Source organism: Kribbella qitaiheensis, from assembly GCF_042657745.1.
Taxonomy (GTDB): Bacteria; Actinomycetota; Actinomycetes; order Propionibacteriales; family Kribbellaceae; genus Kribbella; species Kribbella qitaiheensis.
The window spans coordinates 1-57671 of record NZ_JBHSKE010000062.1; the positions used below are offsets into that span (position 1 = coordinate 1).

The 57671-nt window shown below is 69.1% G+C and carries 49 protein-coding genes (1 of these 49 running past the window's edge); 19 read left to right on the forward strand and 30 right to left on the reverse strand.

Annotation, left to right across the window (positions count from 1 at the left end; all coding sequences use genetic code 11):
• Positions 1–249 precede the first annotated feature (249 nt).
• The 3 genes from ACFPJ1_RS35615 to ACFPJ1_RS35625 form a co-directional block, all read right to left on the reverse strand.
• Complete coding sequence (locus ACFPJ1_RS35615; protein WP_380110707.1) at positions 250–681, reverse strand: HNH endonuclease family protein; 432 nt, start codon at positions 679–681, stop codon at positions 250–252.
• A gap of 357 nt (positions 682–1038) precedes the next feature.
• Positions 1039–1806: a YaaA family protein gene (locus ACFPJ1_RS35620; protein WP_380110708.1), complete on the reverse strand. Its 768-nt coding sequence runs from the start codon at positions 1804–1806 to the stop codon at positions 1039–1041.
• Positions 1803–2747 carry an aldo/keto reductase gene (locus tag ACFPJ1_RS35625; protein ID WP_380110709.1) on the reverse strand — a complete coding sequence of 315 codons (945 nt, stop codon included), beginning with the start codon at positions 2745–2747 and terminating at the stop codon, positions 1803–1805. The genes ACFPJ1_RS35620 and ACFPJ1_RS35625 overlap by 4 nt, the downstream gene beginning before the upstream one ends.
• A gap of 58 nt (positions 2748–2805) precedes the next feature.
• On the opposite strand from ACFPJ1_RS35625, the gene pepN reads away from it, so the two are divergent.
• The 3 genes from pepN to ACFPJ1_RS35640 all read left to right on the forward strand — a co-directional run bounded on the left by pepN (position 2806) and on the right by ACFPJ1_RS35640 (position 7776).
• Positions 2806–5265, forward strand: a complete 2460-nt coding sequence (gene pepN, locus ACFPJ1_RS35630) for an aminopeptidase N (protein ID WP_380110710.1) — start codon at positions 2806–2808, stop codon at positions 5263–5265.
• A 201-nt stretch (positions 5266–5466) separates the two neighbouring features.
• Complete coding sequence (gene sepH / locus ACFPJ1_RS35635; protein ID WP_380110711.1) at positions 5467–6993, forward strand: septation protein SepH; 1527 nt, start codon at positions 5467–5469, stop codon at positions 6991–6993.
• A 336-nt stretch (positions 6994–7329) separates the two neighbouring features.
• A complete protein-coding gene (locus tag ACFPJ1_RS35640; RefSeq protein ID WP_380110712.1) occupies positions 7330–7776 on the forward strand; it encodes a hypothetical protein in 447 nt (148 codons plus the stop codon).
• 40 nt (positions 7777–7816) lie between these two features.
• On the opposite strand, the gene ACFPJ1_RS35645 is transcribed toward ACFPJ1_RS35640, so the two are convergent.
• The 3 genes from ACFPJ1_RS35645 to ACFPJ1_RS35655 form a co-directional block, all read right to left on the reverse strand.
• Positions 7817–8434, reverse strand: a complete 618-nt coding sequence (locus ACFPJ1_RS35645) for a LuxR C-terminal-related transcriptional regulator (protein ID WP_465261102.1) — start codon at positions 8432–8434, stop codon at positions 7817–7819.
• Between the two features lie 14 nt (positions 8435–8448).
• Entirely contained in the window at positions 8449–9693 is a 1245-nt protein-coding gene (locus tag ACFPJ1_RS35650) for a sensor histidine kinase (RefSeq protein ID WP_380110714.1), read from the reverse strand.
• A gap of 85 nt (positions 9694–9778) precedes the next feature.
• Complete coding sequence (locus ACFPJ1_RS35655; RefSeq protein WP_380110715.1) at positions 9779–11020, reverse strand: erythromycin esterase family protein; 1242 nt, start codon at positions 11018–11020, stop codon at positions 9779–9781.
• Positions 11021–11194: 174 nt separating this feature from the next.
• Between ACFPJ1_RS35655 and ACFPJ1_RS35660 the strand changes: the two genes are divergently transcribed.
• Positions 11195–15073, forward strand: coding sequence for a glycosyl hydrolase family 28-related protein (locus tag ACFPJ1_RS35660; protein ID WP_380110716.1), 3879 nt, complete (start codon positions 11195–11197; stop codon positions 15071–15073).
• 15 nt (positions 15074–15088) lie between these two features.
• Positions 15089–16183 (forward strand): Gfo/Idh/MocA family protein, encoded by a 1095-nt coding sequence (locus tag ACFPJ1_RS35665; protein ID WP_380110717.1) that lies wholly within the window; start codon positions 15089–15091, stop codon positions 16181–16183.
• Position 16184: 1 nt separating this feature from the next.
• Here the strand turns inward: ACFPJ1_RS35665 and ACFPJ1_RS35670 are convergent, their stop codons facing one another.
• Positions 16185–16604: a winged helix-turn-helix transcriptional regulator gene (locus ACFPJ1_RS35670; RefSeq protein WP_380110718.1), complete on the reverse strand. Its 420-nt coding sequence runs from the start codon at positions 16602–16604 to the stop codon at positions 16185–16187.
• Between the two features lie 107 nt (positions 16605–16711).
• On the opposite strand from ACFPJ1_RS35670, the gene ACFPJ1_RS35675 reads away from it, so the two are divergent.
• Both ACFPJ1_RS35675 and ACFPJ1_RS35680 read left to right on the forward strand, forming a co-directional pair.
• Positions 16712–17404 carry a DsbA family oxidoreductase gene (locus ACFPJ1_RS35675; protein ID WP_380110719.1) on the forward strand — a complete coding sequence of 231 codons (693 nt, stop codon included), beginning with the start codon at positions 16712–16714 and terminating at the stop codon, positions 17402–17404.
• Positions 17405–17501: 97 nt separating this feature from the next.
• Positions 17502–18371, forward strand: coding sequence for a sigma-70 family RNA polymerase sigma factor (locus ACFPJ1_RS35680; protein ID WP_380110720.1), 870 nt, complete (start codon positions 17502–17504; stop codon positions 18369–18371).
• Here ACFPJ1_RS35680 and ACFPJ1_RS35685 read toward each other — a convergent pair whose 3' ends face one another.
• From ACFPJ1_RS35685 to ACFPJ1_RS35720, 8 genes are all read right to left on the reverse strand, one after another.
• Complete coding sequence (locus ACFPJ1_RS35685) at positions 18372–18932, reverse strand: GNAT family N-acetyltransferase (RefSeq protein ID WP_380110721.1); 561 nt, start codon at positions 18930–18932, stop codon at positions 18372–18374.
• Positions 18929–20203 (reverse strand): ROK family transcriptional regulator, encoded by a 1275-nt coding sequence (locus tag ACFPJ1_RS35690; RefSeq protein ID WP_132197167.1) that lies wholly within the window; start codon positions 20201–20203, stop codon positions 18929–18931. The genes ACFPJ1_RS35685 and ACFPJ1_RS35690 overlap by 4 nt, the downstream gene beginning before the upstream one ends.
• A 124-nt stretch (positions 20204–20327) precedes the next feature.
• A complete protein-coding gene (locus tag ACFPJ1_RS35695) occupies positions 20328–21593 on the reverse strand; it encodes an enolase C-terminal domain-like protein (RefSeq protein WP_380110722.1) in 1266 nt (421 codons plus the stop codon).
• Positions 21593–22471, reverse strand: a complete 879-nt coding sequence (locus ACFPJ1_RS35700; RefSeq protein WP_380110723.1) for an NAD-dependent epimerase/dehydratase family protein — start codon at positions 22469–22471, stop codon at positions 21593–21595. The genes ACFPJ1_RS35695 and ACFPJ1_RS35700 overlap by 1 nt, the downstream gene beginning before the upstream one ends.
• Positions 22468–23436, reverse strand: coding sequence for a carbohydrate ABC transporter permease (locus tag ACFPJ1_RS35705; RefSeq protein ID WP_380110724.1), 969 nt, complete (start codon positions 23434–23436; stop codon positions 22468–22470). Before ACFPJ1_RS35705 ends, ACFPJ1_RS35700 begins: the two co-directional genes overlap by 4 nt.
• Positions 23433–24356 carry a carbohydrate ABC transporter permease gene (locus tag ACFPJ1_RS35710; protein WP_380110725.1) on the reverse strand — a complete coding sequence of 308 codons (924 nt, stop codon included), beginning with the start codon at positions 24354–24356 and terminating at the stop codon, positions 23433–23435. The genes ACFPJ1_RS35705 and ACFPJ1_RS35710 overlap by 4 nt, the downstream gene beginning before the upstream one ends.
• Positions 24357–24360: 4 nt before the next feature.
• Positions 24361–25740 (reverse strand): ABC transporter substrate-binding protein, encoded by a 1380-nt coding sequence (locus ACFPJ1_RS35715; RefSeq protein ID WP_380110726.1) that lies wholly within the window; start codon positions 25738–25740, stop codon positions 24361–24363.
• A 201-nt stretch (positions 25741–25941) separates the two neighbouring features.
• Positions 25942–26721, reverse strand: a complete 780-nt coding sequence (locus ACFPJ1_RS35720; RefSeq protein WP_380110727.1) for an alpha/beta fold hydrolase — start codon at positions 26719–26721, stop codon at positions 25942–25944.
• 118 nt (positions 26722–26839) lie between these two features.
• Between ACFPJ1_RS35720 and ACFPJ1_RS35725 the strand changes: the two genes are divergently transcribed.
• Complete coding sequence (locus tag ACFPJ1_RS35725; RefSeq protein ID WP_380110728.1) at positions 26840–27223, forward strand: VOC family protein; 384 nt, start codon at positions 26840–26842, stop codon at positions 27221–27223.
• Between the two features lie 214 nt (positions 27224–27437).
• Here ACFPJ1_RS35725 and ACFPJ1_RS35730 read toward each other — a convergent pair whose 3' ends face one another.
• Positions 27438–28271 carry a sulfurtransferase gene (locus tag ACFPJ1_RS35730; RefSeq protein WP_380110729.1) on the reverse strand — a complete coding sequence of 278 codons (834 nt, stop codon included), beginning with the start codon at positions 28269–28271 and terminating at the stop codon, positions 27438–27440.
• The gene (locus tag ACFPJ1_RS35735) at positions 28268–28918 is read right to left on the reverse strand and encodes a thymidine kinase (RefSeq protein WP_380110730.1); all 651 of its coding nucleotides are present in this window, start codon (positions 28916–28918) and stop codon (positions 28268–28270) included. Before ACFPJ1_RS35735 ends, ACFPJ1_RS35730 begins: the two co-directional genes overlap by 4 nt.
• Positions 28919–29001: 83 nt before the next feature.
• Here ACFPJ1_RS35735 and ACFPJ1_RS35740 point away from each other — a divergent pair, with 83 nt between their 5' ends.
• A complete protein-coding gene (locus ACFPJ1_RS35740; RefSeq protein ID WP_380110731.1) occupies positions 29002–30684 on the forward strand; it encodes a S8 family peptidase in 1683 nt (560 codons plus the stop codon).
• Here the strand turns inward: ACFPJ1_RS35740 and ACFPJ1_RS35745 are convergent.
• The 5 genes from ACFPJ1_RS35745 to ACFPJ1_RS35765 all read right to left on the reverse strand — a co-directional run bounded on the left by ACFPJ1_RS35745 (position 30681) and on the right by ACFPJ1_RS35765 (position 36905).
• The gene (locus ACFPJ1_RS35745) at positions 30681–31802 is read right to left on the reverse strand and encodes an alkaline phosphatase family protein (protein WP_380110732.1); all 1122 of its coding nucleotides are present in this window, start codon (positions 31800–31802) and stop codon (positions 30681–30683) included. The genes ACFPJ1_RS35740 and ACFPJ1_RS35745 overlap by 4 nt on opposite strands.
• A 5-nt stretch (positions 31803–31807) precedes the next feature.
• Positions 31808–32431, reverse strand: coding sequence for a DUF5998 family protein (locus ACFPJ1_RS35750; RefSeq protein WP_380110733.1), 624 nt, complete (start codon positions 32429–32431; stop codon positions 31808–31810).
• 52 nt (positions 32432–32483) lie between these two features.
• On the reverse strand, positions 32484–34391 hold the full coding sequence (locus ACFPJ1_RS35755; protein ID WP_380110734.1) for an FtsX-like permease family protein: 1908 nt from the start codon (positions 34389–34391) through the stop codon (positions 32484–32486).
• The gene (locus ACFPJ1_RS35760) at positions 34388–35047 is read right to left on the reverse strand and encodes an ABC transporter ATP-binding protein (RefSeq protein ID WP_380110838.1); all 660 of its coding nucleotides are present in this window, start codon (positions 35045–35047) and stop codon (positions 34388–34390) included. The genes ACFPJ1_RS35755 and ACFPJ1_RS35760 overlap by 4 nt, the downstream gene beginning before the upstream one ends.
• A 445-nt stretch (positions 35048–35492) precedes the next feature.
• Positions 35493–36905, reverse strand: a complete 1413-nt coding sequence (locus ACFPJ1_RS35765; RefSeq protein WP_380110735.1) for a P1 family peptidase — start codon at positions 36903–36905, stop codon at positions 35493–35495.
• A gap of 57 nt (positions 36906–36962) precedes the next feature.
• Between ACFPJ1_RS35765 and ACFPJ1_RS35770 the strand changes: the two genes are divergently transcribed.
• A complete protein-coding gene (locus ACFPJ1_RS35770) occupies positions 36963–37475 on the forward strand; it encodes a DUF2087 domain-containing protein (RefSeq protein ID WP_380110736.1) in 513 nt (170 codons plus the stop codon).
• A 620-nt stretch (positions 37476–38095) separates the two neighbouring features.
• Here the strand turns inward: ACFPJ1_RS35770 and ACFPJ1_RS35775 are convergent.
• The 4 genes from ACFPJ1_RS35775 to ACFPJ1_RS35790 all read right to left on the reverse strand — a co-directional run bounded on the left by ACFPJ1_RS35775 (position 38096) and on the right by ACFPJ1_RS35790 (position 44250).
• Positions 38096–39988, reverse strand: coding sequence for an HNH endonuclease signature motif containing protein (locus ACFPJ1_RS35775; protein WP_380110737.1), 1893 nt, complete (start codon positions 39986–39988; stop codon positions 38096–38098).
• Positions 39989–40701: 713 nt separating this feature from the next.
• Positions 40702–41034: a hypothetical protein gene (locus ACFPJ1_RS35780; protein ID WP_380110738.1), complete on the reverse strand. Its 333-nt coding sequence runs from the start codon at positions 41032–41034 to the stop codon at positions 40702–40704.
• A 58-nt stretch (positions 41035–41092) separates the two neighbouring features.
• Entirely contained in the window at positions 41093–41440 is a 348-nt protein-coding gene (locus ACFPJ1_RS35785; RefSeq protein WP_380110739.1) for an aminoglycoside phosphotransferase/kinase family protein, read from the reverse strand.
• 92 nt (positions 41441–41532) lie between these two features.
• Positions 41533–44250 carry a bifunctional acetate--CoA ligase family protein/GNAT family N-acetyltransferase gene (locus ACFPJ1_RS35790; RefSeq protein WP_380110740.1) on the reverse strand — a complete coding sequence of 906 codons (2718 nt, stop codon included), beginning with the start codon at positions 44248–44250 and terminating at the stop codon, positions 41533–41535.
• Positions 44251–44294: 44 nt separating this feature from the next.
• On the opposite strand from ACFPJ1_RS35790, the gene ACFPJ1_RS35795 reads away from it, so the two are divergent.
• From ACFPJ1_RS35795 to ACFPJ1_RS35810, 4 genes are all read left to right on the forward strand, one after another.
• Positions 44295–45443, forward strand: coding sequence for an ArsB/NhaD family transporter (locus ACFPJ1_RS35795; RefSeq protein ID WP_380110741.1), 1149 nt, complete (start codon positions 44295–44297; stop codon positions 45441–45443).
• Positions 45444–45615: 172 nt separating this feature from the next.
• Positions 45616–47325 (forward strand): AMP-binding protein, encoded by a 1710-nt coding sequence (locus tag ACFPJ1_RS35800; protein WP_380110742.1) that lies wholly within the window; start codon positions 45616–45618, stop codon positions 47323–47325.
• A gap of 48 nt (positions 47326–47373) precedes the next feature.
• Entirely contained in the window at positions 47374–48141 is a 768-nt protein-coding gene (locus ACFPJ1_RS35805; protein ID WP_380110743.1) for an ABC transporter permease, read from the forward strand.
• Positions 48138–48386: a DUF2630 family protein gene (locus tag ACFPJ1_RS35810; protein ID WP_380110744.1), complete on the forward strand. Its 249-nt coding sequence runs from the start codon at positions 48138–48140 to the stop codon at positions 48384–48386. The genes ACFPJ1_RS35805 and ACFPJ1_RS35810 overlap by 4 nt, the downstream gene beginning before the upstream one ends.
• A 119-nt stretch (positions 48387–48505) precedes the next feature.
• Here ACFPJ1_RS35810 and ACFPJ1_RS35815 read toward each other — a convergent pair whose 3' ends face one another.
• The 4 genes from ACFPJ1_RS35815 to ACFPJ1_RS35830 form a co-directional block, all read right to left on the reverse strand.
• Positions 48506–48928 (reverse strand): TIGR03667 family PPOX class F420-dependent oxidoreductase, encoded by a 423-nt coding sequence (locus ACFPJ1_RS35815; RefSeq protein ID WP_380110745.1) that lies wholly within the window; start codon positions 48926–48928, stop codon positions 48506–48508.
• A gap of 32 nt (positions 48929–48960) precedes the next feature.
• Positions 48961–49374, reverse strand: coding sequence for a CoA-binding protein (locus ACFPJ1_RS35820; protein ID WP_380110746.1), 414 nt, complete (start codon positions 49372–49374; stop codon positions 48961–48963).
• Positions 49375–49438: 64 nt separating this feature from the next.
• The gene (locus tag ACFPJ1_RS35825) at positions 49439–50092 is read right to left on the reverse strand and encodes a response regulator transcription factor (protein WP_380110747.1); all 654 of its coding nucleotides are present in this window, start codon (positions 50090–50092) and stop codon (positions 49439–49441) included.
• Positions 50074–51366: a sensor histidine kinase gene (locus tag ACFPJ1_RS35830; protein WP_380110748.1), complete on the reverse strand. Its 1293-nt coding sequence runs from the start codon at positions 51364–51366 to the stop codon at positions 50074–50076. Before ACFPJ1_RS35830 ends, ACFPJ1_RS35825 begins: the two co-directional genes overlap by 19 nt.
• Before the next feature lie 109 nt (positions 51367–51475).
• Between ACFPJ1_RS35830 and ACFPJ1_RS35835 the strand changes: the two genes are divergently transcribed.
• The 5 genes from ACFPJ1_RS35835 to ACFPJ1_RS35855 form a co-directional block, all read left to right on the forward strand.
• On the forward strand, positions 51476–52243 hold the full coding sequence (locus ACFPJ1_RS35835) for an ABC transporter ATP-binding protein (protein WP_380110749.1): 768 nt from the start codon (positions 51476–51478) through the stop codon (positions 52241–52243).
• On the forward strand, positions 52243–54219 hold the full coding sequence (locus ACFPJ1_RS35840; protein ID WP_380110750.1) for an FtsX-like permease family protein: 1977 nt from the start codon (positions 52243–52245) through the stop codon (positions 54217–54219). The genes ACFPJ1_RS35835 and ACFPJ1_RS35840 overlap by 1 nt, the downstream gene beginning before the upstream one ends.
• A gap of 200 nt (positions 54220–54419) precedes the next feature.
• Positions 54420–56870 (forward strand): DNA gyrase/topoisomerase IV subunit A, encoded by a 2451-nt coding sequence (locus ACFPJ1_RS35845; protein WP_380110751.1) that lies wholly within the window; start codon positions 54420–54422, stop codon positions 56868–56870.
• A 4-nt stretch (positions 56871–56874) separates the two neighbouring features.
• Positions 56875–57582 carry an LppX_LprAFG lipoprotein gene (locus tag ACFPJ1_RS35850; protein WP_380110752.1) on the forward strand — a complete coding sequence of 236 codons (708 nt, stop codon included), beginning with the start codon at positions 56875–56877 and terminating at the stop codon, positions 57580–57582.
• Between the two features lie 15 nt (positions 57583–57597).
• A protein-coding gene (locus ACFPJ1_RS35855) for an MFS transporter (RefSeq protein WP_380110753.1) crosses the window boundary here: on the forward strand, positions 57598–57671 show its start. The gene runs 1591 nt beyond the window's last position; only the first 74 of its 1665 coding nucleotides appear in the window; it begins with the start codon at positions 57598–57600; its stop codon lies off the right edge, out of view.

Genomic DNA, 57671 nt, shown 5'->3' on the forward strand with positions numbered 1-57671 from the left:
CAACCAAAGAGCAACAGGCTCCCGAGATCCCGACTGGGTGTCCGAGGCCCCACCTTGTGCGCCAGTTGGGCGTCCGGGTCGCCGGGATCTGCTCAGGTGGTGCACAAGGTGCCGGTTTCGGGGGGTCCCGCGGGCCCTCCGGGCTAAGGAACACCGCGAACGTCCGGGCAGGGCAACTCCCCGGCCGGGCTCGCGGCCGAGGCAGGACGACGCCGATCTCGCCCACTTCAGCCGCGAGTGCTTGCGGTCTCAGCAGGCCGCGAGCATCTGCTGGAGTGCGGTCTTCTCCGTCGACTGGAGCTTGAGCTGGTAGGTGTACTTCACCCAGATCCACTCGCGGGCGTAGATGCAGTGGACCGAGGTGTTGGTCGGCTTCCAGGAGGCGGGGTCCTTGTCGCCCTTGGAGCGGTTGCTCGAGGCCGAAACTGCGATCAACTGCGCGATGGACAGGTTGTTCGCGAACTCCTCGCGCTTCGCGGTGGTCCAGGAGCTCGCGCCGGACTTCCAGGCCTCGGACAGCGGCACGATGTGGTCGATGTCGACCGCGGAGTCGTCGGTGATGTAGGTGGCGTCGTCCACGCTGTACCACTTACCGGCGGTCGGCTCGCAGTTGCTGTCGACGGTGACGCCCGTGCCGTCGCGCTTCAGTACTTCGTCCCGGGTGTCGCAGGTGCCGGACACCGTGTGCCAGTGCGGGAACTTGTCCCGGCTGTAGCCGTGCTGGAGCCTTCGGCCTGCACGGCGAGACTCGCCAGCTGCGTCTGCGCAGTACTGGCCGGCGGCGGGTCGGGCGGGTAGGCCAGCGCCGGACCGGCGCCGACGACCCAGGCTGTCGTCGCGGCGACAGCGGTGATGGAACACGTGAGTAGACGACGCATCTTCAGGCCTCCGAGTTGGGCGGTGCCCCCCTGACGAACTGCGCTGCTCCAACCCTTCCCCGTGATCGTCCCCAGGAAAACCACTCACCAATGAATCCGAGGTGAATGGTCCTTTCCAACTACGACCCTGAAGCCGACGATCCGGAAGCCCTGAAGGTCGTCAGTCGTGTTCCACCACGGTGAGGGTCCAGCCGGTGGCGGTGCGGTCGAGCTCGGCGTTCCACCGGTCGGAGATCAGTCTGTGGAGAGCCTTCGGGGTTCCGGGGTCCTTGCCGGATTCCAGCAGATAGCGGGCGACGAGACCGCGAGTGTGCTTAGCGTTGTGGGAGACGACCGAGCGGACACCGCCGCGCTCGCGGACCACCGAGACCGACACCCACTTCGCCGCGTTTGCTCCGGCAGGCCGCCAAGCCGCCGCGTAGGTCGAGGACCGGCAGTCGACGATGACCGACTTCCCCGCGGCACCTTCGAGTGCAGCCGCGAGCGGATCACGCCAGACCGAGGCGAGCGGCCCATGCCCCGGCAACGTCGTACCCATCGAGAGCCGGTACGGCGGGACGCGGTCGGCCATTCGCAGAGCACCCCAGGCGGCTGACACCACGAGCAGCCGAGCACCGGCCCGGCGCTTCGTCCCCGCGGACAACGTGGAGTACCCGAGGGCGTCGTACAGCACGCCGGAGTACAACTCGGAGACGGGCACGGCCGGCTCGGTCCGCCAGCGCGTGTTCCGCTCGACCTCGTCCTTGAGCGATACCCCGACGCCCAGTACGTCGTACGCGTCGGCTGAAGCGCTCACCTTGGCAAGCGAGTCGAGCACGGTCTCGCGGACGCCGTTGAGCTCGGGGAACGACAGGGACGGCAGATCCACCGCGCGGCCGCGGGAACGGCCGGTCTTGCCCTCGGAAGGCGGCAGCAGGATCAGCGTCACGTCAGGTCGTCCAGAGCGGCCAGGTCCTCCACGCTCGGCTCCCACAGACCGGCCGCGACGTTCTGCTCGATCTGCTCGATCATGGTGGCTCCCGCGATCACCGACGCGACCGCGGGCTGTGCCGCGAGGCCGCCGATCGCGACATCCAGCAGGGTCAGGTCGCGCTCGGCCGCGAACGTCTCCAGCGCCTCGATCCTGTCGAAGTCGGCACGGGCGAGCCAGTCCGGCATCTTCGCCAGCCGGGTGCCCTCGGGAGCGCCCTGGTCGCGCTTGTACTTGCCGGTGAGCAGGCCGGAGGCGAGCGGGAAGAACGGCAGCACGCCGATCCCGAGATGCTCGCAGGCCGGGATCAGCTCGTCCTCGACCTCACGCTCGAGCAGCGAGTACCGGTTCTGCGCGCTGATGAAGTGCTCCAGCCCGGCGGTCCGGGCGGCCCAGTCGGCGTCGACCACCTGCCAGCCGGCGAACTGCGAGCTGCCGATGTACCGCACCTTGCCCTCGGCAACCAGTTCGGAGAGGGCGGCCAGGGTCTCCTCGATCGGCGTGACCGGGTCCGGCACGTGCAGCTGGTAGAGGTCGATCCAGTCCGTGCCGAGCCGGCGAAGGCTCGACTCGACCGCCTTGCGGATGTACCGCCGGGAACCGCGCACGCCCCAGTCCGGGCCGTTGTCGCCCTTCATGTCGCCACCGAACTTGGTCGCGATCACCACCTCGTCGCGGCGCTTGCCGAGCGACCGGCCGAGGATCTCCTCGCTCGATCCCTGCTCGCCGCGGTACACGTCGGCGGTGTCGAACAAGGTGATGCCGGCGTCGACCGCCGCGTTCACCACGGTGTCCGCCCGGTCCGCATCGATGCGGCCCCCGAAGTTGTTGCAACCCAGCCCGACCACACTCACGGTCAGGCCGGAGTCGCCCAGCTGGCGGTACTCCATGTCGGTCATGGGCAAACTGTATCGATGCCTCTGCCGGACCGTTGAGCGACCGCATAGAGTGCACGGCATGCCGAGCCTCACCGTCGATGGCGCCCGCACCAGGGCAGCCGCGCTCACCGTCCACTCGTACGACGTCGACCTCGACCTGACCCGGGGCGACCGGACGTTCGGGTCGACCACCAGGATCGTCTTCTCCGCCGCCGCGCAGAGCACCTTCCTGGACGTGAGACCCGACGAGCTGGTCTCCGTCACGCTGAACGGGACACCCGTCGACGTCGCCGCGCTCGACGACGGCCGGCTGCCGCTGACCGGCCTGGCCGCGGAGAACGACCTGGTCGTGGTCGCGTCGATGCTGTACTCGAACGACGGCGAAGGCCTGCACCGCAGCGTGGACGCCGCCGACGGGCTGACCTACCTGTATGCGATGTCCTTCCTCGACGCCGCGCCCCGGATCTTCGCCTGCTTCGACCAGCCGGACCTAAAGGCGCCGTACAAGGTCAGCGTGACCACGCCGCAGGAGTGGATCGTGCTCGGCAACGGCGCCGCCACCCAGGTCTTCCCCGGCCGCTGGGAGCTGGCCGCGACCAAGCCGCTCTCGACGTACTTCGTGACGCTGGTGGCCGGGCCCTACCACCAGATCCTCGGCGAGCACGACGGCATCCCGCTCGGTCTGGTCTCGCGGCAGTCGCTGAAGGAGGCGCTCGACCGGGAGGCAGAGGACCTCTTCACCGTCACCGGTCAGGCGTTCGACGAGTTCCACCGGCTGTTCGGGTACCGCTACCCGTTCGGCGAGTACCACCAGGCGTTCGTGCCCGAGTTCAACGCCGGCGCGATGGAGAACCCGGGCTGCGTGACGTTCCGCGACTCGATGGTGTTCCGCTCCGCCGTGACCGACGGTGAACGCAGCAGCCGGGCCCGGACCGTGGTGCACGAGATGGCGCACCAGTGGTTCGGCGACACCGTGACCATGCAGTGGTGGAACGACCTGTGGCTGAACGAGTCCTTCGCGGAGTACATGGCCCACCGGGTCTCGACGACCGCGACGAAGTACACCGACAACTGGATCGACTTCGCCTTCATCCGCAAGTGGTGGGGCCTGCAGGCCGACCAGCGCTCGTCGACGCACCCGATCGCGGCCGACGCGGTGAAGGACGCGCTCGCCTCGCTCGACGACTTCGACGGCATCTCCTACGCCAAGGGCGCGGCCGTGCTCAAGCAACTGGCCGCCTACCTCGGTGACGACGTGTTCCTGGCCGGCGTCCGCGCGCACATCACCTCGAACGAGTTCGGCAACGCCACCTTCGCCGACCTGGTCGCGAAGTGGACCGAGGCCGGCGCCGTCGGTCTCGAGGCCTGGGCCCAGAACTGGCTGCGCACTCCGGGCGTCGACACGATCAGCGCCGAGCGGACCGCGACCGGGATCAAGCTCCGCCGCAAGGCACCCGTCGCCCACCCGGCCGTCCGGCCGCACCAGCTCACAGTCGGCGGGTACGACGAGTCCGGGCACGGCGTCTCCGTACCGGTGCTGCTCGACGCCGACGAGGTCGAGGTGACGCTCGACCCGTCCGTGGCTGTCGTCGTACCGGATGCCGCGGACGACACCTGGGCCAAGATCCGGCTCGACGCGGACAGCCTCGCCAAGCTGTCGGTGGTGCTGCCGAAGATCGAGGACGGCGTCACCCGGGCGGTTGTCCTGAACAGCATCCGCGACTCGGTCTCCGACGGGGAGCTCGACCCGCGTCTCGGCTTCGACGTACTGCGGGCGGCGCTGGCGCACGAGACCAGCGACATCGCCGTGGCGACGATGGTCGGCTGGGCGCACACCCACCTGCTCGGGATCTACCTGCCGTACGAGCCGTACCGCGGACAGCTGGCCGCGGTGGTCACCGAGCGCCTCGGGTCTACTCCCTCAGGGACCAGCCTGCAGCTCGCGGTGGCTCGGAGCGTCGTCCGGCTGACCGACGACGCGGAGCTGCTGAAGGGCTGGCTCGCCGGCGCCGACGTACCGGAAGGTCTCGCGATCGACGCGGACCTGCGTTGGCTGATGACCTTGCGGCTGGCTCGCCTCGGCGCGATCGGCGATGCCGAGATCGACGCGGAGCTCGAGCGGGACAACTCCTCCGAGGGGATCGTGCACGCGACCCGCTGCCGGGCGGCCCTGCCGACCGCCGAGGCCAAGGAACGCGCCTGGGCCCAGATCATGACGGACGAGGACCTCGCGAACTATGAGCTGTACGCCGCCTGCGAGGGCTTCTGGCATCCCACCCAGGTCGAGCTGACCGCGCCGTACGTGCAGCGGTTCTTCGACGAGATCGCCGGGACCGAGAAGCTCCGCACCGGCTGGGTGGTCGCCCAGAGTGCGGCGCTGGCCTTCCCGGTCTACGACATCGACGAGCAGGTGACCCGGTTCGCAGCCGACCTTGTCGCCGACGAGTCGGTCTCGGCCGGGATCCGGCGCTCGGTCGGCGACCGTGCCGACGACCTCAAGCGAGCCCTCGCGATCCGGGCCGCGTACGGCGGGAACTGACCGGTCTCGAGGGCCTCGAAGTCGCCGTCACACCGGGTTGTGACTAATGTGACTGGTGTGACGACAAGGACCCTTCTGAGCAGGCAAGATGGGGTTTTGTGACGTAACCTCCACAATGACCGCCGGGCACGGCGCGCCGGTCTTGGTCGAGGCGCACGTATCGGGAGAGACTGTCGAGAACCGCACAGGAGAACAAAGGCAATGCGCGAGGCGAGGCTCGTTGGCCTGAGCCAGGATGGCAAGCAAATCATCCTGGCGATGGCAGAGACGGGTGAGGAGTTCGCCATCCCGGTCGACGACCGGTTGCGTGCGGCCCTGCGCGGCGACCGTGCCCGACTCGGCCAGCTGGAGATTCAAATGGAGAGCGCGCTCCGCCCACGAGACATCCAGGCTCGGATCCGAGCCGGCGAAAGTCCCGAGGCGGTTGCTGCCGTCGCCCAGATGCCGATGGAACGCGTGATGGCGTTCGCCGGTCCGGTGCTGGCCGAGCGCGACCACGTCGCGAGCCTCGCCCAGCGCGCGTCCGTCCGCCGTCGTGGTGGCGGCGACGCCCCGACCCGCAACCTCGGCGCCTGGGTGACCGAGCGCCTCCGGATCCGCCACGTCGACCCGGCTTCGGCCGAGTGGGACGCCTGGCGTCGTGACGACGGCCGCTGGGCCGTCCGCGTCTCCTACTTCGCCGAGGAGAACGACGAGAAGGTCGCGATGTTCGCGTACGACGCCCCAGGGCGGTACGCGGTACCGGACGACGACGAGGCGCGGTGGCTCGTCGGCGAGCAGGTCCAGGTGATCGCCCCGCCGAGCGAGCGCCGCCTGACCGCGGTGGCCGACTTCGATCTCAGCCTGGCGCCGGACCACGGGGCGGACAGCTACGAGGCCGGCTTCGAGGACACCATCAGCCTCCCGCGTGGTCGCGGCCAGCAGGCAGATCGCGACGCGAACCGCGACACCGGTCGTGGGTACGGCCGGGAGGCTCCCGAAACCGGCGGCGGCTTCGCACGTGAGTCGGGCCGCGGCTCCGGTCGTGACTCGGGTCGTGATCATGGACGTGAGTACGGGCGGGAGTCGGCGCGGGATGGTCGTGACGCGTCGCGGGACAGCGGGCCGCGCCGGGTGCACTCGGTGCCGAGTCCGGACGAAGAGCCGACGCTGATCGACGTACCGGTGGAGCAGCCGCCGGCGATTCGGCCCGCAGTACGGGCTGTTGAGCGGCCGGCTCAGCTGCCGGTGGAAGCCTCGGCAGGTGCGCCGCCCGAGGAGCGTGCTGCCGCACCGGAGAACCGTTTCACCGAGCGCCGCATGCCCTCGCAGCCGACCCGCACACCGGAGCCGCGCGAGACCGCACGCTCCAGCGAACCTCGTGGTGCCGACGCGCGAAAAGCCGAAGCGCGCGGCGCTGAGGCTCGTAGCGCTGAGGCTCGTGGTGCTGAGGACCGTGGTGCTGAGGCGCGTCAGGCTGAGGCTCTGCCGAGCGCTCCCAAGCCGACCGATCCGAGGCGGGACGCACCCCGTCCGGCAGATCCGCGCCAGTTCGCACCGAAGCCTGCCGACCCGCGTCGCGATGCCCGTCCGGAGGAGACCCCGGCCGAGGAGCCTGCGGCCGCGGAAGCGACGGAGCAAGCGGCCGAGGCAGCTGCCGAGCCGAAGAAGAAGCCCGCCAAGCGGGCCAGCAAGCGCGCCAGTGTCCCCAGCTGGGACGAGATCATGTTCGGCAAGAAAGCCGACTGATCACCTGAGCACCCACTGCCCGGCCTGCCGCACCAGCAGCAGGCCGGGCAGTGCTGTTCGTGGTGCGTACCGGGAGGGCAACCGCTCACCGACGGCACCCGGGCTGGGCTCACGAAGCCACGTAGCACGGGGCTGTTGACGCGTCACGGACAGTTGTCTCAGATCGCGGTCGGTGTTTGGCAGCGCGGGAGGTCTCTGCCATCATCTTCCGCATGCGTATCTCGCTGTGTTGTCGCTGCTGTTGTAGCTGACGCGCGCCGTCTCGGCGCACGAGGCCCTGTCCATCCCAGGCCCGCCCGCCGACACCAGCACACACAGGATTCCGGATTCGCCACAATGAACCTCTCTGCTTTCGCCGACCTGCTCGCGTCCCGTGGGCTGCGCCTGCTGCCCAGCTCCCACGCCGTCCCGGTCGAGCTCCTCGTTCAGTTGCCTGACGCAACGATCGCGCGCTTCACCGCCCGCGGCACCACGCTGCGCCTGCGGCAGTACTCCCCTGACGCGCTGACCTCGATCGTGATCGCCGCCGAGTGCGGCTGCGGCGACCACCACCCGCGGACCGGCCCGAACCGCGTCACGCTCAGCAAGTACGCCGTACCGGTGGCCGAGCGCGTTCTCGACGGCGAGCTCCTCTTCGGCTGGCAGCACCACGAGGCCGGCGCCCTCCGCCTCCCCGACGCCTCCACCCACTTCTTCACCCTGCTCAACGAACTGACGGCAACCACCACCGAGGCCGCAGCCGCTGCGACCGAGGAGACCCGCAGCCTCGTCGGCGTCGCCTGACCTCAGCCGTCCGCGATCACCATCGCGCGGTGAAGGCTCGTCAGACGCCGTTCAGGTAAGCAAGGACAGCCAGGACGCGACGGTTGTTGTTGTCGTCATCGGTGATGCCGAGCTTCCCGAACAGAGAGGTGGTGTGCTTGCTGATGGCGCTCTCGCTCAGGAAGAGCCGCCCGCCGATGGCCTGATTCGACAAGCCTTCGGCCATCAGGCTGAGCACGTCGTGTTCGCGCTCGGTGAGCCGTTCGAGTCGCCGGTTCGACGGCCCGCTGGAGAGCAGCTTGGCGATCACGGCCGGATCCATGGCGGTCCCGCCGGCGGCGACGCGTTCCAGCGCATCGATGAACTGATCGGCATCGAACACGCTGTCCTTCAGCAGATAGCCGATGGCACCGGCCCCGTCGGCGAGGAGTTCGCGGGCATACAACTGTTCGACATGCTGGGAAAGGATCAGGATCGGCAGGCCGGGCAGTTCGCCACGGGCAGCCAGAGCCGCACGCAGGCCCTCATCCGACTGAGTCGGCGGCATCCGGACGTCGACGATGGAGACATCCGGCCGCCACTTCAGCAGCGCCTCGAGCGTCTCGGGTCCGGTGGTCGCCGTCGCCACCACCTCGTGTCCGTAAGCCTCGATGAGGCGGACCATGCCGTCGCGCAGCAAGTACAGGTCCTCGGCTACGACGATTCGCATGGCACCACCATCTTCACACGGGTCGGGCCACCGACCGGGCTGGTGACCTCCAGGGTGCCGTCGAAGACCGCGAGGCGGCGGCGCAGCCCTGCGAGACCACCGTCGGCCGGCGCCTCGGCCCCACCCCGGCCGCTGTCCTCGACCTCGACCACGATGTCGGCGTCGTCACGGACGATGGAGATCCGTGCTCGGGTCGCCCGGGCGTGCTTGACGACGTTGGTCACCAGCTCGGCGACTCCGAAGTACAGGGCGGACTCGATCGGCGGGTCCAGGTGTAGCTGGACGTCGGCGTCGATCGTCACGTCGAGCGGGCTGTCCAGGGCAAGTGCGCGGACGGCGTCGACGAGCCCTCGCTCATTCAGTACCGGAGGGCTGATTCCCTTCACCAGTTCACGTAGCTCGGTCAACGACGTGGCGGCTCCGGCTCGCGCGTCTCGGAGTAACGCCCTGGCCTGCCCGGGGTCGGTCTCCATCAGCTTCTCGGCAGTCGCCAAGGAGAGCCCGAGTGCGACCAGGCGGGCCTGCGCTCCGTCGTGCAGGTCCCGCTCGATCCGGCGGATCTCGGCAGCCTGCGCGATCGTCGTGTCCGCGCGCTGCGCCGTCAACTCACCCACCCGGTCCGCGAGCACCGCAGCCGACGCGCCCAGGAAGCGGACGACGACCGGCTCGGCGGTCCGCCAGCCGTAAGGGGCGGTGGCGATGGCCACGACCAGGCCGAGCAGAACCAGGGAGAGCGTCGATCGGCTGAACCCGAGGACCGCCACCGCGATACCGGCCGGCGGGATGGTTGCGGGCACACCCACGGCGATCGCGGCGATCCCCATGAATCGCAGGTCCCGCCAGGTCGCTGGATCGCGCCACCGGAGCCGCAACTCCTGGTCCTCCCGAGCTTCCTTGCTGGTACGCGAGTAGGAGGTGCCGTTCCACCAGAACCCGGTAGACAACTGAACGACCGGCGCGGCCTGCAGGTACCCGGGCGGGATGACGGTGCCGGTCCACCTCGCGACGAGGAAGCGGAAGAACCGGCAGACCGGACGCGACAGGGCAAAAGTGCCGACAGCCGCCAGTACGAACAACGGGATCCACGACCACGGGTTCGAGTCCCACCAGACCGCCAGTACCACAGCCGCGGCCCACAAGACCGGCACCAGCATGCTGACGACCACCAGCACGCACGCCCGGACGAACCCCACACCGGCACTCATCACCCACGAAGTCGCTTGTCGCATGTCTCCACTCTGCATCGCCTGATGCCCACGACTGGCCAGATCAGCGCCGAAGTAGGCCTAGCCCCACCACACCGGCCGCCCACCCCTACTCCAGTGGGCGGGAGGGGGTTGAGGTCGCGATGTAGGCGAGGCCGTCGTATTCCTGGGTCAGGTGGGTGGGCGCGAACTGCATCTTGTAGGTCCAGCGGGAGACGAAGGCGCCGTAGCTGCGGAAGACGTGCGGTTCCTCGAGCCACTGCCGGACCGCCGCGGGTGCGCCTGTCGTACTGCGGAGGTCGAGCAGGTGGTCGCCGGCGTTGGCCGCGGCGAGCTGACCTTCGAGCGAGTTGAAGCCGCCGCGCTCGATCTCGTTCGCGACGACCGGCCCGTCCAGCTTGCCCGGCCACGGACCGGGCCACAGCCTCTGCGCCCGGAAGAAGCCCGAGCCGAAGACAAGTGCCAGCGCGTAGTACTCCGATCCGAACCGTTTCCGGAGGTGCCACCCCATCGGGTGGAGCTCCGCGGTCTCGCGGCTGGTTGCCAGGTGCCCGTTGTGTGCCCACACCACCACGCGCTTGGACGGGTCGTCACCGATCAACCGGCCGACGGCGCCGGCCATGAATGCGTCGCGCGCGGCGAACACTGTCTCGGACGGGTTGTCGTGCTGACGTGGCCGAGCGACCAGTTCGGCAGCCCGCACCAAGATCTCCGCGTGCGACAGGACCTCCGCCGAGGCTCCCTCGCCCTGCAGGAATCCCAGCAACTTCTCCGCGTCCCGGACCACCTGCCGATCCGGATCCGGTGCGGACCCGGGCGACGAGTCACGCAGTACGCCGAGCTTCGCGTCGAACTCCTCGAGCCAGTCAGCGTCGGCGAGCGCGGCTCTCACCAGGTCGACCGAGATCGAGCACCGCTGCGGATCGATGCCGGCGAATCCCACCTGCTCGGCGGCCGGGCGGCCTTCGTTGTAGGAGCGCATCCACTCGACCAGCGCGACGACCTCCTCGGTCCGCCAGGTCCAGAACCCCAGGCCGCCGACGACACTCGCCGCGTCGCCGATCCCGTGACGGACGTACGCGTCGACCGCGGGCGCGGCGGACTCGCTCGCCTCCATCACGAGCATCGAGAACCCGAGCTCGGTCACCAGATACTCGAACAGCCGGTGCTTCAGCTGGAAGAACTCCCTCGTCCCGTGGGTCGCCTCCCCCAGCCCGACCACCCGTACTCCGTCGAGCACCTTCCCCAGCGGACGGAGATCGTCGACCGGAGCTCCGGCGACCACCCCCGCCAACGGCCACGCGTGCTCCGACAACCAGTTCCGCACCTCGGCCGAGCCTTCATTCGCCACCGGGTGAGCCTATCCAGGCGGCCGAGTCATGCCGCGATCACCACGCTCTTGAATAAGTAACACGCATGGTTTAACTTACACGCACGTTACCGCTGTGTGTGCGGCAGATCACGTCCGGCTGCCGTCCCAGCGGTCCCTCGCTTGCTTCCGGCCCGCCACCTGGAGGTCCCCCGAATGACCCGACGCCTGCTGGCGGGATTACTTCCCGCCTTGCTGCTGACCGGCGTACTCGCCGCTCCGGCAGCTCACGCGGCCACCATGTATCCGAGCGGCGTCGGCGCCGATCTCGGCCCGACACCCACCACTCTCGGCGTCCAGCCGGCCGCTGGCGAAGACCAGGCCGGACTGCAGACCGGCACCGAGCAGGGCCGCACATACTGGCGTACCAACCAGGCGGCGAACACCGACTTCCTCTCGTTCGACGTGGACCGGGACTACGTCGAGGAGCTGAGCACCGACGACGTCGTGGTCACGGTGACCTACCTCGACAGCGGCACGGGCACGCTCAAGCTCCAGTACGACGCGGCCGCCGATCCCGCCGCGCGAGCCGATGACGTGCAGCTGAAGAACACCGGCCTGTGGCAGACCGGGACCTTCGCGCTGGCGGACATCGGGTTCACCGACCGCCTGGGCGGCGCGGATCTGCGCCTGTCCGGCAGCGCCGACATCACCGTCGCCGGACTGCGCATCAGTACTGCGGGCGCATCCGTCGACCTCGGCGCGAACCCGGTCCAGAGCGGCATCAGCCCGCGGGCCGGCGACCGCCCCGAAAACCTCGTCACCGGAGTACAGGACGGGCGGCCGTACTGGCAGACCGACCGGACGGCGCCGGCGCCGGGCACCAACTTCATGTACATGAACGTGTCCGACACCTACCTGTACGACAACCGGAGCCTGGTGCTCGTCAGCGTCGACTACTTCGACGAGGGGAACGGCCAGTTCGGCCTGCACTACGACTCTCCCGGCGAGACGATCCCGGAGAAGTTCAAGAACTCCGAGGTGGTCAGCTACGGCGACACCAAGACGTGGAAGACGTACACGTTCGCGCTGAACGACGCGGTGATGACGAACCGCTCGAACGGCTCGGACTTCCGGATCCACATCGGCAACGGCACGGCCGACCTCAAGGTCGCGGCCGTCCGGGTCGCCAAGGTGGCCACGGTCCTCGACGTGACGGAAGGCCTGGTCGACCTGATCGACGAGGCCGCGCGGGTGCAGAAGGCGGCTCGTGAGGGAACGCGGGACGGCCAGTTCCCGGCCGGCAGCAGGGCGAGCTTCCTCCAGGCGATCGAGGACGCCCGAGCAGTCGCGGCGACTCCGGGCGTGACGGACGTCCAGGTCAAGGCGGCTCTCACCACGCTGCAGTCGAAGCTCGACGCGTTCACCGCGTCCGTGGTCGACACCAACTTCGCCACCGCCGGTACTGCGAGCGCCAGCGGCGGGAGCGACGCCGCCAAGTCGAACGACGGTGATCACGAGAGTGCGTGGACGAGTGGCGCGGGCGATTCCTGGCTGCAGGTCGACCTGAAGAAGCCGCACTCGGTGAACGACGTCCGGGTGGAGTGGGGCCAGACCTCATCCCCCGACTACACCGTCCAAGTGTCCAACGACGGCCGCAACTTCACCGCGGTCGGCCGGATCGGGTCACCCGGCGCCAACCAGGTCAGTAAGACTCGCTTCGCCACCACCAGGTCGCGGTACGTGAGGGTGGCGATGACCGGCGCCGACACCTTCGTCGTCAAGGAGCTCGAGCTCCGCGAGTCCCCGGTCGTCACGCCGAACCCGACCTTGGTCAGCACGGTGAACCCGACCGAGGACGGTGCCGTCGCGGACTTCGACGCCACCACGTACGGCGCTGACCGCAGCGGGCGGGAGGACTCCACCAAGGCGATCCAGAACGCGGTCTACGCGTGCCAGGACGCGGGCGGTGGAACGGTCTGGCTCCCGGCCGGTAAGTACCTGGTCAAGGACACCATCGAGGTGCATGCCTTCTGCACCCTCCGCGGCGACCGTCGTGACCCGGACACGACCGATGCAGGCAAGAACCACAGCGACTACGGCACCGTCGTGATCGCCGACCTTGCCTCGGGCAACGACGGGCCGTCTCTGTTCCGGATCGGCGGTTCCGCCGGAGTGATCGGCGTGACCACCTACTACCCGCGGCAGAGCGCGACCCAGCCGATCCCCTACAACTACACCTTCGAGATCCCCGGCGGCGCCTGGATCGGCAACGAGAACTACATGATGGCCACCGTCTCCGACATCACGATGCTCAACTCGTACCGCGGTATCGGGATCAGCACGATGCCGAACGACCGGGGTTCCGCGCCGAGCTCCGGCCAGGTGCACGAGTCGTCGACGATCCGGAACATCCGGGGTACCGCTCTCTTCGAGGGCGCCCGGGCCTACAACGGCGCCGACGTCGGCACCTGGGAGAACGTGACCTTCAGCAACAGCTACTGGGCCTCGGCCCCGAGCACCTACCGGCCGCCGGCCCGTGCGGCGCTCGACGGGTGGACCCGCGCCAACGGCACCGGGCTCGTGCTCGGCGACCTCGAGTGGGACCAGTTCCACAAGATCACGCTCTCCGACTACAAGGTCGGCATCCACGTGGTGGCGGGTCAGCGGGCCCAGTTCACCGGCAGCTTCCTGCAGCCCGACGTACGCCGTACCGACGTCGCTCTCAAGGTCGACGTGATGGACGACCGGTGGGGTATGACGCTGGCCGGCGGCCGGATGGAGGGCAGCGCGGCCGCGATCGAGAACAACTCACGCGGCTATGTGAAGATCACCGGCACAGAGCTCCAGGGAGCGCTCTCCGGCATCGTCCACCGGATGTCCGGCGCGGCACCGACCTACACCCAGCAACCGCTACCCGCTCCGGCCCGGAAGGCCTTGTACGTCGCGACAGCGCCGCATGGCGTCGGGTATCTCCCCGCGGCTGACGCGACGGGCTCGATCCAGAAGGTGCTCGACGAGGCTGGCCGCGCCGGCGGCGGCATCGTCTACCTGCCCGCCGGGTGGTATCGGATCACCAGCCACCTCCGGGTCCCCACGAACGTCGAGCTGCGCGGCGCGTCCGCAGTACCGAACCGCGATCAGGGCGGCGCGAGCGGCGGCACCGTGCTCCAGGCGTTCGAGGGACGAGCCACCACTGCACCTGACACCGCCACGGCGCTCGTGACGCTCGACGGCAAGAAGGCCGGGCTCCGCGGCCTGCGGGTGTTCTACCCGGAGAACAACCCCGGATCCGCCGAAGGTGTCGTCGCCTATCCGTACGCCGTTCGCGGCAAGGGCGCGCAGACCTACGTGATCAACGCGGGCTTCCCGAACGCCTGGAACGGGATCGACCTGACCACCTACCGCAACGACGGCTCCATCGTCCGGAAGGTGGCCGGCGCCTTCTTCGACCACGCGATCGCCGTCGGCCGCAGTACCGGTGGGCGGATCGAGGGCGTGCTGTCCAACGGCAACGCGGTCACCCGGGTCGGCTACCAGCAGCCGAACTGGATGAACGAGGGCAGCATCTTCGAGCTCGTGATCGACAAGTACATGCGCAAGACCGCCAAGATCGTCACCGTCGACGGGGCCACTGGGCTGACTCTGTTCAACGTCTTCGCCTACGGCTTCCACGACGGGCTGGTGGTCAACGATGGCCAGGTCGACGCCTTCAACCTGGGCACCGACAACCTCGGCGAAGGCGGCTTCACCGTCAAGGTGGTCAAGGGCGACGTCGAGGCGACCAACCTGGCCCGCTACAACGGCGCCACCAGCACCGGGCCGGTCACCCTGTACAACGTGATGGTGATCAACGTCGTCCAGCGCAGCGTCTCCGTGACGGCAGGCGGCAACGGCACGGTGAAGATCGCGGGGAACGAGTCCGAACCCGGCACGTACGAAGTCGGCGCGCAGGTGACCGTGACGGCCACGCCTGGATCGGATAGCGTTTTCCAGAACTGGACCGTGAACGGCGAGGTGGTTTCGGCCGACGCGTCGTACACCTTCGCCGTCACCGCGGACCAGGTGCTGACTGCGAACTTCACCGCGAAGTAGCGACGAAAGGGCGAGATGTCTGACTCGACGAACAACCACCAGGTCGCCATCGTGGGCTGCGGCATCATCGGGCGCACCCACGCCGACACCATCGCGGCGCGATCGGACGCCACCGTGACCGCCCTGGTCGACGGTGACGCCGCCGCCCGGGAGGCGCTGGCCGCCAGGCTGAAGGAGGCCGGGCAGCCGGAGCCGAAGGTGTACGACGACCTGACCGCGGCACTGTCGGGATCGGACATCTCGCTCGTCGCGATCTGCACGCCGAGCGGCACGCACGCCGCCCTCGCCGAGCAGGCGCTGAACGAGAAGAAGCATGTCGTCATCGAGAAGCCGCTCGACGTCGACCTGATCCGGGCCCGCCGCCTCGGCGCGGCGGCCACCCGGGCCGCGAACCACGGTGTGATCTCCTCGGTGATCAGCCAGCACCGGTTCGACCCGGGGAGCGCTCTCGTCTCCCAAGCCATCCGGGACGGGCGTTTCGGCCAACTCACCTCGGCCGTGGCGACCGTCGCCTGGTGGCGCAGCGACGAGTACTACGCGTCCGCCGGCTGGCGCGGCACCTGGGCGCAGGACGGAGGTGGCGCGCTGATGAACCAGGGCGTGCACACCGTCGACCTGCTGCTGTGGTTCATGGGCCGCCCGGTGAGCATCCAGGCGCAGGCCCTCCGCGCCGCGCACCACGCCATTGAGGTCGAGGACACCGTGGTCGCCACCCTGACCTTCGAGAACGGGTCGGTCGCCACTCTCCACGCGACCACGGCGGCCTTTCCCGGCGGTCGCACCCGGGTCTCCGTACACGGCACGCAAGGAGGTGCCGAGGTCGAGGACGACCTGCTCCGGCGGTTCAACGTGGACGGCTCGAAAGACAAGGTGCCCGTGGAGGCGGAGAAGCCGGGTGGCCACGTCGCGCAGTACGAGGACATCTTCAGTGCCATCGACAGCGGCGAGCAGCCCGGGATCACCGTGCACGACGCGATCGAGGCACTCGCCACCGTCCGCGCGGTCTACATCGCCTCGACCCTGCAACGCCCGGTCAAGTTCATCGACGTGCTCGAGGGCCGGTACGACGACGTCGAGGTGAGCCGCGGCATCCGCCTCCCACCGGCCTGACTCAGCCCTCGGCGTCGAAGGTCGCCTGGTGCCGGCGAATCTCCCCATGGTGATCGGCGGACCAGGCGGCCAGCGCGAGAACGGTGGACAGGAGTGACCCGCCGAGCTCCGTCAGCGAGTACTCGACCCGCGGCGGCACCTCGGCGTACGCGGTCCGGTCCACCAGACCCGTCCGCCGCAACTGCTTCAAGGTGAGCGTGAGCATCCGTTGCGAGATGCCGGGGATGGCATCGGCCAACTCCGAGTAGCGGGTCGGCCCGTCGGCGAGAGTCCCGATGATCAGCACGCTCCACTTGTCGCCGACCAGATCCAGCACCTCCCGGATGAAGTCGGCGTCCAGGTCGCCCCAGTGCGAGCACGGACCCGGCACCCGCTTGACGTTCGCGCGCACATTCGTCCGCGCCGTCCGGACCTCCGCCATACCCGTGCCACCTCTCCCCACGCACATGAATGTTCCTTTTGTACGCCTCCGAAACTATCGCACAATGGGGCTACGAACACAAAGTAAGTTTTGGAGAGGTCATCGTCATGAAGATCGAGTTCTGGTCGGACATCATCTGCCCGTACTGCGGGCTGATGGACCACCGGCTGCACCAGGTCCAGGAGCGGTTCGAGCACGACCTGGAGATAGTCCACCGTTCCTTCCAGCTGCATCCCGACCTGCCACGGGAGGGAATCACCCAGCGCGACCTGTTCGCGGCGGCCGGGGTGCCGACCGAGGCCGGCGTCCGCACGATCCGCCGGATCGAGGAGTCCGCCGAGGCCGACGGACTCACGCCTTACCACGCTCTGGACCGCACGCTCGGACCGACGGACTACGCGCACGAGTTGCTCGCATACGCGACGGACCAGGGTCGCGGCAATGAGATCTGGTCGGCCATGTTCCGCGCCCACTTCGGCGAACCACGCGCGCTCTGGACGGTTGACGCCGTACTGCGGTTCGCGGGCGAGGTCGGTCTCGAGGGAGCGGCCGAAGCCCTCGACAGCCGGCGGTATCGCGACCAGGTGCAGGCAGACCAGCGGGAGGCCGAACGCCTCGGCGCCCAGGGAATGCCGTTCATCGTGCTGGACGACCGCTACGCGATCCCAGGCGCGATCGGCACTGATGACCTGATGGCGGCAGTCACGAAGGCCTGGGCCGAGCACACTCCCAAGCTCTCCGTCATCGGCGGCGCCGAGGGCGTCTGCGGCCCGGACGGTTGTGCGGTCACATTCACCTAGGCCGATCGGTCAAAGCAGCGAATCACCTGCCTGAGGCATGTCACATCTTCCCCGTTCTGTCAGTCAGACAAGTGACCGACAAACGCGGAGGATGGCGATGATCGACGAAAGTGTCTGGCTGGCGGAGCGGTTCGAGGAGAAGCGTGCGCATCTACGGGCCGTCGCCTACCGGATGCTCGGCTCGGCCGCCGAGGCCGACGACGCGGTCCAGGAGGCGTGGCTCCGGCTCAACCGCTCCGACGCGACCGAGATCGACAACCTCGGCGGCTGGCTGACCACGGTCGTCGCCCGGATCTGCCTCAGCCAGTTGCAGAGCCGGCGGTACCGTAGCGAGGAGCCTCTCGAGGAGGCGCCGCCCGTCCTCAGCCCGGTCGACCCGGAGCGTGAGGTGCTGCTTGCGGACTCGGTCGGCGCAGCCTTGCTCGTAGTACTGGAGACCCTGACCCCGCCCGAGCGTCTCGCGTTCGTGCTGCACGACCTGTTCGCGGTGCCGTTCGAGGAGATCGCACCGATCGTCGACCGTACTCCGGCCGCGGCGCGGCAGCTCGCCAGCCGGGCACGCCGGCGGGTGCAAGGGCGAACCACTGTCGTGGAGCCGGACCAGGTCGTTCAGCGCGAGGTGGTCGAGGCCTTCCTGGCCGCCGCGCGCGGAGGTGACTTCGAGGCGTTGCTCGCCCTGCTCGATCCCGAGGTGGTCGTGCGCACGGACCAGGCCGGGGTATCGCGCGAGATCCGTGGTGCAGTCGCGGTGGCAAGTGGCGCTGTCAGCGTCTCCGCGGCGGCCGGCGCGTCGGCGTACCCAGCCCTCGTGGACGGCAAGGTCGGCTTCCTGGTCGCTCCGGCTGGGCGGCTGCTGCGGGCGATCCGCTTCACCATCGACGGCCGGAAGATCCGCGAGATCGAGGTCATCAACGACCTCGAGCGGCTGCAGACCCTGGAGCTGACGGTGCTTGATCAGGGGTTGTGATCAGACTTCACCAGGGGCGCGGGTGTTGAGGATCCGCTGGAAGAGATGGCAGTCGCGCCAGGCGCCGGCTATGTGCAGGTAGTCCGCCGCGCTGCCGATCTGGACGAACCCGCACTTCTCCAGCACGCGCTGGGAGGCGACGTTCTCAACCAGGGTGCTCGCCTCGATCCGGTGCAGCCGCAGCTCGGTATCAGCGAGCTCGGCGACCGTCTGGACCCCCTTGGTAGCCAGCCCGCGACCGAGCAGCTCCACGTCGACCCAGTAGCCGAGGCTGGTACTGCGGAACGGGCCGGGCACGATGTCGGTCAGCGTCATCGCGCCGACCACGCGGTCCCCCGAGATCATCAACCACGGCACGACCTGGCCGTTCTTGTACCGCTCCAGCTGCGCCTGCAACCGCTCCTTCTGACCAGCCTCGGTGAACCACGCTTCCGAGCGGACCGGTTCCCACGGTGCGAGGTGGTCACGGTTGCGCACTTGTGCGGCGGCAAAACCTGCCGCGTCGTCCAAGGTTGCCACCCGGAGCAGGACGTCGGGTGCGAGAGAGCGTTCGAGAGTCACTTCGGCAGCCTACGAGCCTGACTCGATCCACCTACGCGAGGGGTGAAGGCGTCATGGAAGATCGTCGAGGCGGCGCCGACCGCGGCCGCGTCGGCCTGCAGCATCGACTCCTCCACCGCGACCGTCCGGGTGCCTCGCGCGATCGGGTGGGAGTTGACCGCCCGATCGATCTCGGCGAGGAACACGTCGGCGATCTCCTTCTCGAACGCCGGCCCACCCAGCACGATCAGGTCGATGTCGAGCAGATCGACCAGTCCCACGGCCCCCTGTGCGATCACCGAAGCGACCTGGGTGACCGCCCGTTGAGCTGCCTCGTCACCACTCGCGGCGGCTTTGCAGACGGCTTTGTACCGTTTCGCCTCGTCGGTCGCGGTCTTGTCGGTCTCCACATAGCCGAAGCCCTCGGCGATGACCGGCAGGGAGGCGGTCGGGTTGCACTCGGCCATCATCCGCGGCCCGGTCTGCTCGTCCCACTCCCCCATCTTCAACGCGCAGAGCTGCCCGAACTCGCCGGCATTCGCGGTCCCGCCGCGGTAGATCGAGCCGTTCAGGATCAACCCGCTGCCGACGCCGGTCCCGAGGTACAGGTAGGCGAAGTCGCGAGCGCGCGCCGACCGGCCGATCCACCGCTCACCGATCGCGGCGGCCGTGCCGTCCTTCTCGACCAGCACCGGGTGGTTGAGCTTCTGCTGCAGCAGTTGACGGATCTCCAGACCACGCCAGGCCGGCTGCAGCGGCAGGTCGAGAAGGGTGCCGTCGGCATTGATCGGCCCCGGTACCGCGACGCCGACGCCGAGCATCGACGCGGCATCCACCTGGCTGATGCTCAGGGCCGCGGTGACTGTGGCGGCGGCGAGATCGACCAGCCGTACCGCGTCCAGATCGGCGGCCAGGTCGACGGTCTCGCGCCGTACGATCGTGCCGTCCAGGTCGACGACCGCGACGGTGAGCAGTTCGGGGTCGATGTGGATGCCGACGGCGTGCGCCGCGTTCGACCGCAGCCGGACCGGCGTGCGCGGCTTGCCAAGCCGCTCGGCGCGCTCCTGCGCCTCCTCGACCAGGAGGCCCTGCTGGAGCAGGATCCGCAGGATGCGTGACACCGACTGCTGGGTGAGCCCGGTCCGCCGGGAGATCTCCGTCCGGCTGATGATGCCGGCCAGGCGGATCGTCTCGATGATCACGGCCTCGTTGAAGGAGCCCAGGTCGTACTGGTTCGCACCCGAACGCGTCGGCTCGTCGAGCACCGCCGAGTCACTGTCAGGCGTGACCATCGCCCACCTCCCTGTTCTTACTTTCCCCGTTGACGAAAATCCTCAGTGCCCACCGTGGCCCCCCACGGGTTAGCCGCGATGCTACCCACCACGACCGCCTGTGGCGTTCAACTGCGCCGACAAGTCAGGGAGCCTCCAAAGCTCCGTCGATCCGCCGTACGCCGGCCGCCCACTCGTCGTGGCCGGACAACTGCGCCGGATAACGGGCGGCAGCCTCCAGATCGACGTCGATCCCCCAGCCCGGCGCCTCGTTCGGCCGCAGCCAGCCGTCCTCGATCCGCAGTGTCCCGGGGAACACCTCCTGGGTGGCGTCGTTGTAGATGTGGCCCTCCTGGATGCCGAACGCCACCGAGCTCACGTCGAGCGCCACGTTGGCCGCGGCGCCGATCGGCGAGGTGTCACCCGGACCGTGCCACGCGGTACGGACACCGCAGAGCTCGGCGAGGTCCGCGATCTTGCGGGCCGCGGTCAGGCCGCCGATGTCGGAGATGTGGGAGCGGATGAAGTCGACCCCGCCATCGCGGACCAGCCGTACTGCGTCGCCCATCGAGGTGGTCAGCTCGCCGACCGCCAACGGCACGGGCGACGCCGCACGCACCTCCGGCAGCCGGTCCCAGTGCTCAGGCGCCAGCACGTCCTCGAGGAAGAACAACCGGTACGGCTCGAGCGAACGAGCCAGCAGCACAGCTTCCTTCGGAGTCAGCCGGGAGTGCACGTCGTGGAGCAGTTCGACGTTGTCCGGCAGGGACTGCCTGGCCGCGGCGAACAGGTCGGGCGTCGTACGGAGGTAGTCGCGGGCGCTCCAGCCGTTCCGGTACGGCGCGTCCGGGTACAGCGTGGCGAGCCGGGGTGCGCCGTACCCGCCGCCGCCCGGGGTGGACACCTGCAGGCGGACGTGGCGCCAGCCCTGCGCGACGAACTCCTTCGCCTGGTCGATCGTCTCGTCGATGGTGATGCCGCCGGCGTGGATGTAGGTGTCGGCCGCGGCCCGGACCTTGCCACCGAGCAGTTCGTAGACCGGCATCCCCGCGCGCTTGCCGGCGATGTCCCACAGCGCCTGGTCGATGCCCGAGATCGCGTTGTTCGTCACCGGGCCGCCCCGCCAGTAGCCGGAGAACCCGGCGAGCCGGACGAGGTCGCCGATGTCGCCCGGGTAGCGGCCGATCAGCAACCGCGCCAGGTGCTCGTCGACGAACGTCTGCACCGCCTTCCACCGCTGGGTGAAGGTGGCGCAGCCCAGGCCGTACAACCCCGGCTCGGTGGTGTCGATCTTCACCACCACCAGCGGGATCCCCTCCGGCGCGGTCACGATCGCCTTGACCGAGCGGATCCGGACCTCGTCGCGGACCGGCCAGGGCTGGGTGAAGGTGGCGGGCGTCTCGTGCGGCATCAAATCTCCAGTTTGTGAGTGGGAAGGTCGAGCTCGTACTGCGCCTGGAAGCCGAGCACGGTACGTGCGGCGGTCAGATCCATCGGTACCTCGCGCCCGACGAACCGCCGCAGCCGGGGCACACCCGGCGCGAAGGCGTCCAGCAGTGCCTCCGTCTCGTACGGTGCGTTGGTGGTGTCGGCGGCGACGAAGAACGTGTACGCCCCGGACAACGATGCGGTCAGCCCCAGCTCGATCGCGCGCGCGGCGTCGCGGGTGTCGAGGTAGCTCCAGCCCTCGCGGACGCCGGCCGCCGGATTCTTCGCGTGGCCGTCGGCCAGTCGCTGCAGCACGTCGGCGGAGTTCACGTGCGGGAAGCGGAACGACACGACGTCGATCCCCCACTGCCGCCAGGCCATCCGGCAGGTGTTCTCGTCGTTCTGCTTCGACAACGAGTACCAGTCGGCGACGTCGGAGGGGATCTTCTCGTCCAGCGGGTAGTAGGCCGGCCGGATGTCGTGCGGGTTGAACGGCACCCCGAACGCGTTGATGCTGCTGGCAACCACCGCGCGCTTGACGCCGAGCGCGCCCGCCTGGGCGAGCACGTTGAAGGTCGACACGACGTTGGTGCTGTAGACGTCGTACGGCGTACCGGCCGACGGGTGCGCGAGAGCGGCGAGGTGCACCACGAGATCCACGTCCGCGAGCGCGGCCGCGACATCGCCCTCCGACCTGGTGTCGCCGACGACCACCCGGTCGGCCTTGAGCTCGGGATCCTCGACGATCGTCAAGGCCGTCACCAGGGCGCCCAGCTCGCTCAGGTGACGCGTCGTGACGGAACCGATCCGCCCCGCAGCGCCCGTCACCAGCACCCGGCGCCCTGCCAATGGAGAGTTCACTCCTTGATACCTCCCGACATCCCGACACCTCTGAGGAACTGCTTCTGGAATACCAAGAAGAGCACCACAGGGATCAGGACCGCCAGGAACAACGCGCTCATCTGCAGGGAGAGTTCCGTGGTCTGCGCCACTCGCGGCAGCGCCACCGAGATCGGTTGCATCTTCGGGTCCGGCAGCACCAGCAGCGGCCAGAGGTAGTCCTTCCACGATCCGATCACGGTGAGCAGCGCGACCACCCCGATGATCGGCTTCGACATCGGCAGGATCAGGGCCGTGAAGAGCCTCAGGTTGCTCGCGCCGTCGATCCGCGCCGCCTCGATCAGCTCCCGCGGGATCGCGTCGAAGTACCGCTTCATCACCAGGATGTTGAACGCACCCGCCGCCTGCGGCAGCCACACCGCCCAGAAAGTGTTCTGCAGGTTCACCCCGAGCACAGGCATCTTGAGGATGGTCAGATAGAGCGGGACCAGCGAGATCACGCCGGGCAGGAAGAGCGTGGCGAGCACCGCGCCCGTGATCACCGGCCCCCACTTGGGCCGGAGCACGCTCAGCACGAAGGCACCCGTCGTACAGACGAACAACGTCGAGATCAGCGAGCCGATCGCGATGATCGCCGTGTTGCCCAGGTACGAGCCGATCTGCACCTGGTTCCACGCGTTCGGGATGTTCTGCCACTGGATACCGGACGGCCACAGCTCAAGCGGGCCGCGGAGGATGTCCTGGCTGGTCGACAAGCCGGACTTCAGCAGCCAGAGCAACGGCCCCACACCGGCGATCACGACGCCGACGAACAGCAGCACCTGGATGACCGGCAACCCGTACTGGACCAGCGATCGGCGCCGGTCGGCGTGCGAGATGATCCCGCGCTCCTGCGGTTCCGCCGTACGGCGTTTGCGTGTGGTGGCCGGGGTCGCCTCCTCCGGCGTGGTGGCGACCTGTTCTTCGGTGATCGGGAGACTCGTCATGTCGTGCTCCAACGCCGGGTGAGGAAGTGGTACACGACCGACAGCACGCACAGCACCAGCGCGAGCAGCACGCTGAGCGCGGTGGCGGCACCGAAGTCGCCGTTGATGAACGCATACCGGTAGATCAGCAGCAGGATGGTGGTGGTCGCGTTGTCCGGACCGCCGCCGGTGAACAGGAACGGCTCGGTGAACACCTGGAACGTGCCGATCAGCTGCAGCAGCATCATGATCAGGATGATTCCGCGGATCTGCGGAATGGTGACGTGCCAGACCCGCCGCCAGATCCCGGCGCCGTCCAGCTCGGCCGCCTCGTACAACTCGGTCCGTACTCCGGTCAGCGCGGCCAGGTAGATGATCGCGGTGGCGCCCGCACCGGCCCAGGTCGCCTCCAGCACGATCGCCGGCATCGCCAGGTCGGGCGAGTTCAGCCAGGCGAACGGCCCGATCCCGAACCAGCCGAGGACCGTGTTGAACAGCCCCGACGTGCCGGGGTCGTAGAAGATCTTCCAGAGCAGGATCGCGACCACCGGCGGTACCACCGCCGGCAGGTAGGAGAGCACGTTGTAGAGCCAGCCGGTACTGCGCAGCTCGCTGATGAACACCGCCAGGAACAACGGCACCGGAAAGCCGAAGATCAGCGCGAGCACAGCGAAGTACAGGGTGTTCTGGGTCGCCTGCGGGAGCTGCGGGTCGGTCAGCACATAGCTGAAGTTCGACCAGCCGACCCACTCCGGTGTGGTGACGAGGTTGTTCTTCTGGAAACTGAGCACCAGCCCACGCACGATCGGGCCCCAGGAGAAGTACAGGAAGGTCAGCACCAGGGGCAGCGCGAAGACGATACTGCTCAGCCCGCCGGAGCGGAACCAGGTGGAAAGGCTCCGGCCGGACTGAGAAGCAGGGTTGCGGGTGAGGACAGCCATCGGACTACCGCGCCAGGCGGGCGTCGATCTTCGAAGCGGCGTCGGAGAGTAACTTGTCGATGTCCGCGTCCTTCTTGGTCAGCACCTGCTGCACGACCGGGTCGAGCAGCGCGTAGACCTCTTGTCCCTTGTTCGACGGCTCCGGCAGCAGCTTGAGCGACTTGGTCGACTCGACGTAGCCCTTGAACTGTTCGACCGGCACGTTGTTGTAGGGCTCGCGCCACTTGTTGTACTGGTCGTAGGTCTCCTGGCTCAGCGGCGTGACGCCCGGCCGTCCGACGAAGCCCTTGTCCGCGATGGCGTCCTTGGCGTTCTGGATCGCCACCGTCTGGTCGGTGTACTTGTCGAACTCCTGCGACTTGATCCACTTCAGCGCGGCGACGATCTCGTTCTTGCTCGACTTCGGGTTGATCATCTTGATCGAGCCACCGGTCAGCGTGCCGAACGGGCCGCCGTCCTGCGGCAGCGCGCCCTCGCCGAAGTCGGCCGGCAACATGTCGAAGTTCTTCACGCACATGTCGTAGGCGTCCGGCGCCTGCATGATCATGCCGATCTTGCCGGCGGCGAAGTCCTGCCGGGCCTCTTCCTGGTTGTAGAGGAAGTTGGTGCCCATCGTGTTGTCGGTCCAGCGCATGTCCTTCAGCAACTGCAGCGCCTTCTTGGTCGGCGCGTCGTTGAAGGTGCTCTTCTTGCCGTCGTCACTCTGGACGGTGCCGCCCATGCTGTAGGTCATCGTGGTGAGCATCCAGCCACCGGTGTTGTCCTTGGTCAGCTGCGCGTAGCCGGCCTTGCCGGTCTTCTCGGTGATCTGCTTGGCGTACTGCCGGACCTCCTCCCAGTTCGTCGGCGGCTTGTCCGGGTCCAGGCCGGCCTGCTTGAACAACGCCCGGTTGTAGGCGAGTCCGACGGAGAAGGCCTCGAACGGCACGCCGTAGATCCGGCCCTTGTCGTCGGAGACCAGCTTGAGCGTCTCGGGGTTGAGATCCTTGGTCAGGTCGACCAGCTTCAGCTCGTCGGTGATGTCGGGCAGTTGCTTGTTCGGGATCATGTTCAGCGGCTCGGTGAAGCTGATGCTCATCACCGTCGGCAACGATCCGCCGGCCACCTGGGCCTGGAAGGTCTGCGCGTCCCACTCCGTCTCGGTCGACTTCACGGTGATGTTCGGGTGCGCGTCGGTGAACTTCTTCACGTTGCGGTCGAACGTGGCGACGTCGGCCGGCTTGTCCGGCTTCGGCCGGTTCCCGACCGTGATCGTGACGGGAGCGTTCTCGTCGACCGATCCGCTAGTGGTCGCCGCGGGGGTGCTTCCGTCCGCACAGGCTGCCGCAGTCAGCAGCGCGGCTGCCGAGGTCAGTGCCACGACCAGCCTTGCCGTTCTCGTCATCGGAACTCCTCAGGTTTCCGCCCCCCACCAGCGGGCGGTTCAGGGGTGTGGTCTGGGCCACAGAAGCCCAATTTCCGAGTAAGTTAAACCATGCGTGTTACTTTATCAATGGCCAGTTCGGTCACGGTTCGAACACCTCTCGAGTCCGTCCGCCGCCGCGGGGAAACCGTTCGCCGCGGCGGCTGTCCGCGCGCTCCGCGCCTACTGGTCAAGCGCCCCCATCGGCATGTACTTCGGCTTCTGCTGGTCGCTGAGGAAGTCCACCAGCAACTGGTTCACCAGCCCCGGCTTCTCGATCGGCAGCGCGTGCGACGTGCCCGGTACGACGGCCAGTTGGGCGTCGGGAATCGCCTTCGCCACGGCCACGCTGTGCTCGATCCGGACCCCGTCGTCATCGCCCTGCATCACCAGCACCGGCATCGTCAGCGCCTTCAGGTCGGCCAGGTCGAGGTCGGGCATCGTCAGCCACATCCGCGCCCACTTGTCGAACACGACCGGGAAGTGCACCGGCCCGTCCGGCGACAACGGCTCGTACTGCGGCCGGAAGAGGGAGGCCAACTCCGCTAGGCCCTCGTCCGTGAAGAGCGCGTCTCCCGCGGGCGTGGCGCCGTCCCGGGTGAGCTCGGTCCCGATCAGGACGAGCTTCCGCACCAACTCCGGCCGGCTCAGCGCCAGACGGGCAGCCACCTTGCCGCCGTCGCTCCAGCCGATCACAGACGCGGACCCGATCCCGAGAGCCGCCATGAACGCGGCGGTATCCGCCGCCATCAGCTCCATCGTCACCGGGCCCTCGACATCGGGTGACCTGCCGTGTCCCCTGCGCTCGGGCACGTACACGCGGTACTGGCCGGCCAGGCCGCGCACCTGGGCGAGCCAGCTGTCGGCGGTCCCACCGCCGCCGTGCAGCAACAGCACCGGATCACCTTCGCCGTGTACTTCGTAGTACATCCGGACGCCGCCCGCGTCCACGTACTCGCCCATGCCGCACAACCTTCCGTCGCCGGTCTTCGTCCGTGTCAGAGGGTACGGAATGTCGAAAAGGCCGCTCGGGGGTACGACGTACCGGGTGACAACGAACGCTCTGAGCAGGAGGAAACAGATGGCCGACGCGGTAGTGCACTTCGAGATCATCGGTAGCGACCCGGCTGGACTGAGGAACTACTACGGCGAGTTGTTCGGGTGGGAGTACAGCACCGACGACGCGGTGACCGAGGCGGTGTCGGAGCCCGGCAACTACGGCTTCGTCAACGGCACCACCACGGGTGACGGCAACGGTTTGAACGGCGGAGTCGGCGGCGGCAAGAACCACTCGCCGAAGGCGCTCTTCTACGTCGGCGTGCCCAACGTCGAGGAAGCCCTCCAGAAGGCGGAGTCCCTGGGCGGCACTCGTTTGATGGGTCCCGAAGGCGTCCCGGGCAAGCTGATCGTCGGGCAGTTCACCGACCCCGAAGGCAACCTCATCGGCGTCGCCGGGCCCGCCTGACCGTACGGCGGTTCGAACCCTGCGCGAGCTGTCCGACCGCGCAGGGTTCGAGCCACTCAGCCGAAGCCGCGGACGCGGAACTGCATGACGCGGTACGGCCAGATCGGCCACCTTGTTGGTGACCACGGCCTGGGTTCCGCGGGTGGCCGCCGCGGCGGCTCCCGGTACGGCGAGCAGCGCGCCGGCGCCGACCGAGGCCTTCAGGAAGGAAAGGTCAGTCCTTGCCGGTGGCGATCGGCCGTGCCGGGTCGGTGATCCACTCGGACCACGAGCCGACATAGACGGGTGCCTGTACTCCGGCGACCTCGAGCGCGAGTGCCTCGTGCGCCGCAGTCACCCCGGACCCGCAGTACACGCCGGTCTCGCCCTCCGAGGAGACGCCGAGTCCGGCGAAGCGTGCGCGGAGTTCCTCGGCGGGGAGGAAGTGGCCGGTGGCATCGACGTTGGCGGTGGTCGGGGCGTTGACCGCGCCCGGGATGTGTCCGGCGACCTTGTCCATCGGCTCGACCTCGCCGGCGAACCGCTCCGGCGCCCGGGCGTCCAGCAGTACGCCCGACTCCGCCACCGCGGCGGCACCTTCCGCGTCGAGCATCGGGACCTGCCCAGGTGACGCGACGAAGGACCCGTTGCCGTCCGAGGGAACCGCGGTGGTCACCTCTCCCCCGGCCTCTTGCCACCCGGCAAGACCGCCGTCGAGCACGTGGACGTCGCGGACGCCGAAGTACCGGAAGATCCACCAGGCACGAGCCGCCGCCGTCGAGTTCGCCGCGTCGTACACGACCACCGGGGTGCCGGCATCGACCCCGGCCCGGCGCAGCGCGGCCTCTACGACGCTTGCCTCAGGCAACGGGTGGCGGCCACCGGCACCGGGCGGACCGGCGAGCTCGGTGTCCAGGTCGACGAAGTACGCCCCGGGCAGGTGGCCGGCGTCGTAGGCCTCGCGGCCGGGCGGGCCGGCCAGGTTCCAGGTGGCGTCGAAGACGACGGGGCGGTCGGTGGCCGACCGCAACTCGGCCGCCAAGGAGTCGGCAGAGATCAGCGGGTTCATACGGCGCCTCCGAACGGGAGTACCTCAGGTGACAGGGTGGCGCGGGCGCGCGCGGCGGTCAGGCGGCGCCGGTGGTGGCGTCGGCAGAGCACCTCGTACGCCACGTCGGCCGCGTTCGTGACCATGTCGCCGACGACCAGTTGCTCGCCTTCGGTGACCATCTCGCCGCCTACGGTCCGGGCATTGTGGGTAGCGCGTTCACCGCACCAGCACAGTGCCTCGACCTGGAGGAGTTCCATCCGGTCGGCGAGCTCTACCAGCCGGGCCGAGCCGGGGAACATCCGCGCGCGGAAGTCGGTCAGGATGCCGAAGCAGAAGACGTCGATCTGCAACTCGTCCACCAGCCGCGCCAGCTGCTCGATCTGCTCGGCCTGGTAGAACTGCGCCTCGTCGCAGACCACGTAGTCGATCCGGCCACCCTGGGTGAGCTCGTCGACCACGTACTGCCAGAAGTCGAAGTCCGGCTTGACCTCGATCGCGTCCGCCTCGAGGCCGAGCCGCGACGACAGCGTCGCCTCGCCGGCCCGGTCGTTGCTGGTGAAGATCCTGCCCAGTCGGCCGCGGGCCGCGTGGTTGTGATCCATCTGCAGCGCCAGCGTGGACTTGCCGCAGTCCATGGTCCCGGTGAAGTAGAGCAGGTCAGCCACGGGCGCACATCCTGCCAAGTCGTCGAGCCGTCGACGACACCGGGGGGACACGGAGCCGTGATCGCAGTCGTGGACCGTCGGCTTTGTTCTGGACCTTCTGCGGGTTCTACTTGATCGTGCGCAAAGCCCTGATCTGTCTTGCTCTCTCGCTCAGCCTGCTGCTGACGGCCGCCGCGCTGCCGTCCGTGGCGGCACCGACGCGGAGCGAGGCCGGACTGCGCGCGTACTTCGTCATCACCGAACCGAACCAGACCGGCTCCGTGGTCGGAGCCGTCGGTACCAACGCCGGCTCGGTGTACGCCGCGTACGACCCGATCGGCGTGCTGGTGGTCCACTCGGCCAACCCGGAGTTCGCCACCGAGATGCGCACGGTGAGCGGAGTCCAGAAGGTCGGCGCGACGCGGACCTCGGACCTGCCGGCTGCCGTCGCGAACCCGGCGATCCCGCCGGCCTTGAACGAGGTCCCCGACACCACCCCGGAGGTCCCCCGCCCGGACATGACCGCGATCGGCGCGGACAAGGCCTGGGCCGTGAACCCTGGCTCCCAGGCGATCACCGTCGGCGTGCTCGACACCGGAGTCGACGACCAGCACCCAGACCTGAAAGCGAACTTCGACGCGTCCAAATCCGCGTCCTGCGCCTACGGCAAGGTCGATGAACGGCCAGGCTCGTGGCGGCCGGTCAACGAACACGGCACGCACGTCGCCGGGACGATCGCCGCCGCCAAGGACGGCAAGGGCATGACCGGTGTCGCGCCGGGCGTGAAGGTGTCTTCGATCCGGGTGGCGGAGGCGGGCAGCACGTTGTTCTTCCCGGAGAACACGGTCTGCGCCTTCGTCTTCGCGGCCGACAAGGGTGTCTCGGTCACGAACAACAGCTACTACACCGACCCGTGGATGTTCGTCTGCCCGAACGATCCCGACCAGGACGCGATCCTGGAAGCAGTCCGGCGCTCGGTCGCCTACGCGGACTCCAAGGGCGTCGTGAACGTCTCGGCCGCGGGCAACGAGGACTACAACCTCGCCGCGAAATCTCTCGACGAGAGCAGCCCCAACGACTCGGAGCCGGCGCTGCGGCAGGTCTCCAACGACTGCCTCAACCTCCCGGGCGAGCTGCCGAACGTGGTCGAGGTGGCCTCGATCAACCCCTCGACCAGCGTCAAGTCGAACTTCTCGAACTACGGCTCGAACAAGATCACGATCGCCGCGCCCGGCGAGAACGTCTACTCGACCGTCCCGGGTGGCGGCTACCAGACCTTGCAGGGTACGTCGATGGCCTCGCCGCACGTGGCGGGTGTCGCGGCGCTCGTGCGCAGTACGAATCCGAAAATGACGGCTCAGGAGGTCCGGGCTCGGTTGGGAGCGCAGGCGAACGACCTGCCGTGTCCTGTCGCCTCGGGTGGCGAATGCACGGGCTCCGACGCGAACAACTCGTACTACGGCGAGGGGCTCGTCGACGCGGCCGAGGCGGTCGGCGCCGTCGATCAGGCTCCCCGGGTCGGAGTCAGCATCACGAAGCCGTCGGACCAATTGGGATTCGGCGGACTTCCGGCAATCCCGTTGCTGATCAAGGGCCTGAGCAGCACCGGCGAGATGAGCTACACCGCGACCGGTCTGCCGCCCGGCCTGACCATCGATCACGAGCGCGGCTGGATCACCGGCGTCCTGACTCCCGGGGCAGGTCGCTACAAGGTGACCGTGACCGCACGGGACGCCGAGGCGAAGACCGCGCAGACGAGCTTCTTCTGGAACGTCTGGAGCTTCTAGCCCGCGTCGACGAGGAGCGGGATCGCCATCTCGTCCTCGGTGAGCGAGCCGTGCAGGCCGATCAGCCCGGCCTCCTGCGGATAACGCCGTGAGGCCACCAGCGCGACTGGGCCCAGCGAGGCGACGATGACGTCACCGAGCCGCGGCGCGACCCGCTCCTCGACTGGCCCGAACCACCCGCGGGCGACGGCGTCGTCACGGCTCACCACCAGCCCCTTGTCGCCCAGCCGCTCGCGGTACGTCGCCAGTACGTCGTCCGCCGCGCCGTCCACGCAGTACAGGTGACGGAACCTGGACTCGCCACCGATCAACTGCAGGCCCTCCGTGAGCGCAGGCTCCGCGTCGAGGTCGATCCGGTTCTCCGGTGCCACATCGATCATGCCGTGATCGGCGACCACTACGAGCACGGCGTCCCGCGGCAGAGCGGAGCGGACCTGGGATGCGAACGCGTCGGCAGCGGCCAACTCCTTGCGCCACTGCCAGGACTCACTCCCCTGGCCATGACCGGTGTAGTCGAGCTGCGAGTCGTACACGTAGACCAGCGACGACTTGCCTTCGCGACTCGCGAACCTGGTGGCGTCGAGGCGATCCTCCACGGTGTCCGCGCCGCGATGGGCACTTCCGCGGAAGGCGGCCGCTGTGAGTCCCGACGTGTCGAAGCGGGCCTTGCTGACGTTGCGGGTGGCAACACCGGCCGCGGCGACCCGCTCGAACACGGTCCGGTGTGGCTGCCACTTCCGCGGATCGACCGGAGCATCCCAGGCGAGCGCGTTCAGCAGTGCACCCGTCTCCGGCACGATCGAGGTGTAGCCGACGATCCCGTGCGCCCCTGGCGGAAGACCGGTGCCCAGACTGCTCAGACTCGCTGCGGTGGTCGACGGCACGCCCGCTGTCAGGCTCCTGCCGGTCAGCGAGGACAGGTACGGCGCGAGCTCGGCGTTGCGGCGCAGGAGATTCCACCCGAGCCCGTCGAGCAGCAGTACGGCGTACCGGGGTGCTGGTGGCAGGCCGAGCAGGTTCAGCTCGTTCGGCACGGACAGGGCGCCGGCGACCGACGGCAGCACGTCCGCGAGCGACCCGCCGCCATAAGCAGGCAGGACCGGCGTGGGGTCGGACATCGGCCCTACCTACTGGTCGCGAAGGACAGCGCTGCCGCGAAGTCGAGCACCTGCTGGATGCCTGCGGGGCCGTCGGCGGCGGCACTGATCCGCAGGGAGATGTCGTCGGCGGCGACGGACCCGGTGTAGCCGTGGTCGGCCTCGCAGTTGGGGTCGGCGCAGACCGCGGGCTCGAGGTCGATCCGGTTCACCATGCCCCAGCCGATAGTGAGCACGACCTCACCACCCGCCGCGGGGTCGGCCTTGCCGCCGGAGGCCTTGGAGGCGTAGCCGGCCGGGTTCGGCACGACGCGGTTCACCACCACGGCGTTCACCCGGTTGAGCGGGATCGCCTCGGTCGAGGTGGACGCGTAGGGCGCCCGGATCAGGTCGTCCGCGGCGTGCTCGTCGGTGTGCCCGACGATCAGCCGGGTCGGGGTCAGCGCCAGGATGGTGATGTGGCGCCGCACCTCGTCGCGGTCGAACGTCGGCTCGTGCTGCAGCACGAACGCCCGGATCGGTTCCTTGGCGACGGCGATCGCGAGCGAGTCCGTCACGACGTCTGGGTAGTAGCCGCACCGGTCGATCGCGTCGCGTAGTTCGGACGAGGCATCCACGAGCTCCGGGACCGGCGCATTCAGGTCACGCATGACCTCATCCTTGCATGCGCCGGGCCCGGAGCCCGATCGGTGCTGTGGGTAACTACCCGACGCTGGCCTTCCGGAGTACCGGTGCGCCCGCAGCGCCGGCCACCGCGACCAGCACCAGGCCGACGACGACCTGGCCGAGGAGCAGGATCACGCCGGAGCTGCCCTGGGTGATGACCTGTCCACCGCTCAGCGCCAATCCGCAGAGCGCGCCGAACCCGACCACCGGGAGTCCGACCGCCACTACCGGTACGACGGCCGCGAGCCGGGCGGAGCGCTCGATCACCTGCAGTGGAACGCCGGATCTGCGCAGGGCCTTGGCCGGAGCCGCCTGGTCGAGGGCTGTCCCTACGGCGCCCGCGGCGGTGGAGGCCGCGCCTGTCACGAAGACCAGGCCGAGCAGCAGAGCAACGCCGAGACGCATGTCCTGGAAGACCCCCGCGTCCTGCTTGTCCCGCTCCGCGTCCGTCAGGGGTACCTGGCTCGGGACCACGTCGTACAGGACTGTCCTGAGCCTCTCGCGCTCGGTGGTCGAGACGGAGATGTTCACGGTCTGGTCGCCTGTCGTGACCTCGCCTTTGAACCCGGCCTCGGAGAGCCGCTTCCTCGCGTCCTCGGCGACGACCGCCGTCTGGCCCTGGTTCGTGGAGAGCTGGAAGGAGACGTCCTTGCCGTCCTGGGAGAGTCCGTAGGGCATGAACAGCGCGAGGAAGCCGGTGACGAAGCCGCTCAGCACCAGCGCGGCCACCGGCCGGAACGCGGCCTTCGGGTCGTCGGCGAGTCGCCTGCCGGCCAGGAGAACCACCGGGCCCTTCGCAGTACGGGCCAGGAACTTGCCGATGACCTGCACCGCCCATGGGCCGACCACTCGGACTGCGAGGGCGGCCATGCCGATGCCGATCACCAGAGGCAGTACTGCGCCTCCGGTGCCGAGCACAGCGAGCATGATCGGGCCGATCACCAGCAGGACGAGCCGGAGCGCGCTGGTGGACTTCCGGGTCTGGCCGCGGACAACGCCGAGCGGGGTGATGCTGACCCGGCCGAGCCCGATCAGCGCACTGACCACCGACAACACCGGTACGGCGACGAGCACTATGAGGGCGACCCACCAACTCGGCGTCAGATCGTGCAGGTACCACCGGCCGCCGCCGAGCGGGATCCGCGCGATCAGCGGGCTGAGCACGACGTAGCCGATCAGGCCCGCGATCGCACCGAGGAATCCGAGCACGGCTTGCTCTACGGCGCTCAGCCAGAGCACCTGGCTCCTGGTTGCACCGGCCAGTCGCAGCGCGGCCAGGCGGTGCTCTCGGCGCTTGGCTGCGACGCCTGCTGCTTGGCCGACCAGGCTCAGGAGGGGGAAGAGGACCAGAGCAATGCCGAACGCCACCAAGGCCAGGAGCATCGCCATGCGGCTGTCCATGGCATTGCCGCGCCAGGTGTCGAGGTACCGCGGGTGATCCGACTGGGCGACGCCTGGTGAGTCCTTCGCGACGCCGCGGATGACGATCAGCTCATCCGGCGAGGACAAGCCAGCATCGGAGATGATCCCGGTCGGCTGCTCGAGTTTGTACCGCGTGCGCAGGTCCTCCGACCAGCGTTTGGCGAGCTCAGGCGAGACGAAGGCCTCGCCTGGTTTGGGTGCGTGCGGAAGGCCGGGAGGCGGCTGCAGTTCCGCGTCGCGCTTCGGGTTGTTGATGGCCAGGTCCACACGGTTCACAGGGTCGCCGGCGACCATGTCGTGCACCTCATTGACGACACCGACCGCGGTCTTGGGCTCACCGTCGTCGGTGTTGCACCAGCCGATCCGGTCGGACCGGTGGGTTAGGCCGAGCGAACCCGCGATCAGAAAGCTGACGAGCAGCGCCACGATCGCGGTCGCGCCCAGGGCCGCGAGGTTCGCCGCGCGGCCACCGGGTCCCGGGCGGCGTACGAATCGCAGGCCCAGGTCGGTCATCGGGTTCATCGCTCGCTCACCCGACCGTCGACGATCCGTACGATGCGGTGGCAGCGTGCCGCCACCGCATCGTCGTGGGTGACGACGACAACCGCCGCGCCGCGATGGGTGGCCGCGCCGACGAGCAGGTCGATCACCTGCGCGCCGGTAGCGGCGTCGAGCGCACCGGTCGGCTCATCCGCGAAGACGGCCTGGGGTTCGCCGACGAGGGCTCTGGCGATGGCGACTCGTTGGGCCTGGCCGCCGGAGAGCTCGCCGGGGCGACGGCTGACCTCGGCGGACAGGCCGACCTGGGCGAGCATGTTCCGCGCCCGGCCGATCGCCTCGCGGCGCGAGACACCGTCCACCATCAACGGCAGCGCCACGTTCTCGTCCGCGGGGAGCTCCGCGAGCAGTTGGTTGTCCTGGAAGACGAACCCGAGCCGCTGACGTCGCAGTACGGTCCGGGCTGCGTCGCCGAGCTGGTCAACCCGCTCACCACCGAGCCAGACCTCGCCTTGGTCGGGAGTCAGGATGCCTGCCAGGACGTGGAGCAGCGTGGTCTTGCCGTTGCCGCTGGGCCCCATCACCGCCAGCGCCTCCCCCGCGTGCACGGAGACATCGACACCGGCCAGCCCCACCACGTCGCCGTAGTACTTCACCAGCCCCCGACCACTCAGCACGATCCCCTGTTGCTGAAAGCTTTGCGGGTTGGGCTGTCGTGCCTGCCCCGGGAACTGCTGGCTTTGGAACTGCTGGGTTTGGAACTGCTGGGCTTGCGGATGCTGCGGGTTGACCTGTTGTGGCTGACCCGGGAACTGCTGGGCTTGCGGATGCTGCGAGTGGATCGGCTGGGCTTGCGGATCCTGCTGGTGGAACGGCTGTGACTGGTTCTGGGGTGCCTTGGGCGAGGGCTGCGTGGTGCGGGGACTCTGGAAGCTCATGCCGGAAGGCTTTCGCGAACGGCGTTCTGGAGCGTCGGCCCCGGGACCGGTCTTCCGCACACCTTTGGTCGCCTTCGGACCGACCGGCGTAGTCCCCTGGTCGTACGCCGGCCTAGTCGTTCAACAACGACGCCGCCCTAGCCGTTCGACAACGACGCTGCTTTAGCCGTTCGAGAACTACGTCGGCCTAGTCGTTCGAGAACGCCGACGGATAGGCGTCCCGATAACTCGGCAATCTTCCCTCCGGCGTCTCCACCGACTCTGCCGCCAGCACGGCATGCCCAACCGCCCGCGCCAACGTACTGGCCCCCGCCGCGAACACCCCTTCCAACCGCCCCAACGCCGCCGGATCAGTCACCCTCAACACCGCAGGCACCCCAGCCGCCGCAGGCGCCCCAGGCCCGGCCGGAGCACTGGCGGCGGAGGCCGAAGCCGCCACAGCCGATGCGGAAGCCTCCCCAACCGAAGCCTCCCCCGCTGGAGCCTGCCCCGCCAGGGTCTGCCCCGCCAGGGTCTCGCCCACCAGAGCCTCACCCGCCGCAGGTTGCCACGCCGAGGCCTCCTCCACCGGACCCTGCCCCGCTGCAGCCTCCCCCGCCTGAGCCTGCCCCGCTGCAGCCTCCCCCGCCTGAGCCTCCGCCGCTGCAGCCTCCCCCGCCTGAGCCTCCGCCGCTGCAGCCTGCCCCTGCGGGGGCTGCTCAGCCGAGGGCTGGTTCGGTGCGGGGCGAGGTTTGGGTGGGGGGTTGCCGGTGGACAGGGCGAAGATGGTGTCGCCGTCGAGGAGGGTGTGGACGGGGTCGATGGCTCGGGCAAGGCCGTCGTGGGCGACCATCGCCATCCGCTTGGTCGCCGCCTTGTCGAGTGGGGCGTCGGTGGCGACCACGGCAATCACCGTGTTCATGCCTGGAGCAGAGCCCTGCGGTGCCGGTGGTGGCTCGACCGGCGTCCGGAGTACGGGGAACTCCCCCGGCAGCCCGTACCGCTCGGCGTACAGGCGACCTTGGCTGTCGACGGCCGAGCCGACAGCGTTCACGATCACCAGCGCGCCGACCGTCGTACCGTCAGGCAACCGGACACTGGCCGAGCCGACACCGCCCTTGAGTCCGCCTACCCTGGCTCCGGCCCCGGCTCCATAGTTGCCCTGAGCAACGGAATCCTCACTGGCGGCCTCGATCGCCGCGAGCGCCCAACCGCGGTCGGGGCGTGCCTGGAACGCGCCGCCGCGGCCGAGGTCGAAGATCACCGCGGCCGGGACGATCGGTACCACGTCGTTGTCGCCAGGTCCGACGCGCACGCCTTGCCCGTGGTCCTCGAGCCAGGACATCGCGCCCGCGACCGCGTCGAGGCCGAAGGCGCTGCCACCGGTGAGGACGATCGCGTTCGCACCCGGGTTCGAGTTCACCGGGTCGAGGAGGTCGGTCTCGCGCGTCCCCGGCGCACCGCCGCGCACGTCGACGCCCGCGACCGCCCCGGCCGGGACGTGCACCACCGTCGTACCGGTCAGGTACGGCGAATCCGTGCGCTCGATCTGGCCGACCAGCACCCCCGGGACGTCGGTGATGGCGTTGTGCGGACCCGGGACGGGCAGCTCGGTCGTCATGCGTTCTGTCTAGCATCTCTGGGAAATCCAGTTGCCGCCGACATTACGTTGGATGGCATGAACACCGACCTGCTCTGTGGATCACTGGCCGAACCGTCGAGACTGCGCACGTACTCCGCGGTCGTCCTCGGCGCGCGCAACCCGGAGCAGATCGCCGGAGTCACCGGACTCGACACCGCGGTGGTGGTGAAGGCGGTGCAGCGACTGACCAAGAGCGGCCTGATCAGCTTCGACCGCGAAGGTCTGCACGCCGAGGAAGACGTCTTCAAGGAGGCGATCCGCACCAGCCGCCCCGAGCGCGAACCCCTCGATCCGGATCCCGCCCGGGACACGATCCTGAAGGCCTTCATCCGCGACGGCCGGCTGACCGGCTTCCCGACCTTGCCGGCCAAGACGCGCATCGTCCTCGAGTACCTGATCAACTCCTTCGAGCCGGGCCGCGACTACCCCGAGGCCGAGGTCAACACCATCCTCAACACCTGGCACCCCGACCACGCCGCCCTCCGCCGCCTCCTCGTGGACGCCCGCCTCCTAACCAGATCCAACGGCATCTACCACCGCACCAACTGAACGACCTCTCATCGCCGACATGCCAAGCCCAGAGATCTTGATGGACCTGTCTGCGCCGGGCACCGACAGCGAACCGACTGGACCGCCGACGACCGCTTCGGCGCGATTGCTATGGCGACGTGCGCTTCCCGGCCGTACGCGGCCACCGGCGTCACCATCACTGCCGTGCTCCCGGCCGCCCGCCGTACCGCTCGCGTCGTCACCGCCGCTACCGACGCCGGTCCGACACTTCTAGCCGGCCGTTCTGACCGTCCGAAGCAAAGTCGGTAGGCCGTGTTTAGGGCATCGACCAGCTGCCTCTCCGCTCCTCTGAGGTTCGCAGTATCGACAAGACCCCACCTGCTTCCGTGCGTGACCACGCCGAGCCGGTCGTAATGCGCGGGGTCCGGTCGCAGTGCCGCACGTCCGGTCGTACTGCCGCGGGGTCGACACTTCCTGGCCGACGGGGGTGCTCGGGGCGACCGGAGGCAGTTGTGACCATCGCGCGCAACGGTGATTCGGGCGGACCGCGCCGACGGCGGCTGCACCACACCGCAATGAGCCGGTCCTAAAATTGGCGTCTGCTCGCCCGGCATCCACGTCCGGCAGTAGCTCGAGGCGGGATAGTGCGGGCGCGATGGTCAGTCCGTTCGGGGGCATGGTCGTTCTGCGTGGTGGCCGGTGCCAGATGGGTTCGCGTTGCGCCAGTCCCGGTCGCCGGTAGCCGGTGGCAGATTGTTGGCGTGGTGCAGCGCCCTCTGACCCGGGGTCGGGTCCTCGGCTGGATGCGAGTATTTGCCAGACCCTGGATCGGGCGCCTCGGTATCTGCCCATGGGTCGAACCGTGCGACCGCGCCATTCACGGCGGTGCGTGCCGCGTCGTGAGCTTGGTGCTGGTCCCACCGACCTGGGGTTGGGTCGTCGGGTGGATGGGTGTGCTTGCCGGTGCCTGGTTCGGGCGGGTCGGTGTCGCCCCACGGGTCGAACTGCGCGGCCGGGTTGTCCGCGGTGGCGGCGCCATTCACGGTGGTGGTGGTGTGTGCCGGGATGTTGGCGTGGACTCGGGCATGGCCGAACGCCGCGGTGCCGCCGTAGCTGGTGGTGGGTGTGCGGTAGCGGGTTCGGATGGGGCTCGGGTCGGCCCAGGCAGGTCTCGCGACGGTGACCGTGCCGCCTTGGAGGGTGATCTGCCAGTGGCCGTGGTGGGTGTCGATGTGGTGGCGCCGGCACAGCAGCACCAGGTTGGTCAGGGCGGTGGGGCCGTTGTCGATCCAGGAGATCAAGTGGTGGGCGTCGCAGAAGATCGGCGGTGCCTTGCACACGACGCAGCCCTTGTCGCGGGCGTTCAGGGCGCGGCGCATTGCCCGGTTCACGAAACGCTGCGCCATGGCGACGTCGAGGGGTTCGGAGTTCGCGCCGAGCACGATCGGGATGATCTGCGCCTCGCACGCCACCCGCCGGATCGCGCCCGCGGACAGCCCCTCGCCGTGGACCAGGGTCCCGACCGCGTGGGCGCCTGCGTCGGTGAGGTCTTTGAGGTCGATGGTGATCGTGATGTGTGCCTTCGGGCCGTGCCCGGCCACCGCCCCAGCACCGGTCGCGGCACCACTGGCGGCGGCACCGGTCGGGGCGGCGTTACCGGCCGCGTCTGGAGTGCCGGTGCCGCTTGGCGATCCGGCGGTCTCGGCACTGTCGAGGGTCGCCCCGGCCGCATCGGCGGGATCGGCTGGGCCGGCTGCGGTGGTGATGGCGTTGGAGGCGACGTTGAGGACGTCGGTGAGGGCGTCGGCGCGGCGCTTGTCCGGGCCGCGCGGGTCCAACTCGCCGGTGACGGTCTTGCGGGGTTTCGAGCCCTCCAGGATGAGGGCCTGGAACAGTTCGGCGTTCTCGTTGGCCAGGTAGCCGCTGAACCTCACCCCCCGGTCCGCGGTCCTCACCCGCAACTCCTCCCGCGCGTAGGCCTTGTCCTCCTCCGGCGCCGGCCCGTCGGCATCCAGCAGGTCCCGGACCCGGCGCGCCGCCTTACGCAGCTCCGACGGGTTGAAGTGGCGCCCCAGCGCGACGAGTTGTCCCTCGGCCACGGCCAGGTCCTCCACCGGCACCGTGTCCGGGACGGCCTCCAGTTCGGCCACGATCGCCGCGGCCTGCGCCGGCGACAACACCACCGCATCGGCTTCGACCTCCACGCCCGGCTCACCGTCCAGTTCGCTGCCCGGCTCGTCCTCGTTGGCGTCGGCCGGATCCTCGACGCCGGTGGCTGGGAGCGCGTCGGCCACGGCGGGATACTTCCGGAGGGCTTTGGCCAGGGCCAGGTCACGCTTGATCACGCCCGGGTCGAGGCGGTGCCGGAAGGCGAGCAGCCGGGCGGTGTCGCCGGCGCCGAGGGTGGCGGCGTGACCGGAGGCGTCGTAGGCGGCCAGAACCTGCAGGTGGTAGGTCTGTAACCGGGAGATCTCAGCCTGGAGCGCGTCGAGAGTCGTCAGCTGTTCGCTGTCGCTCATCGACCATGCCGGCCGCTCGCCCAGGATCTCCATACCCGAGACTCTAGATGGCGCCTCGGACAGTTTCTGGTCCGGAAGGCCCTTATTTGTAAGGGATTCCGAAGATTGACCGAAACTCGACGCAGGCATCGAATCCGGTCAGGTTGTCCACAACCCCACCGAACCTGTGGACCCAGCGAGAGGCTGGGCAGATCGGGCTACAGGCCCGGAGAGCGCGATGCGGTGGCAGGTCACGCGGGAGTCAGGAGAGTCGGCGGGCTGAGGCGAGCGAGACGAGGTGAGGTGAGGTGAGGTGAGGTGAGGTGAGGTGAGGTGAGGTGAGGTGAGGTGAGGTGAGGTGAGGTGAGGTGAGGTGAGGTGAGGTGAGGTGAGGTGGGGTGGCCAGTGGGGGCGGGATCAGGTGACGCGAGGGATCGCCGACTTTTGCGTCCCGAGCGCGAGGCGCGCACCTTACCGTCGAGCAGCGAAAGGCAGGTCAGGCGTGATCAGGGCCGCTAGGGAACGTTGCTAGCAATAAGTCTGCCGCCCGTCTCGCTCCGCGGCCTTGGGGTGGACTCCCGCCTGCCAGCCGCGAAGTCTCGGCGCAGGCGCCCGCGGCACCACGGGCGCCTGCCCCACACCATGGACGGAGTTGCCCCGCATCATGGCGGAGCTGCCCCTACGGCATCTTGGGCGTGCTGCGGCCTCAGGACGCTGGGTGGGGCTGGCGTGCCGCCGGCTACCAGCGCGTTGGCTGAATGCCTTGCTCAAGGGAGGGCAGGTTGGGGGATGGACTCCAGGAGTGGGGGCACCTGGGCTGCTGCGAATCGGCGATGGGCGTCGTCCAGTTCTTCGTTCATGGCCGAGTTTGCCTGGCCGTGGAGGAAGTTGAGGGCGATCGTCAGGCCGGTGGCGAAACTCTCCGGGCCGTCGATCCGGGCGGCGCCGCCGGTCGAGCGGTAGGCGTCGACGATCTGCCGCACGCTGTTCTCGTTGGCGACATGCCGCAGAAGCACAGACCCGAGCTCCCGCCACGGGGTCAGGAGACCGACGTTGTCCCAGTCGACGAGCCAGTGGGGCTGTGCTGCCGGACGTGTCACCCTTGCCGGCAGCAGCCCGCAGAACGTCCGTGTTCTTCAGGTCGCGATGACACCAGATCTACTCGCCGGTCGGCGCACCGTTCACCAAATCCGTCAGCTCGCACAGCCTCGGCACCAGCCAGCGCAAAGTCGACGCCCAGCTGACTTCGGCACGCTCCGCCGCGTCCACCAACGCGGGCCAGTCGAGGTCGACCCGGTGGTAGAAGGGCACAACGTCGGGCTCCACGTGAGCTGAGCCGTTCCAGTCGAGCGAATGGATCCGGCCCATCTGGGCAGCCAGCCAATCGGTCGCGCTGACATCTGCTCTGTCAGGCACCTCGCCGTCGACCCACTCGTACAACCGACACCAGCCGCCATCATGCTCGATCACATAGTCGCCATCGGCCATGGCGATCGGCTCTTCCATACCGCGCCCATCGCACCGCGGGCGACCGGCGCGAACTCCTGCGCGGTCCCCAGTGCGAACCGTTCGACAAACCTCCGCCGCGCCCGCCTGCATCACGTGAGGCGGCGGGCGGGGGCGTCCTGGCGGGGTTTCTCGTTGGGGGCTATCCGGATGGAGGTGTCCAAGACAGTGGCTCCTTGGGCGGCGACGAGGACTGAGCGGAGGTCCAGCCGGACGACCTCCTCGAGCTCGAGGGTCAGGCGCGAGACCCGGTGCAGAAGGTTCTCGATGGCGGAGATGTCGACCGGGTCCGAACCGCGGTAGCCGTAAAGCAAGGGTGCGGCGCGCACCTCGCCGACCATCTCGGCGGCGTCGACGGTGGTCAGCGGTGGCATCCGGTACGAGCGGTCCCCCAGCAGGTCCGTCGCCACGCCCGACAAGCCGAACGACACCACCGGGCCGTAGGACACGTCCTCGATCGCGGAGATCACCACCGGTACGCCGGGGGGCGCCATCTTCTGTACGACGAACTGCGCGCGGGCCGGGTCCGACGCCACGCCGAAGGTCTGGGTCATCTCCTCCCAGGCCTCCCGCATGTCCTCCTCGTGGTGGATGTGACGCCAGATGTCGGCCAGGTCCGGGCGCATCCGCCACTGCTCGGCGGTCGCCTTCAGGATCACCTCGAAGCCGAGGTCGGCCGCGCGGGCGACCGCCTCGTCCGCCGACAGCACCGGGAAAGCCGGCAGCACGCTGATGTCGTAGAAGCTGAGCAACCGCTGCCGATCCGCGTCGTTCAGGTCGGCGCCGCTGGGATGCCGCTGCAGGAACTCCGCGACGAAGTCCTCCGCGCCGGCCGAGTCGATGTCGGGCAGCTCGGGGATACGGGTGTCCGCCCGACGCCGCCACTCGGCGTACTGGGTGGCCTTGGCGAGGGCGCCCACGGCGTACTGCGGGGAGGAGAACGACGGGATCGAGCCGCGGGCGGCGCCGCCGTGCTCGTCGGGGACGCGGAGTTGCTCGGGCACGCTGCGCGAGGCGAGGAACGTCGACAGCACCGGCTTGTCGGAGCCCGCGGCAGCCGCGGCGAGCACCTGGGCGACCTCGGCACCGTTCGACAGGACCGGCGGGGTGAAGATCACCACAACCGAATCGACCTGGTCATCGGCGAAGACCTCACCGAGAGCATCGCGGAACTCGTCGGCGGTGGCCTCCGCGTTGAGCGTCCGCGGCTCCCCCGCGACCTTCAGCCCACACCCGGCGACAGTGTCGAGCGCCTGCAGCGTCAACGCGTCGGAGTTGCTCACGATCGCGACCCGGCGGCCCTTGGGCAGCGGCTGGTGCGCGACCAGTTGGGCGACGTCGAACATCTCGCCGGGCGTGTCGACGCCGATCAGCCCGCTCTGCCGGAACAGCGACTCGACAGTTGCTGAGGGCAACTGACTGCGCCGGACGGTGTGGCCGAGCGGGACGCCCTGGGTGGCCCGGCCGCTCTTCAAGGCGATCACGGGCTTGCGGCAGGCCAGCCGCCGAGCGACCCGGCTGAACTTGCGCGGGTTGCCGAGCGACTCCAGGTAGAGCAGGACGACCTCGGTCGCCTCGTCGGAGTACCAGTACTGCATCAGGTCGTTGCCGGAGACGTCCGCGCGGTTGCCGGCGGAGACGAAGGTGGACAGGCCGAGCCCACGCCGGACCATGTCCGCCAGGATCGAGACGCCGAGCGCGCCCGACTGGCAGAAGAACGCGACCCGGCCCCGGCTCGGCATCAGCGGCGACAGCGTCGCGTTCAGCGAGACTCCGGGCGCGGTGTTGATCACACCCAGCGCGTTTGGTCCGATCACGCGCATCCCGTACGACCTGGCCAGGCCGACCAGTTGCCGCTGCAGCTTGCGCCCCTCGTCACCAACCTCGGCGAAGCCGCTGGACACCACGACCAGGCCGCGCACGCCCTTGGCCGCGCAGTCGATGATGACGTCCGCGACCATCTCGGCGCGGACCGCGACCACCGCCAGGTCGACCGTCCCGTCGACGTCCCGGATCGTCGGGTACGCCGGTACGCCGTCGATCTGGTCCTCGGTGGTGTCGGTGTTCACCGCGTACAGGCGGCCGGGGAAGCCGTCGCGCAGGTTCCGCAGCAGCGCGTTGCCGATCGTGCCCTCGCGCCGGCTGGCTCCGATCACCGCCACGCTCGCCGGGGTCAGCAGCCGCGCGATCGACAGGGCTTCGGAGCGCTGTTCGCGAGACTGCATCACGCCGAAGGAGGTGTCGGTGGGCGCGATGTCGAACTCGACCATGATCACGCCGTCCTCGAACTCCCGGGCGACCTTGTACCCGGCCTCGGTGAAGACGGTGATCATCTTGCGGTTGTCCGGCAGCACCTCGGCGATGAACCGGGCGATGTGGTGCTCGCGGGCCGCCTGGGCCAGGTGCTCGAGCAGCAACTGTCCCAGACCCCGGCCCTGGTGCGCGTCCTCGATCAGGAACGCGACCTCGGCCGTGTGCGGCCCGGTTCGCTCATACCGCCCGACGCCGATCATCTCGTCGCCGACCAGGACGATCAGCGCCAGCCGGTCCACGTAGTCGACCTGGGTGAAACGCGCCACATCCCGGTCGGACAACTCCGGGTACGGCGCGAAGAAGCGGTAGTACTTCGACTGCTCCGAGACCCGCGCGTAGAACGACACCAGCAGGTCCGCGTCGCCCGGGGTGATCGGCCGCAGATGGGCGGTCGCCCCGTCCCGCAGCACCACGTCGGCTTCGTACACCACGGGGTACCCCGCTGGGTGCTCCGGGACATACTGGGCCGGTCGCTGAGGCTGCTCCGGCGCTGTCACGCGGCCAGCGTACTCAAACGGAGGCATCGGAGGTCTGGAATTCCATGTGGTGGCTGAGTGCGCTCGGCGGGGCCGTGGCGCTTCTCACCCGACTGCTGGCAGCGGACGATGCTGTCGCCGTGATCGAACGCATCGGCCCCGTCCTGGTCTTCCTGGTCGCCGTCACGGTGATCGCCGGGCTCGCCGACGCGGCCAAGGTGTTCGAGGTCACCGCCCGGGAGGCGGCCCACCTCGGCCGCGGCCGGACCTGGCGTCTGTGGCTGCTCGTCGTCACCCTGGCCACGGCGCTGACCATCGTGTTGTCCCTCGACACCTGCGCGGTACTGCTCACCCCGGTGGTGCTGGCGATGGCACGCCAACTCGACATCCCGCCCAAGCTCTTCGCCTTCACCACCGTCTGGCTGGCCGGTACCGCATCGCTGCTGCTCCCCGTCTCGAACCTCACGAACCTCCTCGCTCTCCACCGCTTCGACCAACTCGGCCTCGGACTGCGTGACTACCTAGGCCTGAGCTGGAGACCAGCCGTCGCGGCGGTGCTGATCACCGTCGTCGTGCTGGCCGTGATGTTCCACCGCGACCTGCGCCGCAGCTACGTCGTACCGCCGACGCCCGGCATCGACGACAAGGTGCTGTTCTGGGGAGCAGCCGGGGTCTGCCTCGCCCTCGGACCTGCCTTCGTGACGGGTGTCAACGTCGCCTGGCCGGCCAGCGCCGGCGCGCTCGTGCTCCTCGTGCTCTTCGCGGTCCGCCGCCCGTCCGAACTGACCTGGGCGTTGCTGCCGTGGCGACTGGTCGTCACGGTCATCGGGTTGTTCCTGGTCGTCGCCGCGCTGACGGCGCACGGGCTGGAGAATCTACTCGACGACGTGGCGGGCACCACCCCCGGCGGCCTGCTCGCAGACCTGCGCCTGACCGGCACCGGCGCACTCGGCGCCAACGCGGTCGACAACCTGCCGGCGTATCTCGCGATGGAACCGGTGGCCGCGACGGAAGGCCGGCGGATGATGCTGCTGCTGATCGGGGTGAACTGCGGCTGCCTGCTCACCCTCTGGGGGGCGCTGGCCACCCTGCTCTGGCGGGATCGCTGCATCGCTGCCGGCGTCCACATCTCGTGGTGGTCCTTCCTCTGGCGCGGCCTGGTGCTGACCCCGCTGGTCCTGGCCGGCGCGATCCTGGCCCTCAACCTCAGCTGACGGGGAAGGCGGACCTCCAGCTGAGGTTGAGGCCGTCCGGTGGCGGCGAGGCCATCGGACCCACGGAGAAGACCAGGAATCGAACATGTGTTCGACTGTAGTCACTCCCGCCGACAGAGTCCAACCGGATGTCGCGTTGCCGTTCGCAGGGCGGTCCGCAATAGTGCGGACCATGAGCGAGGAACAGAGCACGTCCGAGCCCACCCGCGCCTTTCGCGAAGCGCGCGATTTCCTGCTCGCGCACCGCGAGGACTACGAGACCGCCTACCGCGACTTCGACTGGCCCCGGTTCGACCGCTTCAACTGGGCCTGTGACTGGTTCGACGCGCTCGCGGTCGAGCAACCTCAGGTCGCCGCGCTGACCATCGTGGAGGAGGACGGCGAGGTCAACACTCTGACCTACGCGGAGATGGCCGAGCGCTCGCGCCAGGTGGCCGGCTGGCTGACCGGGGCCGGGCTGCAGCCGGGCGACCGGGTCCTGATCGTGCTCGGCAACACCATCCCCCTGTGGGAGGTGATGCTCGCTTGCATCCGCGCCGGCGCCGTGATGATTCCGGCCACCACCCTGCTGACCGACGCGGACCTCGCCGACCGGATCACCCGCGGCGGCGTACGGGCCGTGGTGACGAGCAGCGCGGAGTCGCCTCGCTATGAAGGTATCGCCGATCACTGCATCCGCGTCGGCATCGGCGGACCTGTGGACGGCTGGCTCGACTACGAGGACTCTCGCGGGTACGACGGGCCGGTGCCCGAGGTGGACACCGCTGCTGACGACTCGCTCCTGCTCTACTTCACCTCGGGTACGACGAGTCAGTCGAAGCTGGTCGAGCACACCCAGGTGAGCTACCCGGTCGGGCATCTCTCGACGATGTACTGGATCGGGTTGCAGCCGGGCGACGTCCACCTCAACGTGTCCTCGCCGGGCTGGGCGAAGCACTCGTGGAGCAACGTCTTCGCGCCGTGGAACGCGGGCGCGACCGTCTTCCTCTACAACTACACGCGCTTCGACGCGGAGAAGATGCTGCAGGTGCTCGCGACGTACGGCGTGACGACGTTCTGCGCGCCGCCGACCGTCTGGCGGATGTTGATCCAGGCGGATCTGTCGGCCGTCGAGATCCAGATCCGCGAGTGCATCTCGGCCGGCGAGCCGCTCAACCCGGAGGTGATCGAGCAGGTCCGCAACGCCTGGGACGTGACGATCCGCGACGGCTACGGGCAGACCGAGACGACCGCGCAGATCGGCAATACGCCGGGGCAGCCGGTCAAGCTCGGCTCGATGGGCCGGCCGCTGCCCGGGTACTCGATCGCCCTGGTCGACCCGACCACCGACGAGGTCGGCGACGACGGCGAGATCTGCATCGAGCTCGCTCCCCCGCCGGTGCCGTTGATGCGCGGCTACCGCGACGCGAAAGAGCTCACCGAGGAGTCGATGCGCGGCGGTTTCTACCACACCGGCGACGTCGCGAGCCGGGACGAGGACGGCTACATCACCTATGTCGGCCGCTCCGACGACGTCTTCAAAGCGAGCGACTACCGGATCTCCCCGTTCGAGCTGGAGTCCGTCCTGATCGAGCACCCCGCCGTCGCCGAGGCCGCCGTGGTCCCGTCGCCCGATCCGGTCCGGCTCGCGGTGCCCAAGGCGTACGTCGTACTGGTGGCCGGGCGCGAGCCGTCGCGCGAGCTTGCCGGGGAGATCCTGCAGTTCTGCCGGGACCACCTCGCGCCGTACAAGCGGATCCGGCGGATCGAGTTCGCCGAGCTGCCGAAGACGATCTCGGGCAAGATCCGCCGGGTCGAGCTGCGCGCGGACGAGGCGGCCAAGGTCGACGCCGGCGAGCGGACCGAGCACTCCTACGACGAGGCGGACTTCAAGCAGGCCTGACCGGCCGAGCTCCAGCCGTTCGGCCGTACGCCGTGCTGGAATGGTCGGATGTCCTATGACACCGGCCTCGGGATCGCGGCGGTGGTGGTCCTGCCGCTGCTGATCGCGATCGCCGTGGCCAGCTCGCGGTTCGCGTCGTTGCGGCACGACAAGGGCATCGTCACGGCGGCCCTGCGGGCGGTCGTCCAGCTCGCCGTAGTCGGCCTGGTGGTCGGTTTCGCGCTGCAGTCGACGCTGGGCGCGCTCGCGTTCATCACGGTCATGCTGACGGTCGCGACCTTCACGAGCGCCCGGCGGGTCCGGTCCACCGCGGTCGTCCCGGGGCAGTATGCGTTCTGTGCGATCGCAATCGGGGGCGGCGCCATCGTCGTCCTGATGCTGCTCGTGCTACCCGGGGTGGTACCGCGCAACCCGGAGACGCTGCTGCCGATGGGCGGCATCATCATCGGCGGCGCGATGAACGCGACCACCCTGGCCGGGCGGCGGCTGCTGTCGGAGTACGGCGGGCGCTTCGGGGAGTACGAGGCCGGGCTGTCGATCGGGCTGATGCCGCCGGACGCGTTCAAGCTGGTCGCTGGTCCGACGGCGGGGGACGCCCTGCTGCCGGCGCTCGACCAGACCCGCACGGTCGGCCTGGTGACGCTGCCCGGCGCCTTCGTCGGGATGGTGCTCGGTGGCGCCTCACCGACCGCGGCCGCGGCGCTGCAGCTCGTAGTACTGATCGGGCTGCTCGCGGCGGAGTCGCTGGCGATCCTGATGATGACCGAGTTGCTGGCTCGGGCCTCGCTGCCGGACGGGCGTACCGTTTCCCCATGACCGACGACAAGAGCCTCCTCCACCGCATCGACGAGCTCGTTGCCGAGGAACACGAACTCCGCACCAAGCACGCCTCCGGCGGCAACGACGACCAGGACGAGCGGACCCGCCTGCGCGCCCTCGAGGTCGAGCTGGACCAGTGCTGGGATCTGCTCCGCCAGCGCCGCGCCAAGAGGGAGTTCGGCGAGGACCCGGAGTCCGCGCAGGCCCGCTCGGCCGACGTGGTCGAGGGCTACATCAACTGAACCCACCACCGGGTTCGCCCGCCGCGAGGACGGGCGAACCCGGGCCAGGTGTAGCACCGCATCCAGCGTGTGGTCGGCCGATCGCGCAGAGTCGCTGCTCTGCACGTAACTGCCAGGGGTCAGAACCCGCGCAGCTTGTCCGGGGTGATCCGCACCAGCACCGGGTACTCCCGGTGGAACTGCTCCGGGGTCATGCTCAGCCCTGCCAGACCTTCGGCGTACTTCGAGGCGTAGGCGGCGAGCTCCTCGTCGGTGGCCGACTTGTCGTCGATCACCGCGTCGCCGGACAGCACGCCGACGTCGCCACCGGTGTGGGTGGCGTTGAAGTTCAGCGACACCCGCGGGTTGTTCGCGATGTTGTGCAGCTTCGCCTTGTCGGCCTGGCTGAAGACGAGGATCTGCTCGCCGTTCCAGAGGAACCACACCGGGTTCGGCGCCGGCGTACCGGACTTGCCGACGGTGGTCAGCCACAGCACCAACTCATCGGCCAGTTGCCGGGTGATGCGGGTGCCGAAGCCGGTGGAGGTGTCGATCGTGATCATCTGAATCCTTCGATCCGTGTCGGGCCGTTCGGTCAGGACGGACCCAGCCGCCCCCACTCGATCGCCGGGCAACGGTTCATCACCATCGTCAGCCCGGCCGCCGTCGTGCGCGTGTAGGCGTCCGGATCCACTACATCCAGCTGGAACCAGACCGCCTTCGCGTTGATTCCCACCGCCTCGTCCGCGATCGCGCCGGCCAGGTCCGACCGGACGAACACGTCCACGCAGTCCACCTCGAACGGGATGTCGGCCAGGGACGCGTAGCCCTGCTCGCCGTGCACACTCTCGGCGGACGGATGCACCGGCACGATCCGCTTGCCGTGCCCCTGCAGGAACCGCGCCACGCCGTACGCCGCCCGGCTGGTGTTGTTCGACAGCCCGACGACTGCCCAGGTCTGGCAGTCGGCGAGCACCTTGCGGATGTCACTCTCATCAGCCCACGTCATACCGCGATCCTCCCCCACCGCCCAAGGGATCCGCCGCCCAGACAGGTCAACCCGCGCAGATTGGTCAGCCGCGCAGGTAGGTCAGTACGGCGGAGACGCGGCGGTCCAGCCCGTCGTCCAGGTGGAGCTTGGCGAAGATATTGCCGACGTGCTTGCGGACGGCGGCCTCGCTCACCACGAGTTGCTCGGCGATCGAGGCGTTGACCCGCCCTTCGGCCATCAAGGCGAGTACTTCGAGCTCGCGCGGGGTCAGCGCCGCGAGCGGCCCGTCATCGCGGCGGCGGGCGAGCAACTGCCGGACCACCTCGGGGTCGACGACCGTGCCACCGTCCGCCACCCGATCCAGCGAGGCGAGGAACTCGGTCACGTGCCCGACGCGGTCCTTCAGCAGGTAGCCGATCCCGCCGGTCGTTGTCTCGAGCAATGACGAGAGATAGGCGTCGGCGACGTACTGGGACAGCACCAGGATGCCGATGGCGGGGAACTCCGCGCGGATCGCGGCCGCGGCGCGCAGGCCCTCGTCACTGTGCCTGGGCGGCATCCGGACGTCGGTGATCACCACGTCCGGCGGCTGCTTGCGGACGACGGCCAACAGCGTGTCCCCGTCGCCGACGGCGTCCTGTACTTCGTGGCCGGCGCGATCCAGGATGCTCGCGAGACCCTCGCGCAGCAGCAGCGAGTCTTCCGCCAGCACGATGCTCAGTCGTCGAGCCGGCACGGGCACTCCATCCTCAGTCGGGTCGGCCCACCCGGTGGGCTGGTCAGCTCGAGTGTCCCGCCCAACGCGTCCAACCGCGTCACCAACCCGGCCAGCCCCGTCCCACCCGCCGACCCCGCACCGCCGACCGGCCCCGCGCCGCCGATGCCGTCGTCGGTGATCGTGACGACCAGCCGATCCCCGGCGATCCAGCCCTCCACCTCGCACCGCGTCGCCGCGGCGTGCTTGGCCACGTTGCCGAGCGCCTCGCTGACGACGAAGTACGCCGCCGCCTCGATCGGCGCCGGCAACCTGTTCGGCAGCGACATCCGCACGGTCACCGGCAGCGGACTCCGATCCGCCACCTCCCGTACGGCGGCCTCGAGCCCGTGGTCGACCAGGACCCGCGGATGAATCCCCCGGACCGCCTCCCGCAGATCCGCCAGCGCAGCCTCGGCCTCACCATGTGCCTTCACGACCAATCGGCGTCCCTCCCCTTCCGGCAGGTCGAGCTCGGCCAGGCCCAGCGTCATCGTCAGCCCGACCAGTCGCTGCTGGACCCCGTCGTGCAGGTGCCGTTCGATCCGGGCTCGCTCGGTCTCGAACGCGTCCACCAGATCGAGCCTGGACCGGCGGAGCTCGGCGAGGTTGCGGCGGAGTTCCTCCTCCCGCGCTCCGAGCAACGCCTTCGCCAGTTCGGACTCCGCCGCGGCGAGGGCGCCGACGACGTACGAGCTGACGACGAACCACACCGGTCCGAAGGACACCAGGAAGATGAAGCCCTCGCGCGGGTTGTCGAGGACCCACGGCCCCATGCCCATCTGGTCGTAGGCCGCGATGACCGGCGCCCCCAGCGTGAGGAGCAGCGTCGTACCGCAAATGCCGGCGATCAGAGCGTTGAGCGGCCACAGGAACACGCCGAGCAGCAGGCCGTACCCGAGGGCCCGCATCGAGGCGCGTTCCCGTCGACGGAAGGTCTGCCGCTGCCGCCGGGAGTAGGTCGAGGGAATCGCCGCGTGTGGGCTCGCGATCCCCGCTGGGACGACCAGCCGGGCACGCCAGCGCTCGACGATGCCGATCAGTACCCCGTAGAGCGGGATGGAGGCCATCAGCAGGACGCCGACCACGATCGGGCTCAGCACAATGCTGACCACCACGGACACCAGCAGCGCGGCGATCGTCAGGACGCCCACTGGGACCGAGCTGAGCAGGTAGGCATAGCTGCGCCACGGCCAGGCCGAGACGAGGTACCGCCTCGAGGCCAGCGCTCCCCACGCGGCGTCCGGTCTCTCCACGCGCCCAACAGTAGGGCCGCGGGCGGGCCGTCGTCGGTAGCGTCAGCGCTACCCCTGGTCTCTCTCGCAGGCCAGCGATCGGCGGCGCCGATCCGGCTTTGCTGGAACCATGACCAGCACCGCGCCGACGCGCCCCTCAGTCGTCCAGAGCGAATCGCCTGCTCTGCTGCTCGACGCAATCACCAAGACCTACCGCTCCAAGGCCGGCGCGGTCGACGCGCTGCGCGGGGTCACCTACCAGTTCACCCGCGGCTCGTTCACCGCGGTGATGGGTGCATCCGGCTCGGGGAAGTCCACCTTGCTGCAGTGTGCGGCGGGGCTCGACCGGCCGACCAAGGGCATGGTCATGCTCGGCGGTGTCGAGCTGGGCGGCCTCGACGAGGTCGCGCTCACGAAGCTGCGGCGCGAACAGATGGGGTTCGTGTTCCAGGCCTACAACCTGCTCGGCTCGCTCACCGTCTACGACAACGTCGCTCTGCCGCTCCGGCTGACCGGGCGCCGCCCGCGCCGCGAGGAGGTACATCGCGTCCTCGAGCAGGTGGGACTGGAGGGCAAGGCCAGGCGCCGTCCGGCCGAGTTGTCCGGCGGGCAGCAGCAACGCGTCGCGATCGCCCGGGCGCTGATCACCGGACCGGCCGTCTTCTTCGCGGACGAACCGACCGGCGCCCTGGACAGCAGCACCAGCCGGCAGATCCTCACCTTGTTGCGCGAGGCAACCGACCGGGCCGGCCAGACCGTGGTGATGGTCACCCACGACCCGGTCGCGGCCGCCTTCGCCGACCGGGTGCTGTTCCTGTCCGACGGTCTGGTCGCCGGCTCTCTCGACCATGGCGACGCGGCCCGGATCGCGGCCGCCATGAGCGACCTGGAGGGCTGATGTTCTTCCTCAGTCGTCAGACGGTCCGCCGGCACCGCTCTCTCTATGCGGGATCCTTCGTGGCCCTGGCGGTCGGCGTCTTCCTGCTCGGCCTCGCCGCCACCGCAACCGCCGCCACTGTCGCGTACGACGGGCCGGCCGCCGCCAGCATCACCGTCGACCTGCCGCAGGCAGATCCGCCGCAGCAGGTCCGGGTACCGCTCTCCGGCGCGGACGTCTCCGGCCTGCAGGTCGTACTCAGCATGGTCGCGGTGATCAGCGGGTTCATCACGATCTTCGTCATCGCTAGCACCTTCGCCTTCGCGGTGGCCTCACGGCGCCGTGAGGTCGGCCTGCTGCGGCTGATCGGCGCGACACCCCGGCAGGTCCGCCGGATGGTGCTCGGCGAGGCGCTGGTGGTGGCGCTTGCCGCGGCCATCGCGGGCGCGGTACTGGCTCAACTGGCGACTCCCCTGCTACTCGACAAGGCGTCGTACACCGAACTCGCACCGGTGAAGCTCGAACCGGCGAGCCCGTGGGTGCCGCTGCTGATCGCCATCTCGGCCGGGTTGGTGGTCGCCATGCTCGGTGCTCGGTCGGCCGCTCGTCGCGCCGCCAAGGTGGGCCCCGTCGACGCACTCCGCGAGGCGGAGCTGGAGTCGACGCGGATAGGGGTCGTGCGGATCGGCTTCGGGCTGCTCTTCCTGGCCGGCTCGATCGTCTTGCTTGCCCTGATCCGGCCTGGCACCGGAGAGGCCGTGATACCGCTCTCCATGTTCACGCCGATGTTGCTCGTCATCGCTCTGACGCTGCTGGCGCCGCTGGTCGTGCCGTGGATCGGCCGGTTGTGGGCGCTACCGCTGGTCGCCTGGACGAGAGTCTCCGGGCGCCTGGCCCGCAGCAACGTGGTGGCCGCGCCTCGCCGCAGTGCATCCCTGGCGGCACCGATCCTCAGCATCTCGGCGATCGCCGGGTCGATGGTGCTCACCTTGTCCTTCGCCGCGGATGCGGCCGCCGCGACCATCCGGGACACCCTGCGCGCGCCCATCGTCGTCACCGCGCCGGAGCACGGAGCGGCCGTGAGAGAGCGCATTCTCGGGACCCCCGGCATCGCCGCGGCCGACGGCGCGACCCCGATCGACCTGATCCGGACCGACGGCGACTCCGCCGAAGTCGAGACCGCCGAAGGCATCGATCTCGCCGCGGCCACTCGCACCCGGGCCCTCTCCCCGATCTCCGGCGACCTGGCCGAGCTGACCGGCAGAACAGTTGCCATCAGCAAGGAACTGTCCGGCTTCGAGAGCTACCACGTCGGCGACGAGATCACCGTCACCTTTCTCGACCGTACGGCGGACCGGCTGCGGGTGGTCGCGATCCTCCCGGACGCGGCGGGGGTCACCGCCTCGATGGTGCTCCCACCCGAGCTGGCTCGTCAGCACGCGCCGGAGGCCACGCCGAGCCAGTGGTTCGTCCTGCCCGCGGAAGGTGTCGACCCCGGAGCACTCGTGACGGCTCTGAACGAACGACTCACCGGCACCGGGGCGAGCGCAGTACCGGCTGTCGAGTGGGAGGAGGCTCAGGGCGAGGGGCTGCGGCAGGGGAATCGGTTCGGGCTGATCCTGCTGCTCGGGCCCGCCGCGCTCTACAGCGCGATCGCGATCGCCAACACGTTGCTGATGGGGAGCCTGCAGCGGCGGCATGAGTTCGTCACGTCACGGTTGCTCGGTGCGACGCCCGCTCAGATCCGGCGGATGGTGCTGTGGGAGTCGTCGCTGGTCGGCGCGGTCGCCCTCAGTCTGGGAACTGCGATCACCGTCACGGTCGGCGTGCTGATCCGCCGCGCCATGACGGACGGGATGAGCGACGTGCCCGCGACCGTGCCGTGGACCATCCTGCTCGGGATCGCCGGCCTCTGCCTGGTGCTGGCCATCGGCTCCGCGCTGGTCCCCACGGCGTTCATCCTGCGCCGATCCCACCCCGGCGCCGCAATGGAATAGACCAGAATCAATTCCACCCCGGCCTGTGGAGGCTGAGTACCGGCTTTGGACGGCGGGTGGGCGTACGGTTGGCGGCGAATCGTCGTGGAGGCCGGGTCGCTGCCGCGGTTCCTGGGGCTCACCAGGGACAATGGCGCTGCCGCCGGACCGCCGCGGCGCGCTCGCAAGAGTTGCTGGCACCGAGGAGCACGTAGACCCGTATGGCACGCCGTACCAACACCACCGCCGAACCCGAGGACTTCGAGGAGCACATCCTCGACGTCGACGTCTCCGACGAGATGCGTAGCAGCTACCTGGAGTACGCCTACTCGGTGATCTACTCTCGGGCGCTGCCGGACGCCCGCGACGGGCTCAAACCGGTCCAGCGCCGGATCCTGTTCTCGATGGCCGAGAACAACATCCGCCCCGACCGCGGCCACGTGAAGAGCGCCCGCGTCGTCGGTGAGGTCATGGGTAAGTACCACCCGCACGGCGACGGTGCGATCTACGACGCCCTGGTCCGTACCGCGCAGCCCTGGTCGATGCGGGTCCCGCTGATCGACGGCCACGGGAACTTCGGATCCCTGGACGACGGTCCGGCGGCGATGCGTTACACGGAGTGCCGGATGGCGCCGCCCGCCGTCGCGATGACCAACGGCCTGGACGAGAACGTCGTCGACTTCAAACCGAACTACGACGGCCGTGAGGAAGAGCCGTCGGTCCTGCCGGCCGCCTTCCCGAACCTGCTCGTCAACGGCGCAGCCGGGATCGCGGTCGGGATGGCCACGAACATGGCCCCGCACAACCTGGTCGAGGTGATCCAGGCACTGCGGCACCTGATCAAGACACCGGGCGCCGACCTCGACGACCTGATGCGCTTCATCCCGGGCCCGGACCTGCCGACCGGCGCCAAGATCGTCGGCCTGGAAGGCATCAAGGACGCCTATCTGACCGGCCGCGGCAGCTTCAAGATGCGCGCCACCGCCCGGATCGAGAACGTCACCCCGCGGCGCAAGGGCATCGTGGTCACCGAGCTGCCGTACACGGTCGGCCCCGAGAAGGTGATCGAGAAGATCAAGACGCTGGTGCAGGCCAAGAAGCTGCAGGGCATCGCCGACGTCAAGGACCTGACCGACCGCAGCCACGGCACCCAGCTGGTGATCGAGGTGAAGAACGGATTCGTCCCCGAGGCGCTGCTGGAGCAGCTCTACCGGCTGACCCCGTTGGAGGACTCGTTCCACGTCAACGCGGTCTGCCTGGTCGACGGCCAGCCCCGCACGCTCGGCCTGAGAGAACTGCTCGACGTCTACCTCGGCCACCGCTACGACGTCACCCGGCGACGCAGCGAGTTCCGCCGGAAGAAGGCGCAGGACCGGCTGCACATTGTCGACGGTCTGCTGGTCGCGATCCTGGACATCGACGAGGTGATCCAGATCATCCGGACCAGCGACGACGCGGCCGCCGCGCGGACCCGGCTGATGGACATCTACGACCTGACCGAGGTGCAGACCAACTACATCCTCGACATGCCGCTGCGCCGGCTGACCAAGTTCTCCAAGCTCGAGCTGGAGACCGAGAAGGGCGAGCTCGAACGCGAGATCGAGAAGCTGACCGCGATCCTCGACGACGAGACGCTGCTGAAGAAGATCGTCTCCGAGGAGCTCGCCGAGGTCGCGAAGACCTACGGCACCCCTCGGCGTACGGTGCTGCTGGAGTCGTCCGGCGCGACCAAGACCGCGGCCGTCCCCCTCGAGGTCACCGACGACCCGTGCTGGGTGCTGATGAGCTCGACCGGCCTGCTGGCCAGGACGAACGGCGTCGAGCCCTTCGGCACCGGCGACGGCCGGGCCAAGCACGACGCGATCGTGTCCGCGGTGAAGAGCACCGCCCGCGGCCAGTACGGGCTGATCACCAGCACCGGCCGACTGATCCGGCTGGAGTCGCTCGACCTGCCCGCCGTACCGACGACGGCCAACGCGCCGAACCTGCAGGGTGGAGCGCCGGTCGCCGAGTTCGCCTCTCTGGAGCCCGGTGAGAAGGCGCTCGCGCTGACCACGATGGACCCCGATTCGGTGGGCGTCGCCCTCGGTACCGCGACCGGCGTGGTGAAACGGGTCGTGCCGGATCACCTGAGCAACCGCGACTCGTGGGAGATCATCCGCCTGAGCGACGGCGACGAGGTGGTCGGCGCGGTCGAGCTGACCACGGGTGACGAGGAGCTCTGCTTCATCACCAGCGACGCGCAACTCCTGCACTACAGCGCTTCCGTGGTCCGGCCCCAGGGCCGTACCGCGGGTGGCATGGCCGGGGTGCGACTCACCGGTGGCGCGAAGGTGACCTTCTTCGGCGCGGTCGACCTGGCCAAGGACAACTTCGTCGTGACCATCTCCGGGTCCTCGTCCGCCCTGCCGGGCACCGAGGTCGGAGCGGTCAAGGTGACGCCGTTCAGCGAGTATCCGGGCAAGGGACGAGGGACCGGCGGTGTCCGGTGCCACCGGCTGCTCAAGGGCGAGGACGGGCTCCTGCTCGCCTTCGCGGGAGCATCACCGGTCCGGGCCAGCGCGAACAGCGGCGCACCGGTCGACCTGCCCCCGCTGGACGCCCGCCGCGACGGCTCCGGCGTACCAGTGGCTCAGCCGATCGCCGCGGTAGCCGCGGACCTGGCAGGCTGAGCACATGAAGAGACTGGTCGCGCTCGGCGCGGCGCTGGTGCTGACGGTGACGCTGGCCGGTTGCAGCGACAAGAAGGACGATGCCGCGGCCAAGACGGGCGACGATCCGGTCGCCCTGCTGACCGAGGTCAAGAAGACCATCGACGAGGCGGCCAGCGTGCACATCGTGCTGACCGGCCGGGACCTCCCGGACGGCGGGCAGACGCTGGCCAGTGGCGATGGCGTGGCGACGCACGCCCCCGCGTTCAAGGGGAAGCTGACCGTTCGCGCGGCCGGCGCGCCGATCGACGCCGAGGTGGTCGCGGTGGGCAGCAAGGTCTACGCCAAGCTTCCGTTCACCCCGAAGTTCATCGAACTCCCGCCGTCGCAACTGGCCGGGCTGGGTGCGCCCGACCCGGCGGTCCTGCTGGACCCGGAGAAGGGCCTCACCTCGGTCCTGCCGACCCTCAAGGACCCCGTGATCAAGGGCGAGACGCGGGACGGCGCGAGGGTGCTCACCGAGGTCACCGGCTCGGTCCAGGGCAAGAACCTGCAGGGCATCTTCCCGAAGGCGCCGGCCGACCAGGACTTCCCGAGCACGTTCAAGATCGACAAGGACACCAAGCAGTTGGTGTCGGCAACGATCACCGGGCCGTTCTACGACGGCGCCACCAGCAGCTACGACGTGACCCTGGACAAGTACGGCGAGCAAGTCACCATCACCAAGCCGTGACCAGTGGATAGTCAGGTGGCGACTGGGTCGCGGGCGCGGCTGACGCTTGCCTCGATCGCGGTCGCGTTCGCCGCGGCGGACACCTATGT

Coding starts and splice junctions, on each gene's coding strand:
- pepN (WP_380110710.1), top strand. CDS start 2,806: ATGCCGAGCCTCACCGTCGATGGCGCCCGCACCAGGGCAGCCGCGCTC.
- ACFPJ1_RS35715 (WP_380110726.1), bottom strand. CDS start 25,740: ATGACGAGAACGGCAAGGCTGGTCGTGGCACTGACCTCGGCAGCCGCG.
- ACFPJ1_RS35775 (WP_380110737.1), bottom strand. CDS start 39,988: ATGGAGATCCTGGGCGAGCGGCCGGCATGGTCGATGAGCGACAGCGAA.
- ACFPJ1_RS35650 (WP_380110714.1), bottom strand. CDS start 9,693: ATGCGACAAGCGACTTCGTGGGTGATGAGTGCCGGTGTGGGGTTCGTC.
- ACFPJ1_RS35785 (WP_380110739.1), bottom strand. CDS start 41,440: ATGGAAGAGCCGATCGCCATGGCCGATGGCGACTATGTGATCGAGCAT.
- ACFPJ1_RS35670 (WP_380110718.1), bottom strand. CDS start 16,604: ATGGCGGAGGTCCGGACGGCGCGGACGAATGTGCGCGCGAACGTCAAG.
- ACFPJ1_RS35805 (WP_380110743.1), top strand. CDS start 47,374: ATGTCCTATGACACCGGCCTCGGGATCGCGGCGGTGGTGGTCCTGCCG.
- ACFPJ1_RS35730 (WP_380110729.1), bottom strand. CDS start 28,271: ATGAACCCGCTGATCTCTGCCGACTCCTTGGCGGCCGAGTTGCGGTCG.
- ACFPJ1_RS35690 (WP_132197167.1), bottom strand. CDS start 20,203: ATGGTCACGCCTGACAGTGACTCGGCGGTGCTCGACGAGCCGACGCGT.
- ACFPJ1_RS35755 (WP_380110734.1), bottom strand. CDS start 34,391: ATGAACCCGATGACCGACCTGGGCCTGCGATTCGTACGCCGCCCGGGA.
- ACFPJ1_RS35750 (WP_380110733.1), bottom strand. CDS start 32,431: ATGCGTGACCTGAATGCGCCGGTCCCGGAGCTCGTGGATGCCTCGTCC.
- ACFPJ1_RS35640 (WP_380110712.1), top strand. CDS start 7,330: ATGAACCTCTCTGCTTTCGCCGACCTGCTCGCGTCCCGTGGGCTGCGC.
- sepH (WP_380110711.1), top strand. CDS start 5,467: ATGCGCGAGGCGAGGCTCGTTGGCCTGAGCCAGGATGGCAAGCAAATC.
- ACFPJ1_RS35795 (WP_380110741.1), top strand. CDS start 44,295: ATGTGGTGGCTGAGTGCGCTCGGCGGGGCCGTGGCGCTTCTCACCCGA.
- ACFPJ1_RS35850 (WP_380110752.1), top strand. CDS start 56,875: ATGAAGAGACTGGTCGCGCTCGGCGCGGCGCTGGTGCTGACGGTGACG.
- ACFPJ1_RS35845 (WP_380110751.1), top strand. CDS start 54,420: ATGGCACGCCGTACCAACACCACCGCCGAACCCGAGGACTTCGAGGAG.
- ACFPJ1_RS35705 (WP_380110724.1), bottom strand. CDS start 23,436: ATGACGAGTCTCCCGATCACCGAAGAACAGGTCGCCACCACGCCGGAG.
- ACFPJ1_RS35680 (WP_380110720.1), top strand. CDS start 17,502: ATGATCGACGAAAGTGTCTGGCTGGCGGAGCGGTTCGAGGAGAAGCGT.
- ACFPJ1_RS35625 (WP_380110709.1), bottom strand. CDS start 2,747: ATGACCGACATGGAGTACCGCCAGCTGGGCGACTCCGGCCTGACCGTG.
- ACFPJ1_RS35770 (WP_380110736.1), top strand. CDS start 36,963: ATGAACACCGACCTGCTCTGTGGATCACTGGCCGAACCGTCGAGACTG.
- ACFPJ1_RS35800 (WP_380110742.1), top strand. CDS start 45,616: ATGAGCGAGGAACAGAGCACGTCCGAGCCCACCCGCGCCTTTCGCGAA.
- ACFPJ1_RS35745 (WP_380110732.1), bottom strand. CDS start 31,802: ATGTCCGACCCCACGCCGGTCCTGCCTGCTTATGGCGGCGGGTCGCTC.
- ACFPJ1_RS35660 (WP_380110716.1), top strand. CDS start 11,195: ATGACCCGACGCCTGCTGGCGGGATTACTTCCCGCCTTGCTGCTGACC.
- ACFPJ1_RS35675 (WP_380110719.1), top strand. CDS start 16,712: ATGAAGATCGAGTTCTGGTCGGACATCATCTGCCCGTACTGCGGGCTG.
- ACFPJ1_RS35765 (WP_380110735.1), bottom strand. CDS start 36,905: ATGACGACCGAGCTGCCCGTCCCGGGTCCGCACAACGCCATCACCGAC.
- ACFPJ1_RS35720 (WP_380110727.1), bottom strand. CDS start 26,721: ATGGGCGAGTACGTGGACGCGGGCGGCGTCCGGATGTACTACGAAGTA.
- ACFPJ1_RS35695 (WP_380110722.1), bottom strand. CDS start 21,593: ATGCCGCACGAGACGCCCGCCACCTTCACCCAGCCCTGGCCGGTCCGC.
- ACFPJ1_RS35840 (WP_380110750.1), top strand. CDS start 52,243: ATGTTCTTCCTCAGTCGTCAGACGGTCCGCCGGCACCGCTCTCTCTAT.
- ACFPJ1_RS35810 (WP_380110744.1), top strand. CDS start 48,138: ATGACCGACGACAAGAGCCTCCTCCACCGCATCGACGAGCTCGTTGCC.
- ACFPJ1_RS35725 (WP_380110728.1), top strand. CDS start 26,840: ATGGCCGACGCGGTAGTGCACTTCGAGATCATCGGTAGCGACCCGGCT.
- ACFPJ1_RS35665 (WP_380110717.1), top strand. CDS start 15,089: ATGTCTGACTCGACGAACAACCACCAGGTCGCCATCGTGGGCTGCGGC.
- ACFPJ1_RS35815 (WP_380110745.1), bottom strand. CDS start 48,928: ATGATCACGATCGACACCTCCACCGGCTTCGGCACCCGCATCACCCGG.
- ACFPJ1_RS35710 (WP_380110725.1), bottom strand. CDS start 24,356: ATGGCTGTCCTCACCCGCAACCCTGCTTCTCAGTCCGGCCGGAGCCTT.
- ACFPJ1_RS35835 (WP_380110749.1), top strand. CDS start 51,476: ATGACCAGCACCGCGCCGACGCGCCCCTCAGTCGTCCAGAGCGAATCG.
- ACFPJ1_RS35820 (WP_380110746.1), bottom strand. CDS start 49,374: ATGACGTGGGCTGATGAGAGTGACATCCGCAAGGTGCTCGCCGACTGC.